Genomic DNA, 51,947 nt, shown 5'->3' on the forward strand with positions numbered 1-51,947 from the left:
ATGCACACAGTAGGCAACCACTTTGCGCGCGCCGCGCTCTTTCAGAGCCGCAGCCGCAGCACACAGGGTGCCGGCGGTATCCACAATGTCATCGACCAGCACGCAGGTCTTGCCGTCGACATCGCCGATGATGTTCATCACCGTCGCCACGTTGGCGCGCGGCCGACGCTTGTCGATGATCGCCAGATCGGCATCGTCCAATCGCTTGGCCAAGGCACGGGCGCGAACCACGCCACCCACGTCCGGGCTGACCACGATCAGGTTGTCCATGCTGTGGTTACGCCAGATGTCCGCCAGCAACAGCGGCGAGGCATAGACGTTGTCCACCGGAATATCAAAGAAACCTTGAATCTGATCGGCATGAAGATCGACCGTCAGCACCCGGTCGACGCCGGACGTACCGATCATCTTCGCCACCATCTTGGCGGTAATCGGCACACGCGCCGAGCGCGGGCGGCGATCCTGCCGGGCATAGCCGAAATAAGGCATGACCGCGGTAACACTGGCGGCGGATGCGCGCTTGAGCGCATCGACCAGGGCCAATAGCTCAAACAGGTTTTCCGCGCTCGGTGCACCGGTAGGCTGCAACACGAACACTTCCTGCCGGCGGACGTTTTCCTCAATCTCGATCTGCGTCTCGCCGTCGCTAAAGCGACCGACCAACGCTTTGCCGAGCGGCACGCCCAAGCGGTGGGCGACGTCTTCGGCAAGCGCACGATGCGCATTACCGGTAAAGCATTTCGCGTCTACCGCACGACCCAAATTCGCGCCTATCCGGCGCCAGCGCGGTGACGCGCCAGTGCCTGGTACAACGGCGAAACATTTACACCCGCAGCCACCTGGGCCGTAAATGCTGCCGGACATGCCTCGGCAATCACTTCAGCGGCATCCCGCGATACGGTTTCCAGGAAAACGCATGCGCCACTACCAGAAAGCCTTGCTCGACCGTAGCTGCCGAGCCAATCCAGCGCGGTGGCTACTCGCGGATGTCGCGTGCGGACCACTGGCTCGAAGGCGTTCTCGGATGTTTCGCCTGAAGTAAAGGACGAAATTGTCGCCCGTGCGGCATTTCGTGTCAATTCGGCTGCTTGAAAAAGTGCCGCGGTCGGCACATGTTCGTGCGGGTCAAGCACGACATACCAGCGAAACGGCAGTGATACCGGCGTGAGCTGCTCGCCGACACCCTCGGCCCAGGCCGAACGTCCACGTACGAAAACCGGCACATCGGCACCCAGTTGGCGCCCCAGCTCGGCCAGCGCCGCCTGATCCAGGCCACAGCCCCATAGATGATTTAACCCAACCAGCACCGTCGCCGCATCCGAGCTGCCGCCGCCCAGACCGCCACCCATAGGGATGCGCTTGTCCAGCTCGATATCGACGCCAGCGTCCGACCCCGCAAAAGGCTGTAAAAGGCGTGCCGCGCGCACCACCAAATCGGTTTCAGCGGGCACCCCCGGCACCTCAGTCAAACGCTGCACCTGACCGTCGCTGCGTGGGCGCAGCCTTAATTCGTCGCCCCAATCGAGCAGGCGGAACATGGTTTGCAACTCGTGATAACCGTCCTCACGACGACCGACAATGCGCAAGAACAGATTCAGCTTGGCTGGCGCCGGCCAGACACTCCAATCATCCGCAGCAATAGGCTGCAGCTTGCGGCTCATGAACACGCGCAAGTGGTCGGGAAAGCCGTTCTCGCGATCGCGCTCTAACGCAAAAGCAAACTCTGGCGCCTGTTTATCCACCTCGACAAAGCCATGCTTGGCGTAGAACGGGGCATTCCAGGGCACATCGGCCAAGGTCCCCAGATCCACCTGGGTATAACCCGCCGCGCGAGCCCATTCACAAGCATGCTCGAGCAAGGCGGCGCCAATGCCACGCCGCCCCCAGGTCGGCAGCACATCGATCTCGGCAATACCGATACTCGTATCCCGTGCCTCGGCATCCAGGCAGACAAAACCGACTGGCTCGCCCTCAGCGCTTAGCGCCACCCAGACCAGCCCCCGCGTCACCGCGTCGCGCAACACATCCGGCGGCAATTCCACCGCGACATACGATGGCCAGGCCTCGTGACCACGAAAAAGCTCCACCGCACAGCGCTCGATGGCACACAAGGTACCTATCTGGGCGACGGTGGCGCGTTCGATACGGAAGGTCATAGGCAAGGGAACGGGGAACGGGGAACGGGGAACGGGGAACGGGGAACGGGGAACGGGGAACGGGGAACATTAGCGGCGAGGCCGCAATATGCAAGACATCACCCTCAGCAAATTCAGAAGCGAAGCACCGGGTAGCGAACGCCAGCAGATCACACCAGACTCAATGCTCCCCGTTCCCTACGCCCTGTTCGCCGCCTTTACCCATCTGCCAGCTCTCCACCGACAGGCGCACCTTATAGGGGGGCTTTTGCGCGTAGACCTTCTTCGGCAAGGGCGGCTGACGCGTCGCATCCCATTCGCGATAGTCGACGCTCCAGCCATCCTGTTGCAGCAGCGACGGCAGGCGATCATTACCAAAACTCAGCTCCGCCGGGCCCGCATCCGCACGCAAACCGAGCACCCATGCACGCAGCTCACGCAGCGGCACCTCCCAGCCCAGGGCCTTGTGCATCAACGACTCGGCGTCATCACCATGCAATGGGCCGCCATCCATACCCTCGAGCAAAGCGCCTTGCGCCCCGCCGCTCAGGCGAAAGCTCTTGCCGGTGACGGGGGCACGCACAACGAATTCGTAGCGATCACCGTCTTGAGTCCAGGTCAGGTCGCCGCTACCGCTGTTCTTGCCATCGGAAACGCCAAGCCGGCCTTGCAGGGTCCAATGATCGACGCCGGCAAGTAGCCGTTCACGTGCCTGCTGTTCGCCGAGCAGACCCGCATCCCCCTGGAGACGTACCGCCGTGCGCGGCACGCAGGCCGCCAGCAGCAGCAAAGATGCGGCTGCGAGTAAACGTGGAAAGATCTTCATGGATTAAGGCGCTTCAAAGTGTCGTGCAAACGGGTGCTTTGCGGATCGAGCCGGCGCACCTCGTCAAAAATGCGGCTGGCATCCTGCTGGCGCCCCTGCTTCCACAACACCTCACCCAGATGCACGCCGACGTCGGCGTCCTTGCGAGCGTTCCAGGCACCACGCAGCGCCTGCTCGGCTTGATCGAGATGACCCAGCCGGTACTGCAACCAGCCCCAGGAATCGGCGATCGCCGGATCGTCGGGCTTGGTCACGCGTGCTGCCTGAATCAGTTTTTCCGCTTCGGCCAGGTCACGATTGGCATCAGCCAGCGTATAGCCCAAGGCGTTGCTGGCATCCATATCGTCGGGCTTGAGTTGCAGCAAGTGGCGCAAATCGTTCACCGCCTGATCGATCGCACCGGCCTCGGCATAGGCCAAACCGCGGCCGTACAACAGCTCCGGGTCGTCAGGTGAAACCTGCAGTGCGCGGCTGTAAACCGCCTCGGCCTTACCGTACTGCTGCTCACGCATATAGAGCTCGGCGTCAATCGCATACACGCGCTGCAACTGGGTTGGCTGATCCAGATAATCCACCTGCATCTGGGCCAGCTCTTCGTGCGCCTGCGCCGGCTTGCCCAGCTCATGCATCAGCACAGCGCTGCGCAAATCGGCGTCGAAGGCGTGATCGTCGCCATCAGGCACCTGGCCGTACCAAGTCAGGGCCTCATCTTTACGGCCTTGCATTTCGGCCAGCTGACCCAGCAAATAGGTGCTGCTCGCACGCACGCTTTCCGGCGAACGCTGCAATTGGCCGTACAGTCGGGTCAGCGACTTGGTGTCATTGGCCCGTGCCGCCAGCGCGGCCCGCAAGGTATAGGTGTCCGTGTCTTGCGGGCCGCTGTCGAGCAGCCTGGACGCGCCGGCATAGTCGCCGGACTGACCCAGCAGCGTGGCGTAGGCCATTCGTAGACGGGTGTTTTTCGGCGCCTTCGCCAGCGCCTTCTGGAACAGTGCCTGGGCACCTGCCCGGTCGCCGCTCTTGAACTTCATCTGCGCTGCCCAGGCGTAGGTCTCGGCGCTGTTGAAACGCTTCGCCGCCACATCGGCAATTTGCTGTGCATAGGCATGCCGCCCGAGCCGCTCGCCCAGCTCGCTCATCGCTAGCCAGGCTTGTGCATCGGCCGGAAGGCGCTGCGGGGTCGCCAATGCCTCCAGCAAGCGTGCCGCCTGCGCCGGATCGCGCCCGCCGATCACTACCCGGCCGAACTGGCGCCAGGCATCCGGATCGCCGCTGCGCAGCAACAGGTCCAGCTGACGCTGCGCCTCATCGGTATTGCCCTGATCCAGTGCCAGCTGCGCACGTGCCTGGGCCAGCCCAGCCGGTTTGGCGCCCAAGGCCTGCCAGCGGGCAATCGCCTGCTCGGCGGCGGCATGGTCATGCACGGCCGTAGCCATGCCGGCGGCCTGCTCGGCCACACGAGGGTCGCTGGAAAGCAGCATCGCCTTACCATACGCGTCGGAAGCGGCCTTGAGATCAGTGCGTGTCAACGCCATCTCGCCGGCCATCAGCTGAGCCAGCAGATCGTGATCCGCGTCAGGTGTCGCCACCGTCAGATGATTTAGCGGCTGCGCCGACGCGGCTTGCCCGGACGGCCGACCCGGCGTTGCAGCACACCCCGCCAAGGCCAACAGAATGGACACATATCCCGCAAAATGCCGCAGTTGCTTGAACTTGGCCGACCTGCTCAGCACACTAGTCTCCATTAATCGGTTTATTTCGGTAGCACCGCCGATACTCAACCCGGCGCGTTGTTCACTTAGTCTACGCCGTCGCCTACGCCGCCGGATGCCCCTTGTCTTGAGTCACCTGACGCCATGCCGCTGATCGCCCTTGGGCTCAACCACCTTACCGCGCCGGTTACTTTGCGCGAGCAGGTGGCGTTCGACGCGGACGCCGCAAGTACGGCGTTGCATGAGCTGAGCGTCGAACCTGGCGTGGAAGAAGCACTGATCCTGTCTACCTGTAACCGCACCGAACTTTACGTGTGCGTGAAAGCAGGCGCCGAGGACGTGCCGCAAGCGTGGTTGAGTCGTCACCATCGGCTGACCCCGGGCAAGCTCGGTGAGTTCCTTTACCGGCACGACGAAGATGCCGCCGTGCGACATATGTTCCGCGTCGCCACCGGCCTGGACTCCATGGTGCTGGGTGAACCGCAAATTCTCGGCCAGGTAAAGGACGCCTACCAGCAGGCCCGCGTAGCGCAGACCCTGCGCGCGCCGATGGATCGCCTGCTGCAACACACCTTTGCCGTGGCCAAGCGGGTGCGCACCGATACGCGCATCGGCGCACATACGGTCTCGGTGGCCTTTACCGCCGTACGGCTGGCTGAGCAGGTGTTCGCCGATTTGCGCCAGGCCTGCGTTTTGCTCATTGGCGCCGGCGATACGATTGAACTGGCGGCGCGGCATCTGGCCGACAAGCAGGTACGCCGGCTGATCGTCGCCAACCGTACGCTGGAAAACGCCCAGGAGCTGGCCAGCAGCCATGGCGGCTATGCGATTGCCCTGCACGATCTGCCGCAACACTTGGCCGAGGCCGATATCGTCATTTCCTCCACCGCCTCCCGCACCCCGGTGGTAACTCGCACCATGGTTGAAAAAGCGATTACCGCCCGCCGCCGCAAACCGGTCTTTATGGTGGATATCGCCGTCCCTCGGGATATCGAAGCCAGTGTCGGCGAACTGGACGACGTGTTTCTCTACGGCATCGACGATCTCAAGCAAGTCATCGATGACAACCGCCGCTCACGCGAAGCCGCTGCCCGCGAGGCCGATGCCATCATCGACTTGCAGGTCGAGCGCTATATGGCCTGGCGGCGTGCGCTGACACTGAAAAACCCGGCGCTGGATATGCGTCAGCACGCTGAAGCCTATCGCGATGAAGTACTGGCCAAGGCACAGGCCATGCTGGCGCGTGGCAAGCCAGCCGATGAGGCCTTGGCCTTCCTGGCCAACACACTGACCAACAAATTGCTGCACCACCCCAGCGCCCGCCTGCGCGAAGCGGCGCTCAACGGCGACATGGAACTACTGCACGCGGCTGACCGCCTCTACGGCCGCAGCGACGACGAGCAAGGGACGGGCAACGACTAGCGAGGGCGGCTTGCTGCCGCCTCCCGACGCCATCCGCGACAACCTCGGTTGCCGCGCCCTCGCCGCCTCTGCTATCGCTACCATGACCCCATCGATCCGCCGCAAGCTCGAAAACCTCGCCGAGCGTCACGAAGAAATCGGCCTGTTACTGGCCCAACCTGACGTACTTGCCGACAACACCCGTTTTCGCGAACTGTCGCGCGAATACGCCCAGCTGGAACCTGTTGCCAGCTCGCTGCGCCAGCACGATCTCGCCGAACGCGAGCTGGTCGATGCGCGCGGCATGCTCGACGACCCCGAACTGCGTGAGATGGCCGCAGACGACATTGCCCGACTCGAGACGCACCTGCTTGAGCTCGACAATGAGCTGCAGATTTTATTGCTGCCCAAAGATCCCCGCGACGAGGCCAATCTGTTCCTCGAAGTGCGCGCGGGTACCGGCGGAGACGAGGCGGCGATTTTTGCCGGCGATCTCTTTCGTATGTATGCGCGCTACGCCGAGCGACGGCGCTGGCATATCGAGGTACTCAGCGAGAATCACGGCGAGCATGGCGGCTATAAAGAAATCGTCGCCCGCATCGAAGGCAAGGGCGCCTATTCCAAGCTCAAGTTCGAATCGGGCACGCACCGCGTGCAGCGCGTACCAGAAACCGAGTCACAGGGGCGCATCCATACGTCGGCGGCTACCGTAGCGATCCTGCCCGAGCTCGACGAAATCGACGATATCGAATTACGCGATGCCGACCTCAAGGTCGATACCTTTCGCGCCTCCGGCGCCGGCGGTCAGCACGTCAACAAGACCGACTCCGCCATCCGTATTACCCACCTGCCCACCGGCGTGGTAGTGGAATGCCAGGACGAACGCAGCCAGCACAAAAATCGCGCCCGCGCGATGAGCCTGCTGAAAGCCCGATTGCTGGATACCGAGCGCAGCAAGCAAGCGGCGGTGCAAGCCGAATCACGCCGCCTGCAAGTCGGCTCCGGCGATCGCAGCCAGCGCATCCGTACCTACAATTTCCCCCAGGGCCGGATCACCGATCACCGCATCAATCTCACCCTGTATCGCCTGCCCGAGGTGTTGCAGGGCGAGCTGGACGAATTGATCGACACCCTGACCCGCGAGCATCAGGCCGACGAGCTGAAATCGCTCACCAGTAACTAATTCTGCCTGCCCTTGCCACCGCCTCCATGGAAAGCGGCGTCGCTGGCCGCCGCCCTGCTTTGGACCGGCCGCAGGCCGAAATAACTCGACGAAAAATCCCCATCTCAGCTTGGCGCCTGCCGCGCACTGGGTTAGCGTGCACGCAAGAATCAAGCAGCGCCTTCCAGCTTTAACGATACGCCGCAACATCTTGCCGAACTACTGCGCCGCGGTGCTTTTACCGAGGCCGCGAGTGTGGCGGCCCGCTTGCGCGAACAGGCCCCGGCCAATGCCGAATTTGCCCGCCTGCATAGCATCGCGCTACTGCGGATAGGGCAGCGATCCCACGCACTGGAGGCTTTGCATCACGCCGCCGAGCTCGCGCCCGAACACATTGAAGTGCAGTGCAACCTGGCCAGTGCGCAACTGGAAGATGGCGACGCCGAAGGGGCCATCGAACGCCTCCGCGCGGCGCTTCGCCGCAACCCCGGACACCCCGCGGTGCTGCTTGGGCTGGGCAATGCCTTGATGGCTAGCGCCCGCTACCCACAAGCACGAGAGGCCTATGCCATGGCCACCCACGGTGCGCCTGAGCATCCCGGCCTGCGCTTGAATCTCGCTGCCGCCGAAATGGAGCTGGGCAACCTGGCCCAGGCAGCCATCCATGTCGACGAAGCCTTGCGACTGGCGCCCAGGCTCGATGCCACGCACGAACTACATGGTCATGTACTGCAAGCACAAGGCCATATTGCAGCGGCTGCCCAGGCCTATCTGGAGGCCGAGCGGCTGGCTCCGGAACATCCACATCACCCGCTATGGGCTGGATTGATGCTGGACGAGTCGGGCCAGCTCACGCTCGCCGCCGAGGCCTATGCGCGCGCCTTGCGCTGTAATCCAGGCTCCGGCCCGGCATTGAGCCAATTGGTTTTCGCCAAGCGACGCCTGTACGACTGGCACGATCTGGATGTGCTGAGTGCACAGCTACACCGTGCGGTAATCGATGGGCGCGCGGGCATCATGCCGTTTCCGTTTCTCGCCGAAGATGCCAGTGCAGCGCTACAGCGCCGCTGTGCGACCACCTTCGCCAGCGGCATCGAAACGCAAATGGCGCCGCTGCGGCAACAACTCGACTTTAGCTACCCACCGACCAGCGCCAATGCACCGTGGCGAGTGGGTTTTGTCTCCAACGGCTTTGGCGAGCATTCCATCGGCCGCCTGGTAGTGGCCTTATTCGAGGCCTTACAGGGCAGCGGGCTGGATATCCATTTGTTCGCGACCAAGCCGGCCGACGACAGCCCGATTTATCATCGCCTGCAGGCAGCCGCCACGATTCACGATGTGGCCGGTCTTGGCCCGGCGCGAACCGCTATGCGCATTCGCCAAACCGGCGTCGAAATCCTGTTCGACCTGCGCGGTTATGGCAGCGGCTCCAACGTCGATCTGTTTGAGCTGCGTCCAGCACCCGTGCAAGTGAACTGGCTGGCCTGCCCCAGTACCTCCGGTGCACCATGGATGGATTATCTGGTCACCGACACCATTGCCTTACCGCCGCTTCTGCGCGAACACTTCAGCGAAAAACTGATCCGCCTGCCACGCTGTTTCATCCCCTACGACAGCACCCGCGAATTGATCCCGGCGCCCAGCCGTAGCGACTGCGGTCTGCCCGCGCAGGGCACTGTATTTGCCAGCTTCAATAACAGCTACAAACTCAACGCGGCGACTTTTGCTCAGTTCATGGCGGTTCTGCGGCGGGTGCCCGAGAGCGTGCTGTGGCTGCATAGCGGGCCCGGTGAAGCCGACGAACGCCTGCGCGCCACGGCGGTCTCCCACGGCGTTGCGGCGCACCGCTTGATCTTCATGCCGCAGCTGTTTCACGCCGAATATCTTGCCCGTCTCGCCCATGCCGATCTTTTTCTCGACACCCGACCCTACAACGCCCAGGCCAGCGCCATCGATGCACTATGGTCCGGCTGTCCGGTACTGACCCACTCGGGGCACACCCTGGTCGGCCGCGTCGCCACCAGCTTGCTACATCATGTGGGCCTGCCCGAACTGATCGTCGAAGGCGAACAGGCCTTTGTCGACATGGCCGTGCGCCTGGGCAGCGACCGCGAAGCACTGACCGTCTTGCGCCGGCATCTGTTGAAGCAGCGCTCGCGCAATCCACTTTTCGATATGCAAGGTTTCGCCACCGACTTTCGCCGTGCGATCCAGGCCATGGGCGCGCGCTATCGCATCGGCCGGCCGCCCGCTGATCTGGATCTATAAGGATGTAAATATGAGCAAGCAAGACAAGCACTACCGTAAAACCATGGATGCGTTGCAGCTTGAGCTTGCTAGCCTGCATCTCGGATTGCGCCACAGCGGCAAACGGCTTGTGGTGATTTTCGAGGGGCGTGACGCCGCCGGCAAAGGCGGCACGATTAAACGCATCACCGAAAGCATGGACACGCGCGGCTACCGGATTGCCGCCCTGGGCAAGCCCGATGAAACCGAAGCGACGCAATGGTATTTCCAGCGCTACGTCAGCCACCTTCCCGCCGCCGGCGAATTCGTGCTGTTCGATCGCAGCTGGTACAACCGGGCGGTGGTCGAGCCGGCCATGCATTTCTGCCATAAAGATCAATACGAAGCCTTTCTGACCGCCGTACCGGCATTTGAAAAGCTACTCACCGATGACGGCATCATCCTGATCAAATATTGGCTGGCCGTCGATCAGAAAGAGCAAGAACAGCGTTTTGCCGAACGCGCCGAAAACCCGTTGAAGCACTGGAAGCTCTCGCCGGTCGATCTTGCCTCGCGTGAAAAGTATGCCGAGTTCGGCAAGCTGCGCGATGTGATGATCGAACGTACGCATCGCGCCAACGCCCCGTGGTACGTGGTGGATTTCAACGACCAGAAGCGTGGCCGCGTCAACCTGATCAAGCACTTGCTGGAGCAAGTCCCGCGTCATCACGCTGAATCGGCATCGATCAAGCTGGATAAGCTCAAAGGCAAGCCGAAACGCGAAGGCGTAACACCCAAGGCGTTATGGGTTCCGGATACGTACCCCGACTAATCTGCTCAATCCATACTCAACGCGACAAAAAAGCGGCGGCCCAGCGGGCTGCCGCTTTTTTTGTGCACGACTTCGCCACCTGCCCGTGATTGAGCCACTGATCACCGGGGCATACCCTCAAGGACAGGCCTCTTCCGCGAAACCATCGCGCCACGAACAGCCGCGTCGCCGCGGGTGATCGCACCCGGAAACCGAGCCATCTGCGCCGAGCCGTCCGGCGCAAGTTTCTATTCAACAAAGCAGTAATTTCGAAATTTATTGCGAATCATTATCAATTGCTTTACCTTCCGTGCGCCTCACCAGGCTCAGCCAAGGCGAGCTACGCCAGGCCCCGGAAAGGATTTCCAGCCATAGCGCCGCCCGAACCCAGCCAAGGAACCCATCGCACTGTCGCCTCAAGCCGGCGGCTTGCACGCGCCCCGCATTTGTATGTCTCGTAAGGAAAAACGTCGCATGTCCTCACCCACTGCTTATGTCACCTCGCAACCCGGCGCGCCCAAACGCCTGCTGATGTCGGCGCTAGGCTTGGCCTTGCTGCCCGTCGCCGCCCAGGCCAACAGCGGCGCCGATAGCACCCCCAACAGCGACGACCAGAAGCCCAAGGCGACCAAGCTGGAGAGCGTCAAGGTCCAGGCGACCACCGTGAACTCGACTTCGCCGAAGTTCACTGCGTCGCTGCTGGATACGCCACGCGCTGTCACCGTGATTCCGCAGCAGATCTTGCAGGAAACCGGCTCGATCTCACTTGCCGATGCCCTGCGCACGGTACCCGGCATCACCTTTGGTGCCGGCGAAGGCGGCAACCCCAACGGCGACCGGCCTTTTATCCGCGGCTTTGATTCGCAAAGCTCAATCTTTATCGACGGCGTGCGCAGCTCCGGCTCACAATCGCGCGAAATTTTCGACATTGAACAGGTCGAGGTCATCAAGGGCCCGAGTTCGGCCTATACCGGCCGCGGCTCCGTCGGCGGCAGCATCAATCTGGTCACCAAGGCGCCCACCACCGAGAATGCTCTCAGCGGCAGCCTCGGCCTGGGCACCGCCGACTATCAGCGCGCCACGGTCGACTGGAACCAACTGATCGGCAGCGACTCGGCCTTCCGCTTGAATGTGCTTGGTCACCGCAACGACATCGCCGACCGCGGCGGCCCCAACTCACGCCGCTGGGGCATCGCCCCCTCGATGACTTTTGGCCTGCATGCAGATACCAGCGTCACGCTTAGTTACTACCACCTGCAAAGTGACGATCAACCCGACAGCGGCATCCCATACAACAACCCGAATAACTACCCGCAGGGCAGCGGCAAGCCAATCCACGTGCCGCACGACACCTACTACGGGCTGTATTCGCGCGACTTCCAGAAGCAGCGCAACGACGTCGGCACTGTCCTGGTCAAGCACAACTTTGGCAGCGGCTGGCTGCTACGCAACACCACTATGTACGGCCGCTCCACCAATGACTACATCTGGACCCAACCGGATGACAGCCAGGGCAATTTCATCGTCAACGGTGGCATCTGGCGACGCAACAACAATCGCGTCAGCAACACCACCAACATGACCAATCAGACGGATCTCACCGGTGAATTCCAGACCGGCTCGATCAAGCATACGTTGGCCGTGGGCATCGAAATCTCCAACGAAAAGACCCATCGCGACGGCTATCGCATCGGCAATCTCAATGCATGCACGCGCGGCAGCGGAGCCAGCTCCGGCTATTGGTGCGCGCCAGTCATCAACCCCAATCCGAACGATCCGTGGAATGGGCCGGTGGTGCGCCTGCTCAACTACACCCGCATCACTACCGACACGCGCTCGGCCTGGGCCTTCGACACGATGGAGTTCAACGAGCAATGGTCGTTAAACCTCGGCACCCGCTTCGACAGCTTCCAAACCAAGTCGCGCGCCTCTACCGGCGTCATCAAAAACCATTCCAACTTCTGGAATTACCAGAGCGGCCTGGTTTACAAGCCGGCGGAGAACGGCAGCATTTACCTCTCCTACGGCACTTCATCCAACCCGCCAGGCGTCGATGCAGGCGATGGTGCCGATGGCATTGCGTTGACCAACAATGACCTGAAACCGGAAAACAGCCGCAACATCGAACTAGGCTCGAAGTGGGATTTGTTCGACAAGCACCTCTCGCTTACCGCTGCCGTATTCCGCACCGAGAAAACCAATGCTCGCGTCAACACCGGCGGCCGTGGCAGCCCACAGATCAATGCAGGCAAGCAGCGTGTCGATGGTTTCGAGCTCGGCCTCAGCGGCGATATCACCGAACGTTGGAACGTGTTCGGCGGCTATACCTATCTCAAGAGCAAACTGATCAAGCCGGCGCCGGGCGATCTCGCCAGCAAGAACAAACAGTTTCCCAACACCCCGGAAAACAGCTTCACGCTATGGACCAGCTACGCGATCACCCCGCAGCTCACCGTAGGCGGCGGCGCCTACGCCATGAGCAAGGTCTACGGCAATACGCAGAACACCAAATGGGTGCCCGGCTACACCCGCTTCGATGCCATGGCCTCCTACGCGGTCAATAGCCAGCTGACCCTGCAATTGAACGTGCAGAACCTCACCAACAAGTATTATTTTGACAAGGCCTATGCCGCGCACTACGCCTCGGTCGCAGCAGGCCGCTCGGCGATCCTGAACTTCAACTATAAATTCTGATTGCGCCGTAACGACAAGCCTCGCCCGTGCCCGTCACGGGCGAGGCTTTTGCACGCTAAGCCGTCGAGCACTAAGACACCCGATGCTGCTACCTATCGCTTATCACCACCTTTTACGGCCATGGAGCGAGACCTGATGGATAGCCAGACGCCGGGCACCCCGCAACCTTCGAGCAACGCATCCATGCTCGATGTCGATGCAGTCAATCGCCTGCTGCAGCAGCAACCCGACGAGGCCGCCAAACTCCTGCAGGCAGCGGCGCGCGCGGGACATGCTCCCGCACAAACCTGGCTGGCCCAGCTCTATCTCGATGGCACAGGCGTCAGCGCTGATGCCCAAGAGGCACTGCATTGGTTTCAACGTGCCGCACACGCCGATGTGCCCATGGCCATGAATATGCTGGGCCGCTGCCATGAAAGCGGCTGGGGCACGCCGATAGATTACGAACTGGCGGCGGTGTGGTATCGCCGCGCCGCCACGCACGATCTGGATTGGGCCGTCTATAACCTCGCCCAGATGCATGCCAATGGCCGTGGCATGATGCAAAGCCGCGCCGAGGCTTTTCGATGGTTCACGCGTGCTGTCGAACTAGGCCATGCCCGCGCCATGCATTTTCTCGGTCAGTTCTACGAATACGGCTGGGAGGTCGAGGTCGATCAGGCACACGCCTTCGAGCTTTACCGCCGCTCCGCCGAAGGCGGCGACTATCGCGGCCTGTGCAGCTGGGCATCAGTGTTGGCAGGCCAAGGCCGTATCGATGAAGCCAGCAGCTTGATTGAAGGCGCCATCGCACTTGCGCCACGTCACTATCTTGAGCCGCTGGCGCAGCAATTGCGAAGTTCATCACAGATCAAGCTGCACGCACTGATCAAACACATCAACACACGCCTCCGATCGACCGAATACGGATGACATTCGTGTGCGGCCGTCGAGTGCTCGCCCAAAAACTCCGCGTTTTGTGATCGGTTCGACATAAAGCACCAGCTTGAAATCCAGGGCAACCGGGCGCGACCTTTGTTCACCGCCAAAGGCGCTCGCACGCGCAGAAAAAGCGGCCGCAACATATTTCGAAAAAGATCGATTTCGGCAGACAAACGGTCACTTTTTCCAGACCGGCGGCGGCAAATCGCAAGATCTAATCGCAAGTAAAAACCTTCAGCACCCAGTCAGACAAGCTCATCAACCCTGTCGCCATGCGGCCTGCCGAAGCGCGTCTTTGGATGACGTTCGATGGTAGGCGACTCATGGCTGCCTAGGGGGCACCGTATGTCGCACAGCGCCGCACAAAACGCAAAATCTAACGAAACCACAGTTAGTAGCGCCGCGGACAGGGGGGCGCGACCTATGAAAGCAATCCGCGCTTATCGGCTGCACTCTGCCGGCTTTACGCTGGTAGAAATGATAGTGACGCTGGCCGTCGCCGCGATCATAGCGATGATTGCGTTGCCCAATTTTCGAAATTTAATCGCCAACGCTCGGCGTGACAGCATCGTCGACAGTCTGGTTGCCTCGCTGCACTACACGCGCAACCAAGCACTCGATCTCGATCAAAATACGACCTTGTGTGCGGGTGTCAGTGGTATCAACGGCACGCCGACGGGCGCCAACCCAACGGTTTGTGCCACCGACGTATGGGCCAATGGCTGGGACGTCATTACCGTGCCTGGCAACGGCAATCCAGCTAACACCCTGACCACCCACGCCTTGCCAGCCAGCAGCACGGCGCCGACGTTGAAAGCGGTCAACGGCAATCTGCTATTCACTTTCAACGGCCGCGGGCTGATCCCCAGCCTGACCGGCAATGAATTGCTGGTGGTCTGCGATTCACGGGGCGCCTCGATGGCACGCGCGGTCGAGGTCAGCAGCACGGGCTATATCCAATCATCCCCACAACCCGGCACGGCTCCTGACGGAACCACCGCCCTCACCTGCCCCTGAGCTCACGACGATGAAACGTACAAGCCAAGGCTTTAGCTTGATCGAAGTACTGGTCGCGGTGCTGGTGGTCTCGATCGGCCTGCTCGGCATTGCCAGCACGCTACTGACCGCAACCAGCAGCGCGACGTCCAGCTATGTCAGGCAGCAGGCCGTGCAGTACACCTATGACATCCTCGAGCGCATGCGCGCGAATGCATCGGTTGCCCACGACCCGACTAGCGGCAACCCCTATATCGTCGCCGCAGCCGCCGCGGGTAGCGCCCCAAGCCCCAACTGCTCCACGGCTACCTGCACCCCCGCTCAAATGGCCGCGTTCGACGTCTGGCAATGGCAGTCGGGCCTGCAAGCCGATGTACCTGGCGGACTTGGCTCGGTCGCGGTCAGCGCCGGCACCGACAACACCACCATCGTCACGATCACCGTGACCTGGAGCGATCAGCCAGCACAAACCACGCTTAGTCGCGGCACCCTCTCTTCGACTTCGACGTTGAGCACTCCCACCTATACGGTGACTACCGCGCTATGAAATTCAGCCATATGACATCGCGACCGGCCGGCTTCGGCCTGGTCGAAATGATGCTAGCCATGGCGCTCGGCTTGATCATCTCGGCCGGCGTATTCGTCATTTTCCTTGCCCAGCGGCAGGTCTACAGCACCACGACTTCGCAAGCGCTAGTGCAAGATGCGGATAACGCGATCTCGGCGATTGTCACGCCAGCAATTCGCGGCTCCGGCTTCATGGGATGCGGTGCGATCAGCAATGGCGTGCATTCTTATCTGACCTCGCGCACCACACCGCTGACCTTTGATACCAGCAGCGGCATCCAGGGATATACCGGCACCCTGCCTGCATCGATCGTCGACGGTAGTGCCAACGATGTCAGCAAAGGCGATTGGGCGCCGGCACTCGATGCATCGTTTGTCACTGCAGGCGGCGTGACCAAGGGCAGTGACGTACTCACCTTAATCGGCGCCACCTCAGGCAGCGTGCCGACCGCGACTAAACAAGACGTCACCGCCAGCGCGCCCATCAGCATTGTCGACAGCACGCAGGGCCCGCTTACCAGCGGAGCACAGATACTGGCCTTATCGGACTGCAACAAAAGCGTGGTGTTCCAAGCCACCGGAGTCACCGGCAATGTCGTTTCCTATACCACCGGACCCAACGGCATTCCGACCTTTCTGGCTGGCGCCCAGTTGGCTCCGGTGCAACAGACCGCCTTCTTCATCGCCAAGGGGCATGCCGGCCAAAGTGCCTTGTTCGAAGGTGTGATGACGCTGGGAAGCACCGGTGCGGCGAACGCCTTCTGGACCGTCAACGAAATCGTTCCTGGCGTCAGCGGCATGAAGGTGCTGTACGGCATCACCAACGGCAACGTCACCCAGTACGTCGATGCCAACGGCGTTGCCGCAGCCGGCGGCTGGTCGCTGGTAACCGTAGTCAAACTGGGCTTTCTGGTGGAAGGCAATCAGGGCTCGGCGTCCAAGCTTACTGCCCCCACCCTTTACAGCTTATTCAACAGCAGCCTCAGTGTGCCAGCCGACTCGCGGCTACGGCATGTGTTCTATATGACCGTGAACACTCGGAACACCACGCTATGAACGCCTACTCAGCACAACATCGTCGCCATGCTGCCGGCATCGTGTTGCCGGTGGTACTGATCATGTTGCTCATACTGACCATCGCGTCGCTGGTCATCATCGAACAAATCGGCTCGCAAACCCGTATGGCCGGCAATTCGGCGGCTGAGCAACTGTCAGTGCAGGCGGCCGAGGCGACCTTGCGCCATGCGGCCAATCAGCTCAACAGCGGAAGTCTCAGCGGCTTTCGCAACAATACCGGCGGGCTTTATTGCAATCGTCCAGATTGCGGCCTGCTGACCACGCCGCCATGGACGGTTGCCGCAAACTGGACCGGTGCACTGTCGGCAAAAATCACTGCTACTGACGATGGCAGCCTGCACAAATTCATGATCGAGGAACTACCCCCGGTAGTGCCCCGCGGCAGCGATGCCAGGCATCCCTTGCAGGTATATCGCATTACCGCGCGGGTTGCCGGACCAGATGGCAACAGCGTCGTGATGTTGCAAACCCTATTCCAGAAACCCTAATGACTCGCAGGCCGATCATCATGAGCACGCTGACCCATTTGGCCGTCCGTTCGCTACGCCTTGCCATAGGTACGGCCGTAACGGTGCTGTTGATCGGCGGATTAAATCTGCCGAGCGGCGTTGCACGCGCTGGGACGCTGCCACCCACCTTGCCCATTTCGCAGGTGCCGCTGACCGTGGTGCAGCCGACGCATCCACAGGTGTTGTTCGCAATCGGCAATTCAGAATCCATGGACGGCAATCTGTCTGGCGCCATCATGACCGGCTCAGGCTCACTCAGCAGCAGCATGTCGACGCTGAACTCCACCAGCTCACCAGTCAATTTCAGCATCCCCACCGGCTTCACCCCGCCATTGAATGGCGGCAGTGGCGGTAGCGCCCCTTACACGACGAGTGATTCCAACGGCACGCTCTACGACAACAGCCCCAGCCGTCTAAACGTAGCCAAGCAGGGTGTCAGCGCCATTCTTCAGCAATACCTGCCGAGCACCGATTTCGGCCTGATCGACTATGGAACGACCGGCACGACGCTGTACACCACCTGGGTGTACGAAATGTCCGCCGATGGTGGCTTCACCTTCACCAATACCAAGCCCACCGGCTCGACGCGCTACATCCTCAACCCTTGCTATAACTATTCAAATGCCTCATCGACGGTCAATAGCAATTGCTCGTCGATTGACAACCATTATTCGGGCAGCAGTATTGGTGACAACCGATACATGGTGATTGGTGCGTCAAGCGACGATCCGAGCATCAACGACGTGCTTTACAGCGGCGGTGGCCCTGGCGTTTACGTTACTTACGGCGGCCCTACGCCGAGCAACCCCTATACCTATTACACCCTCGGTAAATACAACGCGGGTGGCATCACCACCACGTATGACAACGCCGTTCCCAACGCCAACAAGCAGACCTCGCCCACCAACGCCGGCTATATCCCGTTTTCGCCAGAAGTGATGTATATACAACGTGGTTTCGGCTATGGCGCCCAGGATGCAAAAAAGGGTGGCACAGGTAACGTCACGGCCAAAGACAGCAGCGGCCACGCCATCATCAGCGCGGGACAGTCACCTACGTCGGCTTCAGTAACTACCGCCGCCGGCTACTTTTCGGCAGCGCTGGCACCGGAAACGAACAACTCCCGTTCATCCGAAATCAAATCGGTCGCCGGGCAATCCGCGCTGGGCGGCTTGCTGACCAGTGCAAAGTCCACGCTTGCCAACAGTCTTCCAAGTACCTCAGGCAATTGCACCCCGCCAAAACAATACGTGGTACTGATTACCGATGGCCTGCCTACCGAGGACCTCGCGGGCAGCAATTGGCCGCCCCTGGGTAGCGCCTCGGCAGCTGGCTACGGCGTAACCGCCACATTCAACACGGACGGCTCGCTCAATACCACCAACGATCAGGCGCTTACTGACGTCATCGCTCAGCTGCAAGCCTTGAATGCCGCCGGTATCGAAACCTATGTCGTCGGCCTTGGCGCCGGCGTGGATCCCAGCATCAACCCACAGGCCGCCGCGACACTTAACGCCATGGGTATTGCTGGCGGCAGTTCCGCTGCCGTCAGCAAGATTACCGGTAGCACCCAGTACTTTCCGGCAACCACGCCGGCGGCCTTGGTCAGCGATCTGCAAAGCATCCTCGCCGACGTCTCCAGCCAGAGCTCCTCGTCCAGCTCGGCGGCAGCCAACTCGACCAGCTTGAGTGCCAATTCCCAGGTCTATCAAGCGACGTTCTCCTCGGGCAGCTCAGTCGACAATGCCTGGGCCGGCGACCTGCAGGAATTCGGCATTGACGCGAATGCCAGCATCAACACCACGTTCACCTGGAGCGCGCGCGCTCAGCTGGATACTCAAGGCAGCAGCCGCAGCATCGCTACCTGGGACCCTTATCACGTGAACAGCTCCAGCACGGTGACGCCGGCAGCGGTAGGCTTCAGCTGGAGCAACCTGTCGGCCACCCAGCAGACCAAGCTGCAACAAAACAGCACCAATGGGCAGAACCTGGTGAGCTACCTGCGCGGCGATCATTCCCAGGAAATCAGCAATGGCGGCAAGTTCCGCAACCGTCAGCATTTGCTAGGCGATGTGGTCGACAGCGCGCCCTTTTTTGTCGGCGCACCGACCGACTATTACCCAGACACCTCGTACAACACCTACACCGCCAGCAGCGCCATCACCGGGCGCACGCCCATGCTGTACTTCGGCGCCAATGACGGCATGTTGCACGGCGTCAATGCCAATACCGGCAAAGAGGTGATGGCCTTTATTCCGAACGGTGGCAGCGGCGGCGTTTTCTCAAATCTGTATATGCTCGCCAGCCCTTACTATTACTACCATCACCAGTTCTTTGTTGATGGCTCGCCACAAGTCGACGATGTCATGCTTGCGGACGGAAACTGGCATAGCCTGCTGGTGGGTGGCGAAAACGCCGGCGGCAGCAGTATCTATGCCCTCGATGTGACCAATCCAAGCAACTTCACCTCAGACACGACAGTAGCCAGCTCGGTACTGTGGGAGTTCACCGATACCGACATGGGCCTGAGTTACAGCGCCCCCGCCATCGTGCGCTCGCTCGCCGTGTCGGTGAAGGACGCCACCAGCAAGCAGAATGTCAATGGCTTTGCCGTCGTGTTCGGCAACGGCTACAACAGCGCCCAGGGTCGCCCGTTCTTCTATGCCGTCGACGCCAGCACCGGTACTCAGCTGGCCAAAATCGACTTATGCAACGCTACCGGCGTGCCAGCCGCCGCTTGCAGCTCAAGCCTGCCCAATGGCTTATCCAGCGTATCGGTGGGCAACTCCAGCGGTGTGGTCGGTGTGCCGCAGGACATGGTTTATGCAGGTGATCTCCAAGGCAACCTGTGGGCCATCAATATCAGCATTGACCCTCAACCCCAACTTCCCCAACGAGCTGGGCATGATGGCGTTCTTCGGTACCGGCGAGCTGTTGGCTCAGGGTGATCTGACCAGTACCAATACGCAGAGCTTCTACGGCGTGTTCGACAACACCAGCGATCTGAGCAACTACCCCTCAGGCTCGGTACCAGCCCCGCCATACACGCGCTCCAATCTGCAGCAACAAACCGTGACCGCGCAAACCGTGACTATTTCGGGCACCAGTTCGCAAGCGCTGACCTCCAGCAATAATCCGGTCAATCTGACCTACGCCCCGATCTCCGTTACCAACAGCTCAGCGCCGCCCGCCACCGTTTCACTCAATCCACAGGAAGGCTGGTATTTTGATCTGTCCAGTGTCAGTAGCGGCGCACGCTCATACACAATCTCGCAGGTGGAGAACGGCGGCGTGGTGTTTACCATCAATATCCCGCCGACCTCGTCCTGCGCTCAGCCAGCCTCGTATCTGATGAACGTCAATTACCTCAGTGGCGGCCCCTTCAGCCAGCCATCCATCGGCCTTGCGGGCGGGCTCAGCATCGGCACGGCCACCTTGGCCAATGGCACCACGGTAAATATCACCGGCACGCTCGTCGGACAGACCTATAGCGCCGCGCCGACCACGGCCAAGAGCGGTAGTGGCAGCAATGTACAAATCATCAGTACCGCCCAAGGCCTGACTGTCATACCGACGATCGGACACAGCTCCAGCCGCGTGGGCTGGTGGCAAATCAAATAAGGACGCGATCATGAAGACGCCGATTAGCCTGACCATTTTGCTTGTCGCCTGCGGACTCAGCCAACAGGCTGCCGCAAGCATGGCGACACCCTCCATAAACGGAGTGGTGCAGCGCGTGAACAGCAACGGCAAGGACGCCATGGTCACGGTCAACGGACATACCTACAACGTACCTGCCGGCACCAAGTTCAATGGCACCAATCAAACGCCCCAGGCAGGGCAATCCGTGCAGCTTGACCTGACCCTCGACGGCAAAAATGTCATTGGGATACATACGCTCGAACCCACTGCAAGCCACCACTGAGCGCGAGATCATCATGCGTGCAAAACAGCACTACCCATCCGCCGCGGGCTTCAGCCTGATCGAACTGCTGATCGTGGTAATGATCATTGCCGTTCTCACCGCCATCGCCTTTCCAAGCTATACGAAATACCTTCAACGCAGCCGGCGCTCGGATGCCTATGCCGCTTTATCGCAAGATCAAGCCATTCTCGAGCGTTGTTTTGCACAGAGTTTCGACTACAACAATGTCTCTGGCACCGGCAGCAAAGGCTGTCTGCCACTGCTGACGACCTCGCCTTCGAACTATTACACGATCGCCCTCAGCTTCACCGGCACCACCACCCCTCACACCGACTACACACTTAGCGCGACACCGGCGACCGGCTCGCCGCAGCTCAAGGACACTCAATGCGCAAAATTGACTCTGACCAGCGGCAATGTGCGCACTGCGGCGGATTCAGGCGGTACCGATCAAACCAAGACCTGCTGGCAGCAATAGCTCAAAAGGGACGATAACGGTTCCCACTAAGCGCCCATGAGCGGATAATCGGCGGCCCTTGCAGCTATCGGCGTCGTGATGTTCGTACCTGGTCAACGTTGGATCTCCACTGCCGAGCCTGAGCTTGGTCTAGGCACTGTGTTACGCGTCGAAGGGCGTGGCGTGCAGGTGTTATTCGCCAAAGCGGGGGTCTTACGCCCCTATGCGGTCGACTCAGCCCCGCTGGTGCGCGCCGAATTTCGCGCCGGGCAGCGTATTGCCGGCAAAGGCATCGCCTTTCTGGTCGAGCGGGTCGAGATCAAGGAAGACCTGCTGATCTACCGCGGCGAAGGCCGCGAGCTGCACGAGGGCCAGCTTGACGACGAGCAAAGCGTAAGCCAGGCCGACGACCGGCTGATCGGCGGCCGCACCGACCCGGTCGCGCAGTTCGAGCTACGCATCGAAGGCCTTAAACGCCGCGCCGAAGTCCGCCGCTCGCCCGCCTGGGGCCTGGGTTCCGCCCGTATCGGCCTGGTGCCGCATCAGCTGCGCGTGGCCGGCATCGCGGCCGCCCGGCGCCCGCCCCGTGTCTTGCTTGCCGACGAAGTCGGCCTGGGCAAAACCATCGAAGCCGGCATGATCCTGGCACGCCAGCTGGCGACCGGCCGTGCCGAGCGCGTGCTGTTGCTGCTGCCCGATACCTTGATTTATCAGTGGTTCGTCGAGCTGTTCCGCCGCTTCAACCTCAGCTTCGCCATTTATGATGAGGAGCGCTGCGAGGCGCTGGAGCAGTCCGGCGACGGCAGCAACCCCTTCGACGACGAACAGCTGGTCATCGCCGACTTCGGCTTTCTCGAAGCCGAGCCCAAGCGCGCCCAGCAACTGCTGGACACACACTGGGATCTGCTGGTCGTGGACGAGGCGCATCACCTGGCCTGGACCCCCGAAGCCGCCAGCCCGCGCTATACCCTGGTGGAAAAGCTCGCCGCCGCCACCCCCGGCGTCATCCTGCTCACCGCCACGCCAGAGCAGCTCGGCCGCAGCGGCCATTTCGCCCGCCTGCGCCTGCTCGACCCGCAGCGCTATCACGACCTCAATACCTACCTGGGTGAATCCGATTCGTTTCAGCGCCTGTCGCAAATCGCCGACAAGTTGCTCGATGGCGAGGTGCTGGACGACACCCAACAAGCCACGCTGCGCGACGCCTTCCATGGCGACGCCGCACTGACGGCGCTGCTCGCCAACACCACCAAGCCGGACAACGCACGCGAAATTCTCGCTGCCCTGATCGATCGCCACGGCACCGGCCGCTCGATGTTCCGCAACCGTCGCGCCGGTATCGGCGGCTTTCCCAAGCGCATCCTGGTCTGGCATACGCTGGATGCCGATGACGTCGACGAGGACACCCGGCAGGCGCTGCTCATCGAGTTTCACGCCGACATCCAGCAGCAGCCCGCGTTCGAGCCGGATTACAGCAACGATCCGCGCATCGAAACCCTGGTCGACCTGCTCGACGAGCATCCGCAAGACAAGTTCCTGTTGATCTGCCGCAGCCAGGCCAAGGTGCTTGCGCTGGAAGAGGCGCTACGCACCAAGAGCGGTGTCGGCGTGGCGCGTTTTCACGAAGGCCTGGGCATCGTGCAGCGCGACCGCAATGCGGCGTACTTCGCCCAGCCTGATGGCGCCCGCCTCCTGCTGTGCTCGGAGATCGGCTCCGAAGGCCGTAACTTCCAGTTTGCGCACCGCTTGATTCTGTGGGATCTGCCGCTCGACCCCGACCTGCTCGAACAGCGCATCGGCCGCCTCGACCGCATCGGCCAAAAGCACGACATCAGCATTCACATTCTTACCGTTACCGACAGCGCCCAGCACGTGCTGGCCCGCTGGTACGACCAAGGCATCGATGCCTTCCGCAGCAGCCCCGCCGATGGCCGTGAATTGTTGCGCCGCTACGGCGAAACGCTGGCCCGACTGGCCGACGAACACGCCCGCGGCGACGACAACCGCGACCAGGAACTCGATGTGCTGCTGGTCGAAACCCGCGACAGCCACGAAGAAATGGCCGCGCTGATCCATGCCGGCCGCGACCACTTGCTCGAACTAGCCTCCAGCCGCGACCTGCACGCGGACGAACTGCAACAGGCCTTCAGCCGCGAAGATCACGACCCCGGCCGCGATGCCTTCGTGCAGCGCCTGCTGGAGCAATTCGGCATCCATGCCGAAGAGCTGGGCAGCCAGGTGCTGCTGCTCGATCCGCAATACCTCTCCACCGATGCCCTGCCTGGCTTTGCCGAAGGTCCACAGTCGGTGACCTTCTCGCGCGAAGTCGCCCTGGCACGCGAGGAATTGCCGCTGCTCCGTTTCGACCACCCCTTGGTCGCCGGGGCGTTGGATCTAGCGCTGACCAGCGAGCAAGGCAATGCCGCCTTCATGGTCGACGACATGCTGCCGCCACGTAGCGCCCTGCTCCAAGCGGTGTACCTGCTCGAATGCGTAGCCGACCGTAAGCTCGATGCAGAGCGCTTTCTGCCGACCCTGCCCATCGTCGTCACCATCGATACCAAGCTGACCGAGCGCGTGGATTTTCAACCCAGCGAGGTTGCCCTGCGCAAGGCCGCCGACCGCAATATCGAAGTGCCGCGCTACCGTAAATTTCTGACCAAGCTGGTGCCGCCGATGCTGGAGAAAGCCGAAGCCACCGCTGGCCTTCGTGCACAAACCAGCATTGCCGACGCCGTCACCCTGGCCACCGACACGCTCGATGCCGAGCTATCGCGCCTGCTCGCAGTGCGCGCGGTGAATCCGTCGATCAGTGAGATGGAAATCGCAGCCGTCACCGAGGAGCGTAGCGCCCTGCTGGCCGCCCTGCCGCAATCGCGCTTGCGCCTGGATTCGGTACGCTTTGTTGCCAGCACAGACTTCCTGGCGCTGCGGTAACTCCGGCCAAATATGCAGACCGCCATTAGCATGACCTACCGCCTACCTTGCGATTGCGGCAAGGTCATGCTGATCGCACGCGGCGCTCCCGCGGCGCGCGCGATCTGCCATTGCCATGCCTGCCGCGACCTGTATGGCTCCATCGTCCTGGCCGCGACCGCGTGGCCAGCCGAGCAGGTCGAACGCAGCGGTAACGATGCCGTCCTGGAATACCAGCACCCGACCCTGCAAATGCGTCGGATCAGCTGCCGCCATTGCGGCGAAATCGTCCATGGCATCAACCGGCTCGGTTATCTGATCATTCCCAATGCGCGCTTCACCAAGCATCACCACGGCGTCATGCCGAAAGAGCTGATGCCTGCCATGCATCTGTTCTACGAAAGCCGCGTCTTCGACATCGATGATCCCCTGCCCAAATATCTACAGGGCTGGGATGGCGAACGCTACAACTGAATTCCGGAATAAGGCGGCCTGAAAGTCGCGCTCCGTCGCAAAAGTGCGGTGATACAGTGCGGCCATGACTGACATCGAATACATCGATGCGGCATGCATGGCCATCACATGGATCGGAGCAAGCAACATGCGCACTATCGGCGTTATCGGCGGCATGAGTTGGGAGTCATCGCTGGTCTACTACCAGCTCATCAATCGAGGCACCAGGGACAGGCTCGGCCCTCTACGCTCCGCTCGATTATTACTGGACAGCCTGGATTTCGAAGATATCGCCGCATTGCAACGCACTGGCGAATGGCAACATGCAGGCGAACTGTTGGCTGCCTCAGCCTGCCGCCTGCAAGCCGGCGGCGCCGACTGCGTCGTCTTGGCCACCAATACGATGCATAAAGTGGCAGACGCCATCATCGCCGCCACGCCGCTGCCGTTCCTGCATATCGCCGATGCCGTAGGCAACGCAATCCGAAACGCCGGCATGGATTGCATACTGCTCCTGGGCACCGCCTTCACGATGGAGCAGGATTTCTATCGCAGACGGATCGCAGACCGTTTCGGCATCCAATGCATCACCCCGTCCGCCGAAAGGCGCCAGCAAGTGCATCGCATTATCTACGACGAACTCTGTGCCGGCGCGATCCATGAAGCCTCACGCCTCACCTTGCTCGAAACCATTGCCGAAGGCATGGCGGCGGGCGCCACGGGCGTTATCCTGGGGTGCACCGAACTGACGCTATTGATCCAACCGGATAACTGTCCGGTTGCGCTTTTCGATAGCACCGCCCTGCATGCCGCGGCAGCGGTGGACTTTGCCTTGCAGGATGAAACTCCAGCCGTCCCGGTTCACTGAGGACACCATGCAGCTGCCACTGCTCGACAAGGCGGAGGCAGCCATACGGCCGATCATCATTACATCAGAGCGGCGCTTCCATCCGCCGCCTGATGCCGAATACCTGGTAAGCCACACTCAGCAACAGCACCCACGCCGCGCCCACATACAAGGCCACGCGCGTATCCGGGCCATAGCCCAGCATGAAGATCACAAAGGCAAGAAACGCCAGGCAGATCACACTGCTCAATGGCCACGCGCGCAGCGGAAACGCGCTCACTGTATCCCGGTGCAACTGCCTAAAACGAAAGTGTGCAATCAGCACCATCGACCACGTCCACACCGTATTAAAGGCAAGGATGGACATCATCATCGCGAAGATGCGCTCAGGCACCAGGTAATTCAGCACGACGCCAAAGATCAGACAGGCCAGGGTCACCAGCACGCCAAAAATTGGCACGCCATTGTTACTTAGCTTGCTCAACACCGCGGGCGCCTGATGCTTGGTCGACAAGCTATAAAGCATGCGGCTGCCACTGAAGGTCGTGCTATTGAAACCCGATAGCGCCGCGGTAATCACCACGAAGTTAATGATGCCGGCTGCCTGCTGGATGCCCAGTTTGGAAAAAGTCACCACGAACGGGCTGCCCTGCGTGCCCAACTGGTTCCAGGGGTACAGCGCCATGATGACAAACAGCGCACCCACATAAAAAATCAGGATGCGCCACAACACCGAATTGACCGCCCGCGGAATCGTCCGCTGCGGCTCCGCCGCCTCGCTCGCCGCCATGCCAATCGTTTCGATGCCGCCAAAGGCAAACACCACCACCGGTAGCGCCATCACCATGCCGGTGATGCCATTGGGAAACCAGCCACCGTGTTGCCACAAGTTGCCCAGCCCAATCGGCTGGCCGCCATTGCCCCAGCCCAGCCAGATCATGGTGGCACCGCCGAGAATCATCAGCACCACCGTCACCACTTTGATCAGGGTGAACCAGAACTCCATTTCGCCATAGACCTTCACCGCCAGCAGGTTAAGGCTGCCAATCATCAGCACACTGCCGAACACCCAGATCCATTGCGGCAAATCGGGAAACCACGGCTTCATATAAATGCCCACCGCCGTACTCTCGGCCATGCCCACACCAACCATCAGCAGCCAGTAGTTCCAGCCCGTCAAATAGCCGGCAAACGGCCCCAGATACTTATGCGCATAGGTACTGAACGAACCCGCCACCGGGTTTTGCACCGCCATTTCGCCTAGCGCACGCAAGATGATGAAAATCATCACCCCGCCGATCAGATAAGCAAACAAGACCGAAGGCCCGGCCAGCTTGATGGCACCAGCCGAACCGAGAAACAGGCCAGCGCCGATGGCCATGCCCAGCGCCATGAACGTGATATGGCGCGAGCGAAGCCCGCGCTGCAAATGATGAGTCATGAGGTCAGCCGATGAATAAGAGGAATCAGCGCAGCAAGCGACGCTTGGGCTTGATCGGAAATTTGCCGCGCCAGTACTCGATCAGCACATAGCCGCCGAGCATGCCGCCTAAATGCGCGAAGTGAGCGATACCTGGCATCCAGCCAAGCACCCCGGATAACAGCTCCACCGTGGCGTAGCCGGTGACGAACAGCCACGCCGGCATCGGGATCGGCAAAAAAATCAGCATGACTTTTTCATACGGATACATCATGCCGAAGGCCAGCAACAAGCCGAAAATAGCCCCCGAAGCCCCCACCGTCGGCGTCTCCGCATCGTGCAGGAAATACTTCATCACGACCAGTTGCAGCAGCGAGGCGACGACCAGGCAGACAAAGTAATAAATCGTGAAGTTACGCCCACCAAACAACCGCTCGATCTGCCCACCAAACATATACAGCGCCAGCATATTGAAGAGGATGTGCTCGATCCCTCCATGCATGAATGCGCCGGTAACTATCTGCCAGGGCTGAAATAATTCATTACCCAACGGCCACAGCGCGAAATACACCATAGTCTCCGGCCACAACCGCTGCAGCAGATAGACCGCGATATTGGCAATCAGCAGATTTCGGGTCACCGGCGGCAAATCGAAAGGCATAAGGCTATCCAGGCAAAACAATCCGCCAAGGGTAGCGGTTGCCCCCCTTCCCCGCCACGGATGGGCTCGCCAGGGCCTCCAGCCGGCAAATCCAGCAAATCCAGAGCCTCCCCGCCCCCATTAGCGACCGCCCCACATTCGCCCCAACACGACAAGACCCGCCACTCCCTCCCCTGCTCGCAGGGGAGGGCTCGGGAGGGGTTCGATCTTGCGGCAAGAACAGACCCCCTCCCAACCTCCCCCTACACGTAGGGGGAGGGGCCAAAACCGCAGGGCCGAGCATTGAGGCGAACACCATACGCTGCGATGGCTGCTGCTCTTGCCTTTGATGTGGCTGTGGCTGTGGCTTTTGACCTTACAGGGCCCCTGTGCGTCGGTGAGGGCTGGACGACAAGGCCCGTAGGGGCATTGGCATGGACGCCAATGCCTTTTCGTCAGGGCAGGAAGCCCTGTCGAAAAGCCCGGCCAGCCCTCACGCACCCGTAGGGCGACAAGCGGGGTTGGCCTTTCTTTGGGTTACTTTTCTTTGGCCACGCAAAGAAAAGTGACTCGGACCCCGGCAGGGGTTCGAAACCCCGCCGCAGGCGAGCCAGGCCGCGATAACACAACCACCAAGCGAAAAATCCACCACAGGCAAACCACCTCGCAACCTAACAACAACCAAGCCCTCAACATCCCATCCAATCCCTCGCAAGAAAACAACACCTTTTTCGCAAACACTTGACAAGCATCTTGTGCAATGCGCAAATAGCCGCCCATACCGCCAGACATCCAAGCGGTATGCGACCACATCAAGAACCAGGCAAGCCGTGAACATCCAGGGTATCAGCGCAAACATCAACACCATGCATCGCCCGATGGCGATGTGTTGCTGTTGTTGATCTTCATCCCGCGCTAAACCCCGCAAGACCGGTCCGCACCAGACCGCTCGTAGCTCGCCAGGATCGTCACGATGCGTCGCATCTCTGCCATTCATTCCAGTCACCACCACGCCCACGGCAACCCAGGCCATCGCCACGGTTGTCCGGATAACTCGTGCCCAGCCCACGCTGACCAGAGCAGCCGCTGTCAAACCTGCTCGTGTCAAACGCGTTGTCGCTGTCGAATGTGCCACATCGGCTGACCCCACAGCCTTGATCGCGCCTCGCGCGCATCGCCCCTGACGCCCACTCCGGCGTACTCCACCAAGCAGCTCCCCCGCTGTGCCCAACGCCTGCCTGCACCTGGCTCACGCCGGGACGGCATGCGCTTACAGGAATCGTGTACCCATGTTTAAACCAAGCCTGCTCCCCCTCGCCATTGCCGCCGTGCTTGCGGCATCGGTGCTGCATGCCGAAGACGACAACAGCAGCAAAACCACCCAGCTGCAGGCGGTCACCGTCACCGGCTCGAATATCAAGACGACCGACTCCGAAGGCCCCAGCCCGGTACAGGTCATCACCGCGCAGCAGATCAAAGTCAGCGGTAAAACCACCCTGCCCGACTTTCTCCGCTCGATCTCCGCCAATGCCGGCAACAGCGTCAACGAGCAATACACCGGTAGCTTTTCCGCCGGTACCGCTGGCGTGTCATTACGCGGGCTGGGCCAGAAAAACACGCTGATTCTTCTCGACGGCAAGCGCGTCGCCAACTATGCCACCGCCAATGAATTGCAAGACACTTTTGTCGACTTGAACTCGCTGCCACTCGCTGCCGTCGAGCGCATCGAAGTGCTCAAGGATGGCGCCTCGGCCGTCTATGGCTCCGACGCCATCGCCGGCGTGGTCAACATCATTCTCAAGCAAAACTATCAAGGTGCCGAAGCCGGCGTCAGCTACGGCGGCAATACCGAAGGTACCGGCCAGACCGAAAACAATTTCCATCTATTGCTCGGCCACGGCGATCTGAAGAAGGACCGCTATAACGTGTTCTTTGCAGTCGATGGCACGCGTCGCAGCCGCTTGAATCAGAGCGATGTCAGCTGGCTACGCGACAACGATTTTCGCGACAAGCCAGGCGGACGTCTGAACTGGACGCCGACCAATTACTACAACAACGATCCAACCCAAGGCTTTGCCAACGCCGTTGGCCCGGTGCAGCGAGTGCCCTATGCCGCGATCACCCCCGGCAAAAGCGGGGACGTATGGGCTTATAACCCGGCGCAGTACAGCTCGCTGATTCCCGGCATTGAGCGTTATCACGCGGTGCTGCGCGCCACCGTCAAGGTCACCGACGATATCGAAGCTTATGGCGAGGCCATCTACAGCCGCAGCCGCGCCGCCTTCGTGTTCGGCGGCCCGTTGTCGATCGGCAGCGGCCTGCGCGCCTGGGACAACATCAATCAGCGGCTGGTCAATATCGATAGCACCCTGCCCGTGGGCAATCCGGCCAATCCGTACAACGTGCCCACACCGGTCAACGCCAACCTGTGGGATGTGGGGCAGCGCAACAAGTACGACCGCACCATCTTCACCCGCTTTCTCGGCGGCATTAAAGGCCATACCGGCGCATGGGATTGGGACGTTTCGGCCGGCCATTCCGAAAGCAGCTTGAAGGAGTACGTGACCAACTTCGGCAACCGCTACGCCTTTGAATCATTGCTGGCCAACGGCGGCTACAACCTTGCCGGCACCGGCAACCCGGCCGCGGCGGTGGATGCACTGCGCTTGTTCACCACTCGTCCGGCGGTGTCGCGACTGACAACATTCGATGCCACCGCCAGCACCCAGCTATTCGACTTGCCCGCTGGCGCCGTCGGTTTTGCCACCGGCTATCAGTTTCGCAATGAGTCGATCAACTCGCGCACCTCGTCGGCCGTGCTGTCGGGCAGCGAGCTGCGCCCGGCGATCGACATCATTCGCGGTTCGCGCAACGTCAACGCCGCGTATGCCGAATTCAACCTGCCTATTCTCAGCACGCTGGAGGCGAATGTCGCCGGCCGGCTGGATCACTACAGCGATTTCGGCAATGCCTTCGCGCCTAAATTCAGCCTGCGCTATCAGCCGCTCGACTGGCTGCTGCTGCGCGGCTCGTACTCGCGCGGTTTCCGCGCGCCGTCGTTGCCGGAAATCACCAATAGCACCGCCGTCAGTTACGGCTCGGTGGTCGATCCCTACGACCCGGTCACGCCGGGCCAACGCCGTGGCTATACCAGTGTGAATGCGGCCAATCCGAAACTACGCCCCGAGCGTTCGCGCAACTACAACCTCGGCTTTGTGCTCTCGCCCAGCACTGACACCAGCATCGGCGTGGACTACTACCACATCGTGCAAGACGGCATCATCGGGCCAGACGATGCCACCGCACTGGTGCAGCGCAAAGATCCACGAGTGATCCGCGATGCGCAGGGCCGCATCACCATCATCACCAATCAGTACAAGAATCAACAAAGCCTCAGCACCGATGGCGTCGACATCGACTTCAAACAAGCACTGCGCACGCAGAGCTACGGCAGCTTCACGCTTAGCGGCACGCTCACCCGCCTGCTCAAGTACAGCGAGCCGCTGGTCGCTGGCGACGCCCCCGTCAACGGTGCCGGCACCAATCTCTTCGGTTCACTGCCAAAGTGGCGCGGCAGCATCGGGCTGGGCTGGGCCATCGGCGATTTCACCAGCACGCTGACCTGGTACTACGTCGGCGGCTACCAGCAAAACCTGGCCAACCGCCTGACCGCCGATTATCCAGAGCGGGTAAAAAACTGGAGCACGTTTGACCTCTCGATTGCCTACACCGGCATCGCCAACACCACGCTGACGCTGGCCGTGCAAAACCTGCAAAACCGCCGCCCGCCGTGGGACCCGTCCAACACCTACTTCGACAGCACCCAGGCCGATCCCCGCGGCCGCTTCGTCAATGTCGGCGTGAATTACACATTCTGAGTGGCCCCAGGGTGCGGGCTAATGACGGCCCGCACCTTCATTTATTCGATCCGGAGACTTACCTGATGAAGCAGCACCCTCCACCACGCGCATCGCGCTTGCTCCACTCCGTGCTCTGGCTTGCGCTTTTTGCGACACCGCTGGCCCACGCCGGCAACGCTGACATTGCATCAGCGCAGTCCGATTCGACGACCGACAAAACCAAGACACTGGAACAAGTCACCGTAACCGGCTCGCGCAGTCCTCGCGTGGATATCGAAGGCCCTTCACCGGTGATCACCATCAGCTCGAAGGACCTCGATGCCAAGGGCTTTCGCAGTGTCTTCGATGCATTGAATTCGCTGACCCAGAACACCGGCATGGCCCAGGGTGAGGATTTCGGCAATACCTTCACCCCGGCCGCCAATACCATCAATCTGCGCGGGCTCGGCCCCAATCACACCTTGGTGCTGATCAACGGGCGTCGCGTCGCCGATTACCCGGTGGCCTATGACGGCTCGGTCAACTTCGTCAACTTGTCGAATATCCCGTCGGCGATGATTGATCGCATCGAGATACTCAACGGCGGCGCCTCGGCCATCTACGGCTCCGACGCCATCGCCGGGGTGGTCAATATCATCCTCAAGCAAAAGGCCAGCGGCCTCGACGTGAATCTGCGCGTCGGCAGCACCGAAGGTGGCGGCGGCTCTAACCAGCGCCTGCAAATCGTCGGCGGCCATCACTGGGACAAGCTCGATGCGGTCTATGGCATCGAAGTCACCCATCGCGAACCGATCTGGGGCACTGATCGCAGCTTCATGGATTCGCTCACCCGCGACCCCAGCGGCAAGCCGTCCCAGCCGACGGCGGTGTTCTATCGCCGCAACATGGATAGCGGCAAATACGTCGACCCCGGCAATGCCGCTTGCGCCGCGGTCGGCGGCTTGTATGACAACAGCGTCAGCCGCGCGAACAATCCGCGTTACGGCTACTACTGCGGCAGCGATCGCGCAGCGCCCACGTTCTGGACCGTGCAGACCGAGCAACGCAACGTCAATGCCTACACCAGCCTGCATTACCACCTCAGCGAAGACACCGAACTGTTCGGCGACGCCTTGTTCGGCGTGGACAAAATCAGCAATACCACCCGCGCCCCCAGCTGGACCTCGCTGGCCGCCGGCAATAGTTACTTTCTCAACGCCAACTCAGGCAACACCGAGCGCTGGTACCGGCGCTTCTCACCCGAGGAAATCGGTGGCCGCACACAAGCCGGCTCACGCTTCTTCGAGCGCTCATGGAATGCCACGCTGGGCATCCGCGGCAGTATCGGCGACGGCTGGAAATACGAGGCCGCCTACAACCGCTCCGAATACGACAACGTCACCACCCGCCGTGCCTTCCTCGCCGGCCTGGACGAGTATTTCCTTGGCCCGCAACTGGGCACCCAGAACGGCGTACCGGTGTATGCGCCGGATGCGGCACGGCTTTATCAACCATTGACTGCCGGCGCGTGGAATCAGCTGACCGACACCTACGCCAGCCACAACAGCGCCTGGGTACAAACGCTTAGCCTCAGCGTCAATCACGGCGATTTGTTTGAACTACCCGGTGGCTCGGCGGGTTTTGCCGGCGTGCTTGAGGCGGGCAGCCAGGGTTACCGCAACACCCCCGATGCGCGGCTTGCCCAGGGCGTGTTCTGGAACAACAGCGGCAGCCTGCCCTCCAGCGGCAAGCGCGACCGCTACGCCGTCGGCGCGGAACTGAGCCTGCCGGTACTGAGCCAAGTCATCGCCACGCTCGCCGGTCGCTACGACAGCTACAGCTACGCCGGCCGTAACGACAACAAGGCGACCTGGAGCGCGGGGCTTGAATACCGGCCACTCGATTCGCTGCTGTTGCGCGGCAATGTCGCCACCAGCTTCCGCGCGCCGGACATGAACTACATCTTCGCCAGCGCAACCAACGGCTATATTCCCGGCCTCACCGACTACTACCGTTGCCGCGTGGCCGGCCAGGCCTTTGGCAACTGCGATTTCAACAACCAGAGCATCAACTACACCAGCTACGGCAGCACCAAACTGAAAGCGGAGAATGCCCGTTCCTTCAGTTATGGCCTGGTGTGGTCGCCCAATACGCAGCTCGACGTATCGGTGGATTACTACAAGATCCGCATCAATAACGAAGTAACCAATCTCAGCGCCGACGGCGTCCTGCGTGACGAGGCCGACTGCCGCCTGGGCCAGACCCAAGGCGGCCAGCCCATCGACATCACTTCGGCGCAATGCCAAAGCACCCTGGCGCGGGTGCAGCGCAATCCGGCCGGCGGCATTGACCCGTTGACCGCCACACGCATCTTCGTCAACCCGATCAACGCCGCCAGCGAACGCACCAGCGGTATCGATGCCAGCGGTAACTATCGCTGGAATACCGCCGGCTATGGCGATTTCGCCCTACGCGTGAATTACAGCCTGGTGTTGACTCACGACTACCAGCAGTTTCCCGGTGGCGTGGTGTTGAATGTGCGCGACGGCGCCGGCGAAAGCGATTCGGGCTCGACCTTCCAGTGGCGCAGCAAGCTCAACGGCAGCCTCAGCTGGCATTACCACGATGTCACCACCACTCTGTTCGGCACCCGTTACGGCAGCCTGCCCAACGCCGATCAGAGCGGACGCATTGCGCCCTATTTCCGCTACAACGCCAGCGTGGCCTACCGTATCAACGATCGCACCAGCATCTCGCTGGTCGTCAACAATCTGCTCGACAAGGCGCCGCCGAAAGATCGCACCGGCAGCGGCTGGCCGTTCTACCCGGTCGGCAATTACGACCCGTACGGTCGCCAATGGTGGATAGAAGCGAACTATCACTTCGGCAGCTGAGCCATCGCCGCTGAAGGCAGCGGCGATTGAAGGCTAGACGTAAGCTTTCGCCTGTCAGCCCGCGGGTTATCCGTGCAGAAATTTTCCGCCATGCAGCACTGAAAACGCGCAAAAACTTGCGCGTTTTCAGCCTGCGCGGACACAGATACAGTCGCTCCTCAGTTATGTAGGGGCGCTTATGTTTCGCTTGCTGTTGACCGCTGCCGGTTGTGTGGTACTTGCTGCATGCCAGCATCATCCGGCCGCCTCCGCCGACAACAATTCGTCCGACCCGTTGCAGGGCTTCTCGCCAGGCATCGTCGCGCCCGATCTGGCCAAGCACATCAAGGTGCTGGCGTCGGATGACTTCGAGGGCCGTGCGCCGGGTAGCAAGGGCGAGCAGCGCAGCACCGACTACATCGTTCAACAGTTCCAGCGTATCGGCCTGGAACCCGGCAATAACGGCAGCTGGCTACAAACCGTGCCGTATGTTGCGACCACCCTGCAAAAGCCCGGGGAGGTGAAGCTCAGCATCGACGGCGCCAAGGCCAGCCCCGCCCTGACGTTCGGCCAAGACATGGTGGTCGGCTCGCTCACCCACCAGGCCCATGCCGAGATCACTAGTTCGCCGCTGGTGTTTGTCGGCTACGGCGTCGACACACCGGAAAGAAGCGACTACGCCGGCCTCGACCTGCGCGGCAAAACGGTGGTGATCCTGGTCAACAGCCCGGGCTGGAGCCATCAAGATCCGATGCTGTTCAAAGGCCGTGAGCTGACCTATTACGGCCACTGGGCCTACAAGCTGGATGAAGCGGCCCGCCACGGAGCCGCTGCCGCCTTCATTGTGCATGACGCCGATGCCGCCGGTTATCCATGGAGCGTGGTGCAAACCGGTTGGCAGGGCGCGCAATTCAGCCTTCCCGCCAGCGAAGACCCCACCCCGCACTTGCCGGTGGCCGGCTGGCTGACCACAGCTGCGGCGCAAACCCTGTTTGCTGCTGCCGGCGCGGATTTCAACGAACTGAAAAAGGCCGCCGACCTGCCCGGCTTCAAAGCCGTCGAACTCGATGCCAAAGCCAGCCTGGCCATCGACAGCAGCATCACCCAAGGCGAATCGCATAACGTCATCGGCAAACTCACCGGCAGCAAGCAGCCCGATGAAGCCATCGTGTATTCCGCGCACTGGGATCACCTGGGACGCGACGGTGAGCGCATTTATCACGGCGCGGTGGAAAACGCCTCGGGTGTCGCCGGCTTGCTGGAGATCGCCGAGGCCTTTACCCATCACAAACCAAAAACGCATCGCAGCATGCTGTTTCTGGCCTTTACCCTGGAAGAGTCAGGACTACTTGGCTCGCAGTATTACATCGCACATCCGGTGATGCCGCTGGATAAAACCGTCGCCGATATCGACGTCGATGCACTGACCGTGATCGGCCCCAGCCACGATATCGCGGTGATCGGTTATGGCCAGTCGCAACTGGACGATTACCTCGACGAAGCCGCCGAAACCCAACGCCGCGAAATGGCTCCGGATACCAAACCGGCCAAGGGCTCGTTCGCTCACTCCGAGCAATTCAACTTCGCCAAGGCGGGCGTGCCGGTGCTGTATGCACGCTCGGGCCTGGACTTGCTCAACGGCGGCGTAGCCGCCGGCCGCAAAGCCTACGATGACTACATCGCCAACCGTTATCATCAGCCGACCGATGTGTTCGATCCTCATTGGGATCTACGCGGCATGGTGCAAGATCTACGTGCCCTGTTCATCGTCGGCGGCAAGCTGTCGATGGAAACCACCTACCCGCAATGGAAACCCGGCAGTGACTTCAAGCGACCTGCATCCATCAAGCGATAGCAGCCAGCCCGGTCAAGCTGCTCGCCTTGCCCTGGCGATCAGCCTGTTGGTCAGCACGACCTCGGTGCTGGGCACAACCGACCACACCCGCTTTATCAACCCGGCCAACTTGCCCGCGCCCACCGGCTATACCCAGGTGGTCGAAGCGCCGGCTGGACGCACGCTTTATCTCTCCGGACAAATCGCGCTGGATAAGCAAGGCCATTTGGTCGGCGCCAACGATTTCAGCGCCCAGGCCGAACAAGTATTCGCCAATCTTAAAACCGCGCTGGAAGCCGCTGGCGCCAGCTTCGACCAAGTAGTGAAGCTGACGATTTATGTCACCGACATGAGCCAGCTCAAAGCGCTGCGTGCGGCGCGCGATAAATACATCAATCTAAAACACCCGCCCGCCAGCACCCTGGTCGAGGTACGCCAGCTGGCGCGCGATGGCTTGCTGCTGGAAATCGACGCCATTGCCGTGGCGCCGTTGCAGGAGCGCCCGCCGCCCTCGCAAAACGATTAGCGATGACGGTGGCGCCGCGCAAGGCCAGCTCACCCGCCTCGGCCAACTCAAGGCAACGCCAGAAGATAAATCCGTCGCTGGCCAACATGCCTTCTATCGCCCCCATTACATCGCCCACCACGCGTGAAGCGCGCACCCAGTCCGAGGTGGCGTGCTGCAAAATCACCGCGTCGGCCAGGCAATAAGCCGCCGAGACCAAGGCGTGGTTTTTCCATAGCCGCATCTCGGCATTGGCTTCGACGCTTTGCTGCCATTCATCGCTTAATTGGCGAATACGCATCGGCGCCATCGGCGTCGTATGGAAACACTGCGCAGACAATCGCTCGGGCGGATACATCGCCACCGAGGCCAGCTCGTTCGATACCGTCCCCACTAGCTCACGGACGTCCATCGCCACTTCATGAATGCGATGCGGCGTGCCCCGCAGATGCGCGACCACCCGGCGCAACAACAATTGATCGGAAGCACAGGGACCATGCCAGATCACCACGTCGGCAACCTCCCGCTGCAGCATCTGCAATTTGTCCAGCACACGCTGCATCTCCAGCGCAAAGTCGATGTCGCCATGCGGCGCAATGCGCTTCCAGAAGCGTACCCGGGACTGAACGTGGTCATCGATGCCGGCCAGCGGTCCGATCGCAAGATCATCGCGCAGCACCACGATCTGATCGGATCTGCCAGCCTTGGCGAGCGCATGGCGCAAGGTGCCGCCAGCCGAGTCGCCATAAACCACATGGATATAAGGCAAAAGGCTACTCATGGATTCCCCGATGGCAAGCAAACAGGCTTGGCAATGTGTGACGCCGGTTGGCCTGTCGCATCATCGCCCACGCATTGTAGTCACGCTGTAACGCCCGGCGACAATCCTGCGACAACGCCCGTATTTCCCCGAGGTCACTGGATTTCCACCAGCCCCGACGCAAGCGCCGAAGGCCACGCTGTAAGCCCGCTGCCTCAGTCAAATCAAAGGCAGTGTGAACGGGTCCGCTGAAGCGGCAGTGCGCGCGATAGACAAGTCGATCTAGACAACCAGCACCGCATGTCCTCTTTGCGCAGTCCGCGCGCCATCACCGCTAAACCAACGTGAAATGAGCGCCCCCTTTAATAGGCAGGTCAATCGGCGGCGTGCGTCCTGTCTAGCGCCCGCCCGTCATTCAACTCTATCCAAGGCCTACCTATGACGTTGCTCCGCACCCCTCTCTGTCTTGCATTGCTGGCGCTATTCCCCTTGCTCGCACACGCGGGCGATGACACCACCGCGCCCGTCGATGAAACGGCCCCGGCCGCGACCACCAAGACACTGGAAGCCATTTCAGTAGTAGGCCAGAACGCCACCCGCCAGGTGCAGCAGATGGACAAGGCGCAGATCGAGCAATTCACGCCCGGCACCAGCCCGATCCAGATGCTATCGAAACTGCCGGGTGTCAATTACGTCAGCAACGACCCTTTCGGTACCGATGAATGGTCCACGCGCATTAGCTTGCGCGGTTTTAATCACACCCAGCTCGGCTACACGCTCGACGGTATTCCACTGGGCAATACCGACTACCACAGCGGCGACGGCCTCAGCGTAACCCGCGCCTGGATCGGCGAAAACCTCGGCGAACTGGATCTGGCCCAAGGCTCAGGCGCGCTGGGTACGGCATCGACCAGCAACCTCGGCGGCACTGTGCAGTTGCATACTTCCGACCCGAGCATGACCCCGGGCGTGCGGGTCAATGCCACCGGCGGCAGCTATGGCTTCAAGCGTGGCTATATCCGCGCCGATACCGGCAACCTCGACGGTTTCCGCGGCTATATCTCCGGCATGTATGTCGATGCGCCGAAGTGGAAAGGCAACGACGACCAGACCCAGAAGCAGCTCAACGCCAAGGCGCTGTATGAGTGGGAGGGCGGCCGCATTACCGGCTTGCTCGATGTCGTGCGTCGCATCGAGCAGCCATATATGGACTTGTCGCTGGATTCGCTCAAGCGCTGCGGCTATCGCTTCGACTACCTGGCGCCCGATTGGCAGCGCGCCGTCAACATTGCCAACGGCAAGTACAGCGGCTGCGTGACCAACCCCGATGACACCTACTACAACGGCAACGGTATTCGTCATGACGACGTCGCGTCGGTCAAGGGCGAGTTCTTTCTCACCGACCAGCTGACCCTGAATGTGCAGCCGTATTACCACCACGACCTGGGCCAGGGTCACTGGTATGCGCCGGCGTCGGATCTGCCATACACCCCGGCACCGGGCGATGCGCCGATCGCCTTGCGCCTCTCGCACTACCTGATGCTGCGCGACGGTATCGTCAACTCGTTGAGCTATGACGTCGGCAATCACCACATCGAAGGCGGCTTCTGGTTCGAGGACAGCAAGTACACCATCGGACGCAGCTACCAGCCGATCTCCGCCTCCGGCGGCCCGATCAGCCAGGACAAGATTTACGACACCTACTACAACTCGATTTTCCGCCAGCGCTTCACCACCCTGACCCGTCAGTGGTATCTGCAAGATTCGTTCTCGGTGCTGGATGACACGCTGCGCATCGACGCCGGCTTCAAGGGGCATAACGTCACCACCAACGCCATCGCCTTGCTGCCAGGCCGCGCCAGTGGCGCACTGACGGCACAAAGCGGTTTTCTGCCGCAGGTGGGCGCCAACTACAAAATCGGTAACGGCTGGGAGGCCTTCGCCTCGTTCTCGATGAACCAGAACGCCTTCGAGCCCGGCGCCAACGGTGCATGGTCGTCCAACCAGGCCACCTTCAATGGCTTGCGCGGCAGCTTGCGTCCCGAACGCTCGGCCAATAGCGAGCTGGGCCTGCGCTATGTCGACAGCACCATTCAATCGTCGCTGGCGCTGTACAACATCGACTTCAAGAACCGCCTGCTGGTCATCGTGCCCTGCGCCGGCGTGGTCAGCTGCCCGAACCAGATCGCCAACGTCGGCAAGGTCAATTCGCAAGGTGCGGAGTTCACCTTCGTCTGGCAGCCGACCCCGGCACTGCGCTGGTTCAACTCGGCCACCTACAACGATGCCAAGTACAAGGACAACTACCTCGACGCCGGCGTGCTGATTCCGACCAAGGGCAAGACCGTGGTCGATTCGCCCAAGCAGATGTTCTCCAGCGAGCTGTCGTACAAGTTCGGTGACTTCCGCGCCTCGCTCGGCACCAAGTACACCGGCGCGCGCTACTACACCTACGTCAACGACCAGCGCATCGACGGCTTCTGGCTGTGGGACGCCGGCCTGTCCTGGGAGCAGAAGAACCTTGGTTTCGCCAAAGACCTGAAGATCTCGCTGACGCTGACCAATCTGCTCAACAAAAAGTACATCGCCACCGTCGATAGCAATGGCTTCACCACCAGCGACCCGACTGGCACCTTCCAAAGCCTGCTGGTGGGCTCCCCGCGACAGGGCTTCCTGACTGTCGATATGTCGTTCTGATCGAAACATCCGATAAGCCCCCGCCCCCGCCAGGCGGGGGCCTTCAACGGAGAAGTACGATGACGCAAGACAAGACCCCCGATGTCAGTCGTCGCAAATTCATGAAAGCTGCCGCGGTAACCGCCGGCAGCGCCATGGCGATGGCCGCGCTGCCACCGGCGCTACGCAAGGCGATGGCGACAACTCTACCCAGGGGTACCGCCAGCAACAGCATCAACGACGTGCAGCATGTCGTGATCTTCATGCAGGAAAACCGCTCGTTCGATCACTACTTCGGCACCCTCAAGGGTATTCGCGGTTTCGGCGATCGACAGCTTGCACCGCTGCCCAACGGCAATAGCGTGTTCTACCAGCCGACCAGCACCTCCGGCCATTACATCCTGCCGTTCCATATGGACACCACGACCACCAACGCCATCTGCGCCAATGCGGCGGCGATGAGTTATCCGGTGGACATCGGCATCTGGAACAAAGGCCGCTTCGACAGTTGGAATACCGCCCGCGACCCCGGCTTGGGCATGGGCTATTTCAAATCGGCCGACCTGGCTTTTTATTACGCACTCGCTGATGCCTTTACGGTATGCGATGCCTATCACTGCTCCACCCTGACCCAGACCAACCCCAATCGGCTGCACTTGTTCAGCGGCAGCAATGGGCTTTCGGTGGGCGACACGGCGGTACTGGACAACACCGAGCCGGCTGCCGGCTTTACCTGGACCACCTACGCCGAGCGCCTGCAACAGGCCGGGGTGAGCTGGAAGGTTTATCAGCAGACCGATAATTTCGACGACAACGCACTGGCCTGGTTCAGCAATTTCAAGAATGCCCAGCCCGGCGATGCGCTATACGACCGCGGCATGGCGACGGTGCCGGACCTGGTGCAGGCGTTTGCCGATGACATAAACAATGGCACGCTGCCGCAAGTCTCGTGGATCGTCGCGCCCGCCAGCCTCTCTGAACACGCCAACTACAAGCCCGCGGTCGGTGAAGACCTCACGGCTCGCTTGTTGACCGCCCTGGCCGCATCGCCAGAGACCTGGGCCAACACCGTGTTCATTCTCAACTACGACGAGAATGGCGGCTTCTTCGACCATATGCCGCCGCTGACCCCGCCGCCCTCCAGCAGCTACGGTTTGTCGACCGTCAGTGTCACTGGCGAAGTCACCGCCGGTCAGCCGATTGGCCTGGGCTTTCGCGTACCCATGACCATCATCTCGCCGTGGACACAAGGCGGCTGGGTCTGCTCGGAAGTGTTCGATCACACCTCGGTGATCCGCTTTCTGGAAAACCGCTTCGGCGTCGCCGAACCCAATATCAGCGCCTGGCGCCGCGCCGTTTGCGGCGACCTCACCAGCGCCTTCAACTTCGATCTCAGCAATACGACATGGCCTGCGCTGCCTGACACCAGCAACTACGTCGCGCAGGCCAACCTGCAATGCACCACGCTGCCTAACTCCAGCGTGCCTGCCGTCCAATCGGTACCCGTACAAAGCACCGGCACACGCCCGGCACGTGCGTTGCCCTATGTGCTGCAAGCCGATGGTCGCATCGACGTTGCCAACGGCCGCTTCTGGATCGACTTCACCAATGCCGGCAGCGCCGGCGCGGTGTTTCAGGTCTATGCCGGCAATCGCAGCGATGGCCCGTGGACTTACACCGTCGAGGCCGGCAAAAAGCTTAGCGATTACTGGAGCGCCGTGCGCTACAGCGCCGGCGTCTACGACCTCAGCGTGCGCGGTCCGAACGGATACCGCCGGGATTTTCACGGCCTGGTAAAAACCAGCTACCCGCTTGAAGTACAGCTGCGGCCAACGACCAACGGCACCGGCGTCACGCTCAGCTTCAGCAATCGCGGCAGCAAGCCGATCACCGCGTCAGTAAGCAATCTCGCCTACGGCAGCAGCACGCCGGTCAGTGTCCAAGTGGCCGCCAACAGCACCACCCAACTCAACTGGAGCGACGCCAGCAACGGCGGCGGCTGGCACGACATCCAGGTGCTATGCAGCCAGGATGCCCAGTTCAAGCGCCGCTATGCCGGCCGTGTCGAAAATGGCCTGCCAGGCATCACCGATCCCGCCATGGGCCTCTAACGCAACCCGCTGAAAAAGCCTTTGGCCCCTCCCCCTGCAAGCAGGGGGAGGTTGGGAGGGGGTGCTCTCACTCTCGCACCGCTGTTCATAGCTGCAAGGACTGCACCTTTCATGAACACGTCGCAGGCCAATCACCGTTTAGTCATTTCCGGGCGGCAGACTTTCGCCGTGGTATTGACGAAGGAACGCATGGTGTTGGCGCAGTACGTGTATTCAGCAAAAATCGGTTTGTTTCGCATCGTGCAGCATGGCCACCGTTGGCGCAGCCTGCTTGACGCCGAAGAAATCGACCGGCACGACTCAGCCGAATCCGCCTTGCATGCGCTACGCCAACAATGGCCGCAAGCGCGATTACCCGATCGACTTCAGCTATGGCGTCATCTGCCTGCGCTCGCGCTTTCGCATTCGCGGCCGGCGGATGAGCCGGTGATTCGCTGGAAGTTGACCGGCTAGCCGCCCACCTCATCGGCGATAGCACAGGCCGATCGCCGTGGTTAAACCGCTGGTGCCGCCGAGACGGAAGTATCCGGCTGAGCCTCCGGCAAACGCTCCATCATCACCCTGGCCAACTCGCGCTCGCCCAGCAAAACCACGTCCGCGCCCTGCTCCTGCAAATGCTGCAGGCATGCCTCGGAATCAGCGCGCGCAATGATGGTCAGCTGCGGATTTTGCTTGCGCGCGGCATACACCACCACACCACTTTCATAAGCCTGCGGCAGGGTCACGAACACTGCGCGCGCCTGGCTCAGATTGGCCGATGCCAGCACCACATCCATCGCGGCATTGCCCTCGATCGTCTCGATACCTTGTTGATGCAACACCTCGACACGGTCGCCACGCTCCTCCAGCACCAGCAAGGTATCGCCACGGGCACGCAGTTGATCACCAAGCAGCTGCCCCAGCTGCCCATAGCCGGCCACCACTACATGATCGTGCAAGCGGGTAAGCGGCCACGCTGTTGCCCCATCCGATACGGGCGAGGCCTGAGGCGTCAAGGCATCGGCAGCCGCTTGCGCGCGCTCGTCGCGCGCATCCAGCCACGGTTTGGCGCGGTCGAGCAATTTGAACAGGAAAGGATTAAGCAGGATCGACATGATCGCCGCAGCCAGCAGTACGTCTTGTGCCTCTTTCGAGACCATCTGCTGGGCCACGCCAACGCCGATCAAAATGAAAGAGAACTCGCCGATCTGCGCCAGGCTGGTGGCAATCGTCAGCGCGGTGCGCAGCGGGCGCCCGGAGGCCAGCACAATACCCAGCGCCGCCAGCGATTTGCCGATCACGATGATTGCCAGGGCCGCCAACACCACCAAGGGCTCGGTCAACAGCACCTGATAATTGAACAACATGCCGATCGAGACGAAGAACAGCACCGCGAATGCATCACGCAGCGGCAGAGTCTCCTCCGCGGCATCGTGTGCCAGTTTGGATTCGCCCATCATCATGCCGGCAAAAAACGCACCCAGTTCGAACGACACCCCGAACAGCTCGGTCGCGCCGAAGGCGACACCCAGCGCAATCGCCAGCACCGCCAACCGGAACAACTCACGCGAACCGGTATGGGCCACTGTCTTCAGCACCCAGGGAATCACCCGCTTGCCGACGATCAACATCACCGCGACGAACAGCACCACCTTGCCGATGGTCAGGCTTACCGTCTTGAACACCTCGCCAAACGACAAGGTACTGCCTTCGCCGCCCATCATGGAGGCGCCGATGGCCGGCAGCAGCACCAGCGCCAGCACCATCGCCAGATCCTCGACAATCAGCCAGCCGATGGCGATACGGCCACGCTCACTTTCCATCAGGCGTTGCTCTTCCATCGCGCGCAGCAACACCACCGTACTTGCCACCGACAGGGCCAACCCGAACACAAAGCTTTGCGCCAGCGGCCAGCCGATGGCCCAGCCGAGCAGCATGCCGAGGACCGTGGCCACGGCCATCTGCACCAGAGCGCCGGGGATCGCGATGCTTTTGACCGACAGCAGATCTTTCAACGAAAAGTGCAGGCCGACGCCAAACATCAGCAGCACCACGCCCAGCTCGGCCAGCTGGTGCGCCAAAGGGCCATCGGCCACAAAGCCGGGCGTGAACGGCCCCGCCACCACACCGGCGAGCAGATAACCGGCCAATATCGGCAGTTTCAACCGATGCGCGATGGCGGCGAAGAAAAACGCCAAGACGATGCCGCCAACGACAGTCATGATGAGCGGGGCGTCATGCATAGCGATAGTCCTGTCGAGTCAAAGTGGATCGATGCGGCGACAGCGCCGCTTTCAAGCTGAGCGCAGCGCCATCATTCAACGATAACCGCACCCATGTAAAACCTTTATAAGCCGCGCGACCTCGAAGGGCGCCGCGTGGGTCATGCCACCGTTGAACCGGTGCGCTGAAGGGTTGACTGTTTTCATCGTAAATCGCTGGGAGGAATTTCCAGCATCGTGCGGTCCCGGTTGATGGCCACGATCTCCGGGCGGTCCGCCGCATAAACGATTGCTACCGGTTTTCCTTCCACGAAATTGCCCAACAGGCTGGTCTCGATAAACGTCGATACCGTCGCCTCGCGCCGGGTGCCGGATGCATCGACATAGGCGAGCAGCAGGTTCGTGGCCGCCACCTGGTTATTTCCGTAGCTGCCGGCCTTGGTCAACCGCTGCGCCTGCCTGGACATGCGTACCACGGTGGCTTCGCCCGGGGTGATGTTTTTGCCCAGCGACTTCCAGATGTTCTCGTCTGTCTTATAGACCGCTACGCTGGCCTTGGCCGAGGAGACGGCAAAGAACCCGAACACGGCGAACAGCAAGCTGAGCCCGAGGCATATCACCATCAGCATGATGTCCCACCAAGCCATCGCATCCGTCCTTTTCAACGTTCATCCGGGGGTCTTCATCCGGGGGCTCGCAGGCTGATTGAAGCCAGGCGGCGGCGATCAAGCCCTGTCATTCATCGAAGCCTACCCGTCTGGAGGCTAAGGAGATACGCGGTGGGACGCAAGCCAAAACTTGGGCTTGGCGGTTACCTCACTCAGACCGTTGCGGCATGGCTCAAGCGGACGCCGCGAGCATCAGGCTGCCGATAAAAATGCAGCTACGTCACCCCGGTGCGGGCGGCATGGCCTGGCGGTGATCAACCTTCTGCGTTGATCACGGCGAGAAAATCCTGCCCGTAGCGCTTGAGCTTGGCCTCGCCGACGCCACTGATCGAGCCCATTTCTGCTTCGTTCGCCGGCAGCGCACGCAGCATCGCCAGCAAGGTGGCGTCATGGAAGATCACATACGCGGGTACGCCGTGTTGCTTGGCCAGCTGCGAGCGCAACGCACGCAGGGCATCCCACATCGATTGCTCGTAGGCCTCGATACCGAGGCTGCCGCCGGTGACCAGCTGGCTATCGCGGCGCCGCTTCGAGCTACGCCCTGGTCGCGCGTCTTCACGCAGATGCACCGACTGCCCACCGGTGAGCACCTCGCGGCTGGCGCGGGTCAAACGCAGGGTGCCGAAACCCTCGGCATCGGCCTCCAGCAAACCCACCGCAAGCAACTGGCGAAATACCGAACGCCATTGCTTCTCGTCCATGTCGGCGCCGATACCAAACGTGGTCAGGCGATCGTGGCCGAGCTGGGTCATGCGTTCGCTTTCGACGCCACGCAGAATGTCGATGACATGGCCGGAGCCAAAACGCTGGTTGCTGCGATACACCGCCGAAAGCGCTTTCTGCGCCGGCACGGTGGCGTTCCAGGTCTTCGGTGGTTCCAGACAGTTGTCGCAATGGCCGCAAGGGCCATGGTAGTTCTCGCCGAATGCGGTCAGCAGCAGTTCGCGACGGCAGCGGGTCGCCTCGGCGTAAGCCAGCAACGACTCCAGCTTTTGCCGCTCGACCCGTTTGCGCTCATCGGCAGACTCCGACTGCGCAATCATCTGGCTCATCGTCACCACGTCGGACAAGCCGTAAATCATCCAGGCTTCGGCAGGCAGGCCGTCGCGGCCAGCGCGGCCGGTCTCCTGGTAATAGCCTTCCATGCTGCGCGGCAAATCCAGGTGCGCCACAAAGCGCACATCCGGTTTGTCGATGCCCATGCCGAATGCCACCGTGGCGACCATCACCACGCCGTCTTCGCGCAGAAAACGCTGCTGATTGGCCGCACGCGTCGCCGCATCGAGGCCTGCGTGATACGGCAACGCGGCGATGCCCGATTCGATCAATGCCGCCGCGGTTTCATCCACCTTGCGGCGACTGAGGCAATACACAATGCCTGCATCGCCGCGATGGTTGTCGAGAAACGCCATCAACTGACGGCGCGCGTTTTCGCGCAAACCCACGCGGTAACGGATATTGGGCCGGTCGAAACTGGAAACGAATTGCCGGGCCTCCTGCAAGGCCAGCCGCTCGACGATTTCTTCACGAGTGCGCGGATCGGCCGTGGCGGTCAGGGCAACGCGCGGCACCACGGGAAAGCGCTGATGCAGTATCGCCAGCTCGCGATATTCCGGGCGGAAATCATGCCCCCATTGCGATACGCAATGCGCCTCGTCGATGGCGAACAGGGCGACTTCGGTGCGCTCCAGCAAGCCCAGGAAACGCTGCGTCAGCAATCGCTCCGGCGCCACGTAAAGCAGATTCAACTCGCCTGCGAGCAAGCGCTGTTCGACATCGCGCTGTTCGTCCAGGCCCAGGCTCGAATTGAGATAGGCCGCGGCCACGCCCGCCTCGCGCAGCGCATCGACCTGATCCTGCATTAAGGCAATCAAGGGCGACACCACGATGCCGGTGCCTTGCCGCAGCAAGGCAGGTATCTGGTAGCAAAGCGATTTGCCGCCACCGGTGGGCATCAGCACGAGGGCATCGCCGCCTTCGGCCACTTGCTCGACGATAGCCTGCTGCTGTCCGCGAAACGCGGAGTAGCCAAAGACGGTCTGCAGTATCTGAAGCGCGGGGGACATCCGTCGAATAGTATCAGAGAGCCCCGGCGGCTTCCTGGTCAACGTTGGCCGCAACCCCTCGAGGCCGCACCAGTCAACGACGTTCAGAGGGTTCCTAGCTCGATGCAGAGACCTCGGCGAAGCCTCCAACAGCGGCCAGGCGATAGCCAAAGTTCCGATTGACAAGGCTTATTGAAAGCGACCAACGTATGCCCGCGGCGTTTCCTGAAGGGGGCTTCGATACGCAGCAGCACTGGCCTAGCAAGAGCACCGCAGCTGTTTGAACATCAAGCGTTCGGGATGGCGCCCATGCCGGGACATCGGGGATGGCTGCGACCGACATTCCCTTCGATAGCTTCAAAGGGGCAACGCCATGCAACAGACTGACGACATCGTTTCGGACTGGCTGGGCGGCCCGGACAGCATCGACGGCATGAAGAATTGCGCGTTTTTCGTTGACGGTTTGCGCGCCGTTTCCTGCACCGCCTTATAGAAATCAGCCCATGACACGTCGACTCATCCGCAAGCATCTAGGTGTCTTCATGCTCGCCTGCATGATTTGCGTCAGCGCCCAAGCTGGACCGGACAGCTCTGTTGCCGATGCGCCATCCACGGCGCAGCCCACATCCATGCCAGCCTCCGGGCATCAGGCGCCGCTTAGCGTGAAGCAAATGCGCGACGACCTCGCCTTTCTGCGCGCCAAAATACTCTCCCAGCATTCCAATCCGTATCTGTACACCAACGCCAAGACCTTCGACCAGCTTTACCGCGAACTGGATCGCGGCCTCGATCGCCCGCTGGATCGACTGGAGTTTTATCGGCGCGCGGCACGCCTGGCCGCCTCGCTAAAAGACGGCCATACGCTGGTCGACCTGCAAATCGATGACTTTGAGGCCTTCGCCAAAATTCACGGCGTGTTTCCGCTGCAGGTGTCGTTCATCGGCGGAAAGCTTTATGTCAGCGCCCATCAAAGCGCTGAGGCAAAGCTCAAGCCAGGCACCGAGATCACCGCCATCAATGGCAAGAGCACAGCCGCCATCGTCGAGGACTGCCAGGCGCTGATCAATGATGTGCATCCCATCTACGATGTCTACGCCCGGCTGTTTCGCGAGTTGTACTGGCTTAGCTACGGCGCATCCCCAGGCTTCGCCATCGCCTACCGCAACAAGGATGGCAGCAGCGGCACTACCACCGTGCCAGCACACCTGTTTCCGCCGGGTGCGTTCCATAGTTACGAACCGGAAGGTCTAGCTTATAAATTCGAGATACTCCCATCGAGCCAGGTCGGGCTGCTGACGATTAACAGCTTCTCTCCCTCCGATCAGTTCGATGCGTTCATCGACGCATCGTTCGCCACCCTGCAACGCGGCAAAACCGACGCGTTAATCATCGATATTCGCAAGAATGGCGGCGGCTCCGGCAGGCTGGCCCAGCAAGTCGTCAGCTATCTCACCGAGCAGCCTTACCAGCTGATTGGCGCCTTCTACGTCAAAGTCACCGACGACTTGAAAACGCTTTACCGGCAGGCCACCACCCACACCGATGAAGATACCCGCCAGATCGTCATGAGCCATCCGTCCGGCGAACTCGTCGATGGCTTGAAGGACTCCGGCCCGGTGGTGATCACCCCGGTGCATCGCGAGCATGTCTTTCACGGCAAGCTTTATTTGCTTACCGCCAACAATACGTTTTCCGCCGCGGCGATGTTTGCGGCCTACATCAAGTGCAATCAGCTCGGCACCGTCGTCGGCGAAGCGCCAGGACAAGCGACCAACTTCGTCGCCGATGCGGTTCCCTTCACCATGCCCAACTCCAAACTGAGCTTTGAAGTTTCGTTCTCGGAAATCCACATGCCGTGCGAGCAAAGCTACTACCAAGGCATTCGTCCGGATTACCCGGTGACGCCATCGCCTGATCAACTGGCCGCTGGCAAAGACGCCGCCCTCGACTACACCTTGAAACTCATCGAGCAATGGCGGCACTCAAACACTGCGCGGTAAACGAATGAGACCGTCTACTGCATGGCATTCGCGCGGCAGGTCATCGCGAAGTGCGCCGAGCAGGCAGCACAACGGATAAGCCCGTCCAGCAAGAGCTGCAGCGAAACAGTTTCAGCTCAAACAAAGCCTGGAGCCAAGCTCAAGACATCATGCGAAAGCGATAAAGCGGCCAGCCGCCCTTGCCAACCATGCGCCAGGCTCAGAATCTTGCGCCTTGAGGCCCTGCCGGTTGTCACGCTTTTGTCTTGCACAGTGCTTAGCTTGCGAGAGGCTGACCATGTGAAGGAATGCCCATGCAGACTGAAGCCGCCGTCGCAGCCGCCAGCCCATCAAGCCAGGGCTCCGGCAAGACATTCGCCATCGTCTTTGGCTTGATCCTGCTGATCGGCGGCGGCTATGCCGGGCTTCATCTGATCGACGACCTGTCGATTGTCCGCTCCCATTCCACTGCGCCCTTTATCTTGCTGGGCGTGGCCTTGTTGATCGCGCTGGGGTTCGAGTTCGTCAACGGTTTTCACGACACCGCCAATGCCGTGGCCACGGTGATTTATACCCACTCGATGCCCGCCAACCTGGCGGTGATCTGGTCAGGCATCTTCAATTTTCTCGGCGTGCTGGCCTCGTCCGGCGCGGTGGCCTTTACCGTGGTCTCGTTGCTGCCGGTCGAACTGATACTGCAAGTCGGTAGCAATGCCGGTTTCGCCATGGTCTTCGCGCTGTTGATCGCGGCGATTCTGTGGAACCTCGGCACCTGGTATTTCGGCCTACCGAATTCGTCGTCGCATACCTTGATCGGCTCGATCATCGGCGTAGGCCTGGCCAATCAGCTGACCTCGGTAAAAACCGGCACCAGCGGTGTTGACTGGAGCGCGGCAGCCGGCGTGTTCAAGGGCCTGGTGTTCTCGCCGATCGCCGGCTTTATTCTGGCCAGCCTGCTGATGCTGTTGCTCAAGGCGCTGGTGAAGATTCCCGCGCTGTACCGCGCACCGGAAGGCAACAAGCCGCCGCCGTGGCCGATCCGCGCGCTGCTGGTGCTGACCTGCACCGGCGTGAGCTTTAGCCATGGCTCCAATGACGGCCAGAAAGGCATGGGCCTGATCATGCTGATCCTGATCGGCACCGTGCCCACCGCTTATGCATTGAACGGCGCGGTGACCGGTGGCGAGGTGAAAACCTTTCACGAGATTTCGGTCGAAGCAAGCCACGTACTGAGCGGCCTGGATCAGGCGCAAATCATCAGCGGCGACCCGCGCGCCCTGGTCACCAGCGCGGTGCAACAACGCAGCCTGCTACCGAGCACGGTACCGGCGCTATCCAGCCTGATCGCCGAGATCGACCAAAAGGTCGGCAATCGCCCTTCGTTACGCTCCGTGCCACCGGAACAAATGGGCAACGTGCGCAACGACATTTACCTGGCCAATGCGGCGATCCCGCTGGTGCTGGCACAACCGGGCCTCAACAGTGAGCAGACTAAAACGCTCACCACCTGGCGCGGCATGGGCACCCAGGCGATCCAGTTCATTCCGCCATGGGTGAAGGTGGCCGTGGCCCTGGCGCTGGGCCTTGGCACCATGGTCGGCTGGAAACGCATCGTGGTAACCGTCGGCGAAAAAATCGGCAAGGAGCACCTGACCTACGCCCAGGGCGCCTCGGCAGAACTGGTGGCGATGACCCTGATCCAGGCCGCCGACATGTACCACCTGCCGGTGAGCACCACCCACGTGCTGACCTCGGGCGTGGCCGGCACCATGGCGGCAAACGGCAGCGGCCTGCAATGGAGCACCGTACGCAACCTGCTGATGGCCTGGGTGCTGACGCTGCCCGCATCGATCCTGCTGGCGGGCGGCCTGTTCATCGTCCTGCGGCATTTGTTCTGATCGATGGCGCCCGCGCGGCGCCACGCATGTGATGCCCGGCTTGCGCAGGCCCGGGCGATGCATGACGCATGCAGGATTGTTGCCCCGGCACGGGCCGTATAAAGTCGCGGCGAACCGCGATGGCCTGAGCGCTTCGGGCGGATGACTGCCACGTCGAAGCCCCCCAGGCACCGCCACTACGGATAGCGCATACATGTTGATCCACGGTAAGTGCCACTGCGGAAACATCTCCTTCTCGCTTACGTGGGAGCCCGACCCCATCCAGATTCCGGCCCGCGCATGCAGTTGCTCCTTCTGCGTCAAGCACGGCGGTATATGGACGTCCCATCCTGATGGCAGCTTAAAGATCCGGGTCGAGGATCCGGCATTGCTCTCCAGATACACCTTCGGCACCAAGACCGCCGAATTCCTCATCTGCACACGCTGCGGCGTCGTGCCGGTGGTGACCAGCCGGATCGACGGCCATCTTTACGCGGTAGCCAGCGTGCATGCGCTGGAGGGTATCGATCCGTCGCAACTTCAACACGGCTCGGTCGACTTCGACGGCGAACAAGAAGATACACGGCTCGCCCGCCGCCAGCGCGGCTGGATCGCCAAGGTGGAATACACCGAAGGGCGGACTTGATCCCTCTGCCGATCCATCTGGCGAGCCGCTGATTCAGAGAACAGACACCGCGCTACCGCAGGAGCAAACATCCATGGATATTCGCGTCGACGATTTGCGCCATCCGCAGGTCATCCAGTTACTGCAAGAGCACTTGCAGAGCATGGCGCAGCACTCACCGCCTGAAAGTATTCACGCCCTCGATCTCGACGCGCTGCGCAAGCCGGACATCACTTTCTGGAGCGCATGGCAGCAGCAC

The 51,947-nt window shown here is 61.2% G+C and carries 37 protein-coding genes and 1 pseudogene (1 of these 38 only partly in view); 28 read left to right on the top strand and 10 right to left on the bottom strand.

All coding sequences use genetic code 11. The annotated features are described in order from the left end of the window. The 4 genes from OUZ52_RS00935 to OUZ52_RS00950 form a co-directional block, all read right to left on the bottom strand. Positions 1-762, bottom strand: partial view of a ribose-phosphate diphosphokinase gene (locus OUZ52_RS00935; protein ID WP_266156418.1) — the 5' portion only. 198 nt of this gene lie to the left of the window's left edge; 762 of the gene's 960 nt are visible here — the first part of the coding sequence; its start codon is at positions 760-762; its stop codon lies beyond the left edge, outside the window. 8 nt (positions 763-770) lie between these two features. Beyond that, positions 771-2,156 (bottom strand): 4-(cytidine 5'-diphospho)-2-C-methyl-D-erythritol kinase, encoded by a 1,386-nt coding sequence (gene ispE, locus OUZ52_RS00940; RefSeq protein WP_266156419.1) that lies wholly within the window; start codon positions 2,154-2,156, stop codon positions 771-773. 160 nt (positions 2,157-2,316) lie between these two features. Further along, positions 2,317-2,961 (bottom strand): lipoprotein insertase outer membrane protein LolB, encoded by a 645-nt coding sequence (lolB, locus tag OUZ52_RS00945; protein WP_266156421.1) that lies wholly within the window; start codon positions 2,959-2,961, stop codon positions 2,317-2,319. Next, complete coding sequence (locus tag OUZ52_RS00950; protein ID WP_266156422.1) at positions 2,958-4,694, bottom strand: tetratricopeptide repeat protein; 1,737 nt, start codon at positions 4,692-4,694, stop codon at positions 2,958-2,960. Before OUZ52_RS00950 ends, lolB begins: the two co-directional genes overlap by 4 nt. Before the next feature lie 123 nt (positions 4,695-4,817). Here OUZ52_RS00950 and hemA point away from each other — a divergent pair, with 123 nt between their 5' ends. The 17 genes from hemA to OUZ52_RS01035 all read left to right on the top strand — a co-directional run bounded on the left by hemA (position 4,818) and on the right by OUZ52_RS01035 (position 25,656). Continuing rightward, complete coding sequence (gene hemA / locus OUZ52_RS00955; protein ID WP_266156423.1) at positions 4,818-6,095, top strand: glutamyl-tRNA reductase; 1,278 nt, start codon at positions 4,818-4,820, stop codon at positions 6,093-6,095. Positions 6,096-6,177: 82 nt separating this feature from the next. Next, a complete protein-coding gene (gene prfA, locus OUZ52_RS00960; RefSeq protein ID WP_266156461.1) occupies positions 6,178-7,257 on the top strand; it encodes a peptide chain release factor 1 in 1,080 nt (359 codons plus the stop codon). 246 nt (positions 7,258-7,503) lie between these two features. Next, a complete protein-coding gene (locus tag OUZ52_RS00965) occupies positions 7,504-9,504 on the top strand; it encodes an O-linked N-acetylglucosamine transferase, SPINDLY family protein (protein WP_266156424.1) in 2,001 nt (666 codons plus the stop codon). A 10-nt stretch (positions 9,505-9,514) separates the two neighbouring features. After that, a complete protein-coding gene (ppk2, locus tag OUZ52_RS00970; RefSeq protein WP_266156425.1) occupies positions 9,515-10,294 on the top strand; it encodes a polyphosphate kinase 2 in 780 nt (259 codons plus the stop codon). A 453-nt stretch (positions 10,295-10,747) separates the two neighbouring features. After that, entirely contained in the window at positions 10,748-12,967 is a 2,220-nt protein-coding gene (locus tag OUZ52_RS00975) for a TonB-dependent receptor (RefSeq protein WP_266156427.1), read from the top strand. A gap of 135 nt (positions 12,968-13,102) precedes the next feature. After that, complete coding sequence (locus tag OUZ52_RS00980) at positions 13,103-13,879, top strand: tetratricopeptide repeat protein (protein ID WP_266156428.1); 777 nt, start codon at positions 13,103-13,105, stop codon at positions 13,877-13,879. A 432-nt stretch (positions 13,880-14,311) separates the two neighbouring features. Beyond that, a complete protein-coding gene (locus tag OUZ52_RS00985) occupies positions 14,312-14,905 on the top strand; it encodes a GspH/FimT family pseudopilin (RefSeq protein WP_266156429.1) in 594 nt (197 codons plus the stop codon). A gap of 10 nt (positions 14,906-14,915) precedes the next feature. Beyond that, complete coding sequence (gene pilV, locus OUZ52_RS00990; RefSeq protein ID WP_266156430.1) at positions 14,916-15,431, top strand: type IV pilus modification protein PilV; 516 nt, start codon at positions 14,916-14,918, stop codon at positions 15,429-15,431. Positions 15,432-15,442: 11 nt separating this feature from the next. After that, complete coding sequence (locus tag OUZ52_RS00995; RefSeq protein WP_266156431.1) at positions 15,443-16,507, top strand: PilW family protein; 1,065 nt, start codon at positions 15,443-15,445, stop codon at positions 16,505-16,507. Next, positions 16,504-17,016: a pilus assembly PilX family protein gene (locus OUZ52_RS01000; protein ID WP_266156432.1), complete on the top strand. Its 513-nt coding sequence runs from the start codon at positions 16,504-16,506 to the stop codon at positions 17,014-17,016. The genes OUZ52_RS00995 and OUZ52_RS01000 overlap by 4 nt, the downstream gene beginning before the upstream one ends. Before the next feature lie 20 nt (positions 17,017-17,036). After that, positions 17,037-19,985 carry a pilus assembly protein gene (locus OUZ52_RS01005; protein WP_266156433.1) on the top strand — a complete coding sequence of 983 codons (2,949 nt, stop codon included), beginning with the start codon at positions 17,037-17,039 and terminating at the stop codon, positions 19,983-19,985. Continuing rightward, complete coding sequence (locus tag OUZ52_RS01010) at positions 19,942-20,658, top strand: pilus assembly protein (RefSeq protein WP_266156434.1); 717 nt, start codon at positions 19,942-19,944, stop codon at positions 20,656-20,658. Before OUZ52_RS01005 ends, OUZ52_RS01010 begins: the two co-directional genes overlap by 44 nt. A 10-nt stretch (positions 20,659-20,668) precedes the next feature. Then, entirely contained in the window at positions 20,669-20,962 is a 294-nt protein-coding gene (locus OUZ52_RS01015) for a hypothetical protein (protein WP_266156435.1), read from the top strand. Positions 20,963-20,975: 13 nt separating this feature from the next. After that, a complete protein-coding gene (locus OUZ52_RS01020; protein ID WP_266156436.1) occupies positions 20,976-21,440 on the top strand; it encodes a type IV pilin protein in 465 nt (154 codons plus the stop codon). 78 nt (positions 21,441-21,518) lie between these two features. Next, complete coding sequence (gene rapA / locus OUZ52_RS01025) at positions 21,519-24,356, top strand: RNA polymerase-associated protein RapA (RefSeq protein ID WP_266156437.1); 2,838 nt, start codon at positions 21,519-21,521, stop codon at positions 24,354-24,356. A gap of 30 nt (positions 24,357-24,386) precedes the next feature. Beyond that, positions 24,387-24,809 carry a GFA family protein gene (locus OUZ52_RS01030; RefSeq protein WP_266156438.1) on the top strand — a complete coding sequence of 141 codons (423 nt, stop codon included), beginning with the start codon at positions 24,387-24,389 and terminating at the stop codon, positions 24,807-24,809. A 127-nt stretch (positions 24,810-24,936) separates the two neighbouring features. Further along, positions 24,937-25,656, top strand: a complete 720-nt coding sequence (locus tag OUZ52_RS01035) for an aspartate/glutamate racemase family protein (protein WP_266156439.1) — start codon at positions 24,937-24,939, stop codon at positions 25,654-25,656. Between the two features lie 64 nt (positions 25,657-25,720). Here the strand turns inward: OUZ52_RS01035 and OUZ52_RS01040 are convergent, their stop codons facing one another. Together OUZ52_RS01040 and OUZ52_RS01045 are read right to left on the bottom strand one after the other, a co-directional pair. Further along, complete coding sequence (locus OUZ52_RS01040) at positions 25,721-27,076, bottom strand: amino acid permease (protein ID WP_266156440.1); 1,356 nt, start codon at positions 27,074-27,076, stop codon at positions 25,721-25,723. A 25-nt stretch (positions 27,077-27,101) separates the two neighbouring features. Further along, positions 27,102-27,716, bottom strand: coding sequence for a rhomboid family intramembrane serine protease (locus tag OUZ52_RS01045; RefSeq protein WP_266156442.1), 615 nt, complete (start codon positions 27,714-27,716; stop codon positions 27,102-27,104). Between the two features lie 1,268 nt (positions 27,717-28,984). On the opposite strand from OUZ52_RS01045, the gene OUZ52_RS01050 reads away from it, so the two are divergent. The 4 genes from OUZ52_RS01050 (at position 28,985) to OUZ52_RS01065 (ending at position 36,767) form a co-directional block, all read left to right on the top strand. Next, the gene (locus tag OUZ52_RS01050) at positions 28,985-31,573 is read left to right on the top strand and encodes a TonB-dependent receptor plug domain-containing protein (RefSeq protein ID WP_266156443.1); all 2,589 of its coding nucleotides are present in this window, start codon (positions 28,985-28,987) and stop codon (positions 31,571-31,573) included. A gap of 65 nt (positions 31,574-31,638) precedes the next feature. Continuing rightward, entirely contained in the window at positions 31,639-34,428 is a 2,790-nt protein-coding gene (locus OUZ52_RS01055; protein WP_266156444.1) for a TonB-dependent receptor plug domain-containing protein, read from the top strand. A 178-nt stretch (positions 34,429-34,606) separates the two neighbouring features. Continuing rightward, positions 34,607-36,262 (top strand): M28 family peptidase, encoded by a 1,656-nt coding sequence (locus OUZ52_RS01060; protein WP_266156445.1) that lies wholly within the window; start codon positions 34,607-34,609, stop codon positions 36,260-36,262. After that, positions 36,228-36,767, top strand: coding sequence for a RidA family protein (locus OUZ52_RS01065; RefSeq protein WP_266156446.1), 540 nt, complete (start codon positions 36,228-36,230; stop codon positions 36,765-36,767). Before OUZ52_RS01060 ends, OUZ52_RS01065 begins: the two co-directional genes overlap by 35 nt. 19 nt (positions 36,768-36,786) lie before the next feature. Here OUZ52_RS01065 and OUZ52_RS01070 read toward each other — a convergent pair. Then, positions 36,787-37,527 (bottom strand): annotated as a pseudogene (locus OUZ52_RS01070) (DUF1835 domain-containing protein); the annotation flags it as partial. A 417-nt stretch (positions 37,528-37,944) separates the two neighbouring features. On the opposite strand from OUZ52_RS01070, the gene OUZ52_RS01075 reads away from it, so the two are divergent. From OUZ52_RS01075 to OUZ52_RS01085, 3 genes are all read left to right on the top strand, one after another. Then, a complete protein-coding gene (locus tag OUZ52_RS01075) occupies positions 37,945-40,203 on the top strand; it encodes a TonB-dependent receptor (protein WP_266156448.1) in 2,259 nt (752 codons plus the stop codon). A 59-nt stretch (positions 40,204-40,262) separates the two neighbouring features. Then, positions 40,263-42,293: a phosphocholine-specific phospholipase C gene (locus tag OUZ52_RS01080; RefSeq protein ID WP_266156449.1), complete on the top strand. Its 2,031-nt coding sequence runs from the start codon at positions 40,263-40,265 to the stop codon at positions 42,291-42,293. A gap of 111 nt (positions 42,294-42,404) precedes the next feature. After that, positions 42,405-42,746 carry a hypothetical protein gene (locus OUZ52_RS01085; protein WP_266156450.1) on the top strand — a complete coding sequence of 114 codons (342 nt, stop codon included), beginning with the start codon at positions 42,405-42,407 and terminating at the stop codon, positions 42,744-42,746. Positions 42,747-42,787: 41 nt separating this feature from the next. On the opposite strand, the gene OUZ52_RS01090 is transcribed toward OUZ52_RS01085, so the two are convergent. The 3 genes from OUZ52_RS01090 to recQ form a co-directional block, all read right to left on the bottom strand. After that, positions 42,788-44,515 (bottom strand): cation:proton antiporter domain-containing protein, encoded by a 1,728-nt coding sequence (locus OUZ52_RS01090; RefSeq protein ID WP_266156451.1) that lies wholly within the window; start codon positions 44,513-44,515, stop codon positions 42,788-42,790. 182 nt (positions 44,516-44,697) lie between these two features. Then, positions 44,698-45,141: a hypothetical protein gene (locus OUZ52_RS01095; protein WP_266156452.1), complete on the bottom strand. Its 444-nt coding sequence runs from the start codon at positions 45,139-45,141 to the stop codon at positions 44,698-44,700. 275 nt (positions 45,142-45,416) lie between these two features. Next, positions 45,417-47,228, bottom strand: coding sequence for a DNA helicase RecQ (gene recQ / locus OUZ52_RS01100; RefSeq protein ID WP_266156453.1), 1,812 nt, complete (start codon positions 47,226-47,228; stop codon positions 45,417-45,419). Positions 47,229-47,580: 352 nt separating this feature from the next. On the opposite strand from recQ, the gene OUZ52_RS01105 reads away from it, so the two are divergent. The 4 genes from OUZ52_RS01105 to OUZ52_RS01120 all read left to right on the top strand — a co-directional run bounded on the left by OUZ52_RS01105 (position 47,581) and on the right by OUZ52_RS01120 (position 51,709). Next, a complete protein-coding gene (locus tag OUZ52_RS01105; protein ID WP_266156454.1) occupies positions 47,581-47,700 on the top strand; it encodes a DUF6229 family protein in 120 nt (39 codons plus the stop codon). A 10-nt stretch (positions 47,701-47,710) separates the two neighbouring features. Continuing rightward, the gene (locus OUZ52_RS01110; protein WP_266156455.1) at positions 47,711-49,207 is read left to right on the top strand and encodes a S41 family peptidase; all 1,497 of its coding nucleotides are present in this window, start codon (positions 47,711-47,713) and stop codon (positions 49,205-49,207) included. 293 nt (positions 49,208-49,500) lie between these two features. Further along, a complete protein-coding gene (locus OUZ52_RS01115) occupies positions 49,501-51,084 on the top strand; it encodes an inorganic phosphate transporter (RefSeq protein ID WP_266156456.1) in 1,584 nt (527 codons plus the stop codon). A 193-nt stretch (positions 51,085-51,277) separates the two neighbouring features. Next, positions 51,278-51,709, top strand: a complete 432-nt coding sequence (locus OUZ52_RS01120; RefSeq protein ID WP_266156457.1) for a GFA family protein — start codon at positions 51,278-51,280, stop codon at positions 51,707-51,709. Positions 51,710-51,947: the final 238 nt, after the last annotated feature.

Origin of the sequence: Dyella silvatica (assembly GCF_026283955.1) — a bacterium.
GTDB classification, from domain to species: domain Bacteria; phylum Pseudomonadota; class Gammaproteobacteria; order Xanthomonadales; family Rhodanobacteraceae; genus Dyella_C; species Dyella_C silvatica.

Bases quoted from the DNA above. Each gene is read 5' to 3' on its own strand.
- ispE (WP_266156419.1), bottom strand. From the start codon at position 2,156: ATGACCTTCCGTATCGAACGCGCCACCGTCGCCCAGATAGGTACCTTG.
- lolB (WP_266156421.1), bottom strand. From the start codon at position 2,961: ATGAAGATCTTTCCACGTTTACTCGCAGCCGCATCTTTGCTGCTGCTG.
- hemA (WP_266156423.1), top strand. From the start codon at position 4,818: ATGCCGCTGATCGCCCTTGGGCTCAACCACCTTACCGCGCCGGTTACT.
- prfA (WP_266156461.1), top strand. From the start codon at position 6,178: ATGACCCCATCGATCCGCCGCAAGCTCGAAAACCTCGCCGAGCGTCAC.
- ppk2 (WP_266156425.1), top strand. From the start codon at position 9,515: ATGAGCAAGCAAGACAAGCACTACCGTAAAACCATGGATGCGTTGCAG.
- OUZ52_RS00975 (WP_266156427.1), top strand. From the start codon at position 10,748: ATGTCCTCACCCACTGCTTATGTCACCTCGCAACCCGGCGCGCCCAAA.
- OUZ52_RS00980 (WP_266156428.1), top strand. From the start codon at position 13,103: ATGGATAGCCAGACGCCGGGCACCCCGCAACCTTCGAGCAACGCATCC.
- OUZ52_RS00985 (WP_266156429.1), top strand. From the start codon at position 14,312: ATGAAAGCAATCCGCGCTTATCGGCTGCACTCTGCCGGCTTTACGCTG.
- pilV (WP_266156430.1), top strand. From the start codon at position 14,916: ATGAAACGTACAAGCCAAGGCTTTAGCTTGATCGAAGTACTGGTCGCG.
- OUZ52_RS00995 (WP_266156431.1), top strand. From the start codon at position 15,443: ATGACATCGCGACCGGCCGGCTTCGGCCTGGTCGAAATGATGCTAGCC.
- OUZ52_RS01000 (WP_266156432.1), top strand. From the start codon at position 16,504: ATGAACGCCTACTCAGCACAACATCGTCGCCATGCTGCCGGCATCGTG.
- OUZ52_RS01005 (WP_266156433.1), top strand. From the start codon at position 17,037: ATGAGCACGCTGACCCATTTGGCCGTCCGTTCGCTACGCCTTGCCATA.
- OUZ52_RS01010 (WP_266156434.1), top strand. From the start codon at position 19,942: ATGATGGCGTTCTTCGGTACCGGCGAGCTGTTGGCTCAGGGTGATCTG.
- OUZ52_RS01015 (WP_266156435.1), top strand. From the start codon at position 20,669: ATGAAGACGCCGATTAGCCTGACCATTTTGCTTGTCGCCTGCGGACTC.
- OUZ52_RS01020 (WP_266156436.1), top strand. From the start codon at position 20,976: ATGCGTGCAAAACAGCACTACCCATCCGCCGCGGGCTTCAGCCTGATC.
- rapA (WP_266156437.1), top strand. From the start codon at position 21,519: ATGTTCGTACCTGGTCAACGTTGGATCTCCACTGCCGAGCCTGAGCTT.
- OUZ52_RS01030 (WP_266156438.1), top strand. From the start codon at position 24,387: ATGACCTACCGCCTACCTTGCGATTGCGGCAAGGTCATGCTGATCGCA.
- OUZ52_RS01035 (WP_266156439.1), top strand. From the start codon at position 24,937: ATGCGCACTATCGGCGTTATCGGCGGCATGAGTTGGGAGTCATCGCTG.
- OUZ52_RS01040 (WP_266156440.1), bottom strand. From the start codon at position 27,076: ATGACTCATCATTTGCAGCGCGGGCTTCGCTCGCGCCATATCACGTTC.
- OUZ52_RS01045 (WP_266156442.1), bottom strand. From the start codon at position 27,716: ATGCCTTTCGATTTGCCGCCGGTGACCCGAAATCTGCTGATTGCCAAT.
- OUZ52_RS01050 (WP_266156443.1), top strand. From the start codon at position 28,985: ATGTTTAAACCAAGCCTGCTCCCCCTCGCCATTGCCGCCGTGCTTGCG.
- OUZ52_RS01055 (WP_266156444.1), top strand. From the start codon at position 31,639: ATGAAGCAGCACCCTCCACCACGCGCATCGCGCTTGCTCCACTCCGTG.
- OUZ52_RS01060 (WP_266156445.1), top strand. From the start codon at position 34,607: ATGTTTCGCTTGCTGTTGACCGCTGCCGGTTGTGTGGTACTTGCTGCA.
- OUZ52_RS01075 (WP_266156448.1), top strand. From the start codon at position 37,945: ATGACGTTGCTCCGCACCCCTCTCTGTCTTGCATTGCTGGCGCTATTC.
- OUZ52_RS01080 (WP_266156449.1), top strand. From the start codon at position 40,263: ATGACGCAAGACAAGACCCCCGATGTCAGTCGTCGCAAATTCATGAAA.
- OUZ52_RS01085 (WP_266156450.1), top strand. From the start codon at position 42,405: ATGAACACGTCGCAGGCCAATCACCGTTTAGTCATTTCCGGGCGGCAG.
- OUZ52_RS01090 (WP_266156451.1), bottom strand. From the start codon at position 44,515: ATGCATGACGCCCCGCTCATCATGACTGTCGTTGGCGGCATCGTCTTG.
- OUZ52_RS01095 (WP_266156452.1), bottom strand. From the start codon at position 45,141: ATGGCTTGGTGGGACATCATGCTGATGGTGATATGCCTCGGGCTCAGC.
- recQ (WP_266156453.1), bottom strand. From the start codon at position 47,228: ATGTCCCCCGCGCTTCAGATACTGCAGACCGTCTTTGGCTACTCCGCG.
- OUZ52_RS01105 (WP_266156454.1), top strand. From the start codon at position 47,581: ATGCAACAGACTGACGACATCGTTTCGGACTGGCTGGGCGGCCCGGAC.
- OUZ52_RS01110 (WP_266156455.1), top strand. From the start codon at position 47,711: ATGACACGTCGACTCATCCGCAAGCATCTAGGTGTCTTCATGCTCGCC.
- OUZ52_RS01115 (WP_266156456.1), top strand. From the start codon at position 49,501: ATGCAGACTGAAGCCGCCGTCGCAGCCGCCAGCCCATCAAGCCAGGGC.
- OUZ52_RS01120 (WP_266156457.1), top strand. From the start codon at position 51,278: ATGTTGATCCACGGTAAGTGCCACTGCGGAAACATCTCCTTCTCGCTT.